Source organism: Photobacterium aquimaris, from assembly GCF_002954455.1.
Taxonomy (GTDB): Bacteria; Pseudomonadota; Gammaproteobacteria; order Enterobacterales; family Vibrionaceae; genus Photobacterium; species Photobacterium aquimaris.
In genome coordinates this window covers 2415285-2472955 of record NZ_MSCC01000001.1, presented here as the reverse complement: position 1 = coordinate 2472955, position 57671 = coordinate 2415285, and the positions used below count along the sequence as shown (strand labels likewise).

At 42.1% G+C, this 57671-nt stretch carries 57 protein-coding genes, 1 other RNA gene and 2 pseudogenes (2 of these 60 cut by a window edge); 41 read left to right on the top strand and 19 right to left on the bottom strand.

Annotation, left to right across the window (positions count from 1 at the left end):
* From BTN98_RS10945 to tldD, 17 genes are all read left to right on the top strand, one after another.
* On the top strand, positions 1-1688 hold the 3' portion of the coding sequence (locus tag BTN98_RS10945; protein WP_060998343.1) for a GspE/PulE family protein. Its footprint begins 49 nt before the window's first position; the window shows 1688 of its 1737 coding nt (coding positions 50-1737); its start codon lies beyond the left edge, outside the window; the stop codon is at positions 1686-1688.
* Positions 1675-2898 carry a type II secretion system F family protein gene (locus BTN98_RS10940; protein WP_060998342.1) on the top strand — a complete coding sequence of 408 codons (1224 nt, stop codon included), beginning with the start codon at positions 1675-1677 and terminating at the stop codon, positions 2896-2898. Before BTN98_RS10945 ends, BTN98_RS10940 begins: the two co-directional genes overlap by 14 nt.
* A 271-nt stretch (positions 2899-3169) precedes the next feature.
* A complete protein-coding gene (locus BTN98_RS10935) occupies positions 3170-3775 on the top strand; it encodes a type II secretion system protein (protein WP_231730696.1) in 606 nt (201 codons plus the stop codon).
* Between the two features lie 2 nt (positions 3776-3777).
* Positions 3778-4266 carry a prepilin-type N-terminal cleavage/methylation domain-containing protein gene (locus tag BTN98_RS10930; RefSeq protein WP_060998341.1) on the top strand — a complete coding sequence of 163 codons (489 nt, stop codon included), beginning with the start codon at positions 3778-3780 and terminating at the stop codon, positions 4264-4266.
* 87 nt (positions 4267-4353) lie between these two features.
* The gene (locus BTN98_RS10925) at positions 4354-4806 is read left to right on the top strand and encodes a type II secretion system protein (protein WP_060998340.1); all 453 of its coding nucleotides are present in this window, start codon (positions 4354-4356) and stop codon (positions 4804-4806) included.
* Positions 4803-5402: a prepilin-type N-terminal cleavage/methylation domain-containing protein gene (locus BTN98_RS10920; RefSeq protein ID WP_065189935.1), complete on the top strand. Its 600-nt coding sequence runs from the start codon at positions 4803-4805 to the stop codon at positions 5400-5402. The genes BTN98_RS10925 and BTN98_RS10920 overlap by 4 nt, the downstream gene beginning before the upstream one ends.
* Positions 5402-6163 carry a PilW family protein gene (locus BTN98_RS10915; protein ID WP_060998339.1) on the top strand — a complete coding sequence of 254 codons (762 nt, stop codon included), beginning with the start codon at positions 5402-5404 and terminating at the stop codon, positions 6161-6163. The genes BTN98_RS10920 and BTN98_RS10915 overlap by 1 nt, the downstream gene beginning before the upstream one ends.
* Entirely contained in the window at positions 6153-6587 is a 435-nt protein-coding gene (locus BTN98_RS10910; protein WP_060998338.1) for a hypothetical protein, read from the top strand. Before BTN98_RS10915 ends, BTN98_RS10910 begins: the two co-directional genes overlap by 11 nt.
* The gene (locus BTN98_RS10905; RefSeq protein WP_060998337.1) at positions 6584-9751 is read left to right on the top strand and encodes a DUF6701 domain-containing protein; all 3168 of its coding nucleotides are present in this window, start codon (positions 6584-6586) and stop codon (positions 9749-9751) included. The genes BTN98_RS10910 and BTN98_RS10905 overlap by 4 nt, the downstream gene beginning before the upstream one ends.
* 120 nt (positions 9752-9871) lie before the next feature.
* A complete protein-coding gene (gene mreB, locus BTN98_RS10900; protein ID WP_036793121.1) occupies positions 9872-10915 on the top strand; it encodes a rod shape-determining protein MreB in 1044 nt (347 codons plus the stop codon).
* Between the two features lie 40 nt (positions 10916-10955).
* Positions 10956-11912: a rod shape-determining protein MreC gene (mreC, locus tag BTN98_RS10895; RefSeq protein WP_060998336.1), complete on the top strand. Its 957-nt coding sequence runs from the start codon at positions 10956-10958 to the stop codon at positions 11910-11912.
* A complete protein-coding gene (gene mreD, locus BTN98_RS10890) occupies positions 11899-12387 on the top strand; it encodes a rod shape-determining protein MreD (protein ID WP_060998335.1) in 489 nt (162 codons plus the stop codon). Before mreC ends, mreD begins: the two co-directional genes overlap by 14 nt.
* Positions 12388-12507: 120 nt before the next feature.
* On the top strand, positions 12508-13080 hold the full coding sequence (locus tag BTN98_RS10885) for a Maf family protein (protein WP_060998334.1): 573 nt from the start codon (positions 12508-12510) through the stop codon (positions 13078-13080).
* Positions 13081-13092: 12 nt separating this feature from the next.
* Positions 13093-14562, top strand: a complete 1470-nt coding sequence (gene rng / locus BTN98_RS10880; RefSeq protein ID WP_060998333.1) for a ribonuclease G — start codon at positions 13093-13095, stop codon at positions 14560-14562.
* Positions 14563-14584: 22 nt separating this feature from the next.
* Positions 14585-18469 (top strand): YhdP family protein, encoded by a 3885-nt coding sequence (locus BTN98_RS10875; RefSeq protein ID WP_060998332.1) that lies wholly within the window; start codon positions 14585-14587, stop codon positions 18467-18469.
* A gap of 64 nt (positions 18470-18533) precedes the next feature.
* Positions 18534-19355 (top strand): carbon-nitrogen hydrolase family protein, encoded by an 822-nt coding sequence (locus tag BTN98_RS10870; RefSeq protein ID WP_060998331.1) that lies wholly within the window; start codon positions 18534-18536, stop codon positions 19353-19355.
* Positions 19356-19369: 14 nt separating this feature from the next.
* The gene (gene tldD, locus BTN98_RS10865) at positions 19370-20818 is read left to right on the top strand and encodes a metalloprotease TldD (RefSeq protein ID WP_060998330.1); all 1449 of its coding nucleotides are present in this window, start codon (positions 19370-19372) and stop codon (positions 20816-20818) included.
* Between the two features lie 103 nt (positions 20819-20921).
* On the opposite strand, the gene yjgA is transcribed toward tldD, so the two are convergent.
* Complete coding sequence (yjgA, locus tag BTN98_RS10860) at positions 20922-21446, bottom strand: ribosome biogenesis factor YjgA (protein ID WP_060998329.1); 525 nt, start codon at positions 21444-21446, stop codon at positions 20922-20924.
* A 114-nt stretch (positions 21447-21560) separates the two neighbouring features.
* Between yjgA and pmbA the strand changes: the two genes are divergently transcribed.
* Positions 21561-22904: a metalloprotease PmbA gene (pmbA, locus tag BTN98_RS10855; protein WP_060998328.1), complete on the top strand. Its 1344-nt coding sequence runs from the start codon at positions 21561-21563 to the stop codon at positions 22902-22904.
* Between the two features lie 88 nt (positions 22905-22992).
* Here pmbA and mgtE read toward each other — a convergent pair whose 3' ends face one another.
* From mgtE to BTN98_RS10800, 11 genes are all read right to left on the bottom strand, one after another.
* Positions 22993-24354: a magnesium transporter gene (mgtE, locus tag BTN98_RS10850; protein ID WP_060998327.1), complete on the bottom strand. Its 1362-nt coding sequence runs from the start codon at positions 24352-24354 to the stop codon at positions 22993-22995.
* A 285-nt stretch (positions 24355-24639) separates the two neighbouring features.
* Entirely contained in the window at positions 24640-24912 is a 273-nt protein-coding gene (locus tag BTN98_RS10845) for an HPr family phosphocarrier protein (protein ID WP_060998326.1), read from the bottom strand.
* Positions 24909-25760: an RNase adapter RapZ gene (gene rapZ, locus BTN98_RS10840; protein WP_060998325.1), complete on the bottom strand. Its 852-nt coding sequence runs from the start codon at positions 25758-25760 to the stop codon at positions 24909-24911. The genes BTN98_RS10845 and rapZ overlap by 4 nt, the downstream gene beginning before the upstream one ends.
* A 36-nt stretch (positions 25761-25796) precedes the next feature.
* Positions 25797-26246, bottom strand: a complete 450-nt coding sequence (ptsN, locus tag BTN98_RS10835) for a PTS IIA-like nitrogen regulatory protein PtsN (protein WP_060998324.1) — start codon at positions 26244-26246, stop codon at positions 25797-25799.
* A 2-nt stretch (positions 26247-26248) separates the two neighbouring features.
* Positions 26249-26536, bottom strand: a complete 288-nt coding sequence (gene hpf / locus BTN98_RS10830; protein WP_060998323.1) for a ribosome hibernation promoting factor — start codon at positions 26534-26536, stop codon at positions 26249-26251.
* Between the two features lie 32 nt (positions 26537-26568).
* The gene (locus tag BTN98_RS10825) at positions 26569-28011 is read right to left on the bottom strand and encodes an RNA polymerase factor sigma-54 (RefSeq protein ID WP_414858305.1); all 1443 of its coding nucleotides are present in this window, start codon (positions 28009-28011) and stop codon (positions 26569-26571) included.
* 105 nt (positions 28012-28116) lie between these two features.
* Positions 28117-28842, bottom strand: coding sequence for an LPS export ABC transporter ATP-binding protein (gene lptB / locus BTN98_RS10820; protein WP_060998321.1), 726 nt, complete (start codon positions 28840-28842; stop codon positions 28117-28119).
* 9 nt (positions 28843-28851) lie between these two features.
* Entirely contained in the window at positions 28852-29358 is a 507-nt protein-coding gene (lptA, locus tag BTN98_RS10815; RefSeq protein ID WP_060998320.1) for a lipopolysaccharide transport periplasmic protein LptA, read from the bottom strand.
* Entirely contained in the window at positions 29339-29902 is a 564-nt protein-coding gene (gene lptC / locus BTN98_RS10810) for an LPS export ABC transporter periplasmic protein LptC (protein ID WP_060998319.1), read from the bottom strand. The genes lptA and lptC overlap by 20 nt, the downstream gene beginning before the upstream one ends.
* A 58-nt stretch (positions 29903-29960) precedes the next feature.
* Positions 29961-30932, bottom strand: a complete 972-nt coding sequence (locus BTN98_RS10805) for a KpsF/GutQ family sugar-phosphate isomerase (protein ID WP_060998318.1) — start codon at positions 30930-30932, stop codon at positions 29961-29963.
* 15 nt (positions 30933-30947) lie between these two features.
* Positions 30948-31907: a calcium/sodium antiporter gene (locus tag BTN98_RS10800; RefSeq protein WP_060998317.1), complete on the bottom strand. Its 960-nt coding sequence runs from the start codon at positions 31905-31907 to the stop codon at positions 30948-30950.
* Between the two features lie 528 nt (positions 31908-32435).
* Here BTN98_RS10800 and mlaF point away from each other — a divergent pair.
* The 7 genes and pseudogenes from mlaF to murA all read left to right on the top strand — a co-directional run bounded on the left by mlaF (position 32436) and on the right by murA (position 37120).
* Complete coding sequence (gene mlaF, locus BTN98_RS10795) at positions 32436-33236, top strand: phospholipid ABC transporter ATP-binding protein MlaF (protein ID WP_060998316.1); 801 nt, start codon at positions 32436-32438, stop codon at positions 33234-33236.
* Positions 33237-33300: 64 nt separating this feature from the next.
* Entirely contained in the window at positions 33301-34083 is a 783-nt protein-coding gene (gene mlaE / locus BTN98_RS10790; protein ID WP_060998315.1) for a lipid asymmetry maintenance ABC transporter permease subunit MlaE, read from the top strand.
* A gap of 52 nt (positions 34084-34135) precedes the next feature.
* On the top strand, positions 34136-34612 hold the full coding sequence (gene mlaD, locus BTN98_RS10785; protein ID WP_060998314.1) for an outer membrane lipid asymmetry maintenance protein MlaD: 477 nt from the start codon (positions 34136-34138) through the stop codon (positions 34610-34612).
* A 14-nt stretch (positions 34613-34626) separates the two neighbouring features.
* Positions 34627-35261 (top strand): annotated as a pseudogene (gene mlaC, locus BTN98_RS10780) (phospholipid-binding protein MlaC).
* Positions 35262-35263: 2 nt separating this feature from the next.
* Positions 35264-35575 (top strand): STAS domain-containing protein, encoded by a 312-nt coding sequence (locus tag BTN98_RS10775; RefSeq protein WP_060998312.1) that lies wholly within the window; start codon positions 35264-35266, stop codon positions 35573-35575.
* A 19-nt stretch (positions 35576-35594) separates the two neighbouring features.
* Positions 35595-35849, top strand: a complete 255-nt coding sequence (ibaG, locus tag BTN98_RS10770; RefSeq protein WP_060998311.1) for a BolA family iron metabolism protein IbaG — start codon at positions 35595-35597, stop codon at positions 35847-35849.
* 11 nt (positions 35850-35860) lie between these two features.
* The gene (gene murA, locus BTN98_RS10765; RefSeq protein WP_060998369.1) at positions 35861-37120 is read left to right on the top strand and encodes a UDP-N-acetylglucosamine 1-carboxyvinyltransferase; all 1260 of its coding nucleotides are present in this window, start codon (positions 35861-35863) and stop codon (positions 37118-37120) included.
* Between the two features lie 88 nt (positions 37121-37208).
* Here the strand turns inward: murA and degS are convergent, their stop codons facing one another.
* The 3 genes from degS to zapG form a co-directional block, all read right to left on the bottom strand.
* Positions 37209-38285: an outer membrane-stress sensor serine endopeptidase DegS gene (degS, locus tag BTN98_RS10760; protein ID WP_060998310.1), complete on the bottom strand. Its 1077-nt coding sequence runs from the start codon at positions 38283-38285 to the stop codon at positions 37209-37211.
* 139 nt (positions 38286-38424) lie between these two features.
* Positions 38425-39738, bottom strand: a complete 1314-nt coding sequence (locus BTN98_RS10755) for a Do family serine endopeptidase (protein ID WP_105029991.1) — start codon at positions 39736-39738, stop codon at positions 38425-38427.
* A gap of 159 nt (positions 39739-39897) precedes the next feature.
* Positions 39898-40359: a Z-ring associated protein ZapG gene (gene zapG, locus BTN98_RS10750; RefSeq protein WP_060998368.1), complete on the bottom strand. Its 462-nt coding sequence runs from the start codon at positions 40357-40359 to the stop codon at positions 39898-39900.
* Positions 40360-40554: 195 nt separating this feature from the next.
* Between zapG and zapE the strand changes: the two genes are divergently transcribed.
* The 8 genes from zapE to sspB all read left to right on the top strand — a co-directional run bounded on the left by zapE (position 40555) and on the right by sspB (position 47062).
* A complete protein-coding gene (gene zapE / locus BTN98_RS10745; protein ID WP_060998367.1) occupies positions 40555-41682 on the top strand; it encodes a cell division protein ZapE in 1128 nt (375 codons plus the stop codon).
* Between the two features lie 288 nt (positions 41683-41970).
* Entirely contained in the window at positions 41971-42399 is a 429-nt protein-coding gene (gene rplM / locus BTN98_RS10740) for a 50S ribosomal protein L13 (RefSeq protein WP_060998308.1), read from the top strand.
* A 15-nt stretch (positions 42400-42414) separates the two neighbouring features.
* Positions 42415-42807 (top strand): 30S ribosomal protein S9, encoded by a 393-nt coding sequence (rpsI, locus tag BTN98_RS10735; RefSeq protein ID WP_060998307.1) that lies wholly within the window; start codon positions 42415-42417, stop codon positions 42805-42807.
* A gap of 432 nt (positions 42808-43239) precedes the next feature.
* Positions 43240-43830, top strand: coding sequence for a ubiquinol-cytochrome c reductase iron-sulfur subunit (petA, locus tag BTN98_RS10730; RefSeq protein ID WP_060998306.1), 591 nt, complete (start codon positions 43240-43242; stop codon positions 43828-43830).
* Positions 43830-45095 carry a cytochrome b gene (locus BTN98_RS10725; RefSeq protein ID WP_060998305.1) on the top strand — a complete coding sequence of 422 codons (1266 nt, stop codon included), beginning with the start codon at positions 43830-43832 and terminating at the stop codon, positions 45093-45095. Before petA ends, BTN98_RS10725 begins: the two co-directional genes overlap by 1 nt.
* Positions 45092-45829: a cytochrome c1 gene (locus BTN98_RS10720; protein WP_060998304.1), complete on the top strand. Its 738-nt coding sequence runs from the start codon at positions 45092-45094 to the stop codon at positions 45827-45829. Before BTN98_RS10725 ends, BTN98_RS10720 begins: the two co-directional genes overlap by 4 nt.
* 85 nt (positions 45830-45914) lie before the next feature.
* A complete protein-coding gene (gene sspA, locus BTN98_RS10715; protein ID WP_060998303.1) occupies positions 45915-46553 on the top strand; it encodes a stringent starvation protein SspA in 639 nt (212 codons plus the stop codon).
* A 2-nt stretch (positions 46554-46555) separates the two neighbouring features.
* Positions 46556-47062 (top strand): ClpXP protease specificity-enhancing factor, encoded by a 507-nt coding sequence (gene sspB, locus BTN98_RS10710; RefSeq protein ID WP_060998302.1) that lies wholly within the window; start codon positions 46556-46558, stop codon positions 47060-47062.
* An 86-nt stretch (positions 47063-47148) separates the two neighbouring features.
* Here sspB and BTN98_RS10705 read toward each other — a convergent pair whose 3' ends face one another.
* The 4 genes and pseudogenes from BTN98_RS10705 to BTN98_RS10690 all read right to left on the bottom strand — a co-directional run bounded on the left by BTN98_RS10705 (position 47149) and on the right by BTN98_RS10690 (position 50522).
* Entirely contained in the window at positions 47149-47691 is a 543-nt protein-coding gene (locus tag BTN98_RS10705; protein ID WP_060998301.1) for a BON domain-containing protein, read from the bottom strand.
* Between the two features lie 3 nt (positions 47692-47694).
* Positions 47695-48285 (bottom strand): phosphoheptose isomerase, encoded by a 591-nt coding sequence (locus BTN98_RS10700; RefSeq protein ID WP_060998300.1) that lies wholly within the window; start codon positions 48283-48285, stop codon positions 47695-47697.
* 2 nt (positions 48286-48287) lie between these two features.
* A pseudogene (locus BTN98_RS10695) lies at positions 48288-48667 on the bottom strand (YraN family protein).
* Positions 48645-50522, bottom strand: coding sequence for a penicillin-binding protein activator (locus BTN98_RS10690; RefSeq protein ID WP_082732154.1), 1878 nt, complete (start codon positions 50520-50522; stop codon positions 48645-48647). The pseudogene BTN98_RS10695 and the gene BTN98_RS10690 overlap by 23 nt, the downstream one beginning before the upstream one ends.
* A gap of 61 nt (positions 50523-50583) precedes the next feature.
* On the opposite strand from BTN98_RS10690, the gene rsmI reads away from it, so the two are divergent.
* The 8 genes from rsmI to murF form a co-directional block, all read left to right on the top strand.
* A complete protein-coding gene (gene rsmI / locus BTN98_RS10685) occupies positions 50584-51444 on the top strand; it encodes a 16S rRNA (cytidine(1402)-2'-O)-methyltransferase (protein ID WP_060998298.1) in 861 nt (286 codons plus the stop codon).
* 155 nt (positions 51445-51599) lie between these two features.
* An RNA gene (gene rnpB, locus BTN98_RS10680) (RNase P RNA component class A) lies at positions 51600-51988 on the top strand.
* 272 nt (positions 51989-52260) lie between these two features.
* Entirely contained in the window at positions 52261-52719 is a 459-nt protein-coding gene (gene mraZ, locus BTN98_RS10675; protein ID WP_060998297.1) for a division/cell wall cluster transcriptional repressor MraZ, read from the top strand.
* 14 nt (positions 52720-52733) lie between these two features.
* Positions 52734-53681 carry a 16S rRNA (cytosine(1402)-N(4))-methyltransferase RsmH gene (gene rsmH, locus BTN98_RS10670; protein WP_060998296.1) on the top strand — a complete coding sequence of 316 codons (948 nt, stop codon included), beginning with the start codon at positions 52734-52736 and terminating at the stop codon, positions 53679-53681.
* Positions 53678-53995, top strand: coding sequence for a cell division protein FtsL (gene ftsL, locus BTN98_RS10665; protein ID WP_060998295.1), 318 nt, complete (start codon positions 53678-53680; stop codon positions 53993-53995). The genes rsmH and ftsL overlap by 4 nt, the downstream gene beginning before the upstream one ends.
* Positions 53996-53998: 3 nt before the next feature.
* Positions 53999-55738 carry a penicillin-binding transpeptidase domain-containing protein gene (locus BTN98_RS10660; RefSeq protein ID WP_060998294.1) on the top strand — a complete coding sequence of 580 codons (1740 nt, stop codon included), beginning with the start codon at positions 53999-54001 and terminating at the stop codon, positions 55736-55738.
* An 8-nt stretch (positions 55739-55746) separates the two neighbouring features.
* Positions 55747-57270: a UDP-N-acetylmuramoyl-L-alanyl-D-glutamate--2,6-diaminopimelate ligase gene (gene murE / locus BTN98_RS10655; protein ID WP_060998293.1), complete on the top strand. Its 1524-nt coding sequence runs from the start codon at positions 55747-55749 to the stop codon at positions 57268-57270.
* Positions 57267-57671: the beginning of a UDP-N-acetylmuramoyl-tripeptide--D-alanyl-D-alanine ligase gene (gene murF, locus BTN98_RS10650; protein ID WP_060998292.1), read on the top strand. 978 nt of this gene lie beyond the right edge of the window; 405 of the gene's 1383 nt are visible here — the first part of the coding sequence; the start codon lies at positions 57267-57269; its stop codon lies off the right edge, out of view. Before murE ends, murF begins: the two co-directional genes overlap by 4 nt.

Here is a 57671-nt window from a genome sequence, read left to right as displayed (position 1 = left end):
ACATCATTGAACAGCAGCAGTTGGATCAAGCCCTGAATCAACAACAAATCACCGGGCGTAAGCTCGGTGATACCTTAATTGGAATGGGATTTCTGAGTGAACAACAATTGTTGCAATTTTTAGCGCAGCAATTAGATATTCCGTTGGTCGATTTGACTCGAATTGTGGTTGATAGTGAGGTGGTGAGTTTACTGTCAGAGGTTCACGCACGCCGTTTACGCGCTTTAGTGATCAGCCGTCGTGGTGAGGTAGTACGAGTTGCGATGAGTGATCCCGCCGATCTGGCGATGCAAGAAGCGCTGCTTAACCAATTACAGAACTATCAAGTTGAGTTTGTGATTGCACCAGAACGACAGTTGATCACCGCTTTTGATCGTTACTATCGTCGCACCAAAGAAATTGCCTCGTTTGCTGAACAACTCAACGCAGAGCATCAAAGTCAACAGCATTATGGGTTTGGGTTTGATGATCAAGATAATGATGAAATGACAGTGGTAAAGCTGATCAATTCATTGTTTGAAGATGCGTTACAAGTTGGTGCCTCAGATATTCATATTGAACCGGATGAAAATGTGCTGCGTATACGGCAGCGTATTGACGGTGTTTTGCATGAAACCTTATTGAATGAAAGCAGTGTTGCATCAGCATTGGTTCTACGACTTAAGCTCATGAGCGGGCTTGATATTTCAGAAAAACGTTTACCACAAGATGGACGTTTTAATATCAAAGTACGCGAGCATTCAGTTGATATTCGATTATCGACAATGCCAGTCCAATATGGTGAATCGGTGGTAATGCGACTATTGGATCAATCCGCAGGTATTCTCGATCTCGATCATATTGGTATGCCAGCTGATCTTTTAGTACGTATTCGACGCCAATTAAAGCGCCCTCATGGCATGATTTTAGTTACCGGACCTACAGGATCGGGTAAAACCACGACCCTATATGGTGCGCTTAACGAACTTAATGTAGCGGGTAAAAAATTAATTACCGCAGAAGATCCGGTTGAATATCGCTTACCGCGAGTGAATCAGGTTCAAGTAAATAATAAAATAGGGCTAACGTTTTCATCGATTTTACGGACTTTTTTACGTCAAGATCCCGATGTGATTTTAGTCGGTGAAATGCGTGATCAAGAAACGGTTGAAATTGGATTACGGGCGGCATTGACTGGCCATTTAGTACTCTCAACATTGCATACCAATAATGCGATAGATAGTGCCTTACGTATGATTGATATGCAGGCACCTGGCTATCTGGTTGCTAGCGCCGTAAGGGCTGTATTAGCACAGCGGTTAGTACGCCGAGTATGCCGCGATTGTTCTCAAGTTGCAGTATTAGAAGATGAACAGCAACTGTGGCTACGATCGCGTAATTTTAGTGATGATCATCGTGCACTTAAGTTCGGGCAGGGCTGCCAAAGCTGTAATTTTACTGGTTATAAAGGTCGTATCGGGGTGTTTGAGTTATTAGAAATTGATCAACCGATGATGGATGCCTTGCGTAATAATAATGCGGTACTGTTTAGCCAAATAGCTCGCGCCAGTGATGGCTATAAGCCATTGGTTGAGTCGGCAATGGCGATGGCATTGGCGGGAGTAACCAGTTTAGATGAAGTGATGTTGTTAGCCGAAGGTGATTTTAATGATTGTCGAATTGGGTTGCCTGTAAATGAAACACTTTAGTTATCGTGGTCGTAATACGCAAGGTAAGATTTTGCGCGGTAAACTCGACGCTGTTACTCAATCAGTGGCTGCCGATCAATTGCTACGCCAAGGTGTTATTCCGTTAGAGATCACACCGACAACGAACAATAAGTACTCATCATTTTCGCTGAATGATTTATGGCAGCGTCAGTTACCACTTGAAGTCTTAGTGATTTTTTGTCGTCAATTATACAGCTTAACTAAAGCTGGCGTACCATTGTTACGGGCTTTTAAAGGTTTAGAACAAAGCACCAATCACCCATTATTACGCTTAACTTTAGCTGAGGTAGCAGCGGAGTTAACTAATGGATATTCGTTATCGTCTGCAATGAAGCAACATCCACGAGTTTTTTCTGATTTGTTTGTGTCGATGATCCATATTGGTGAAAATACTGGTCGCTTGGATCAGACTTTGTTGCAGTTAGCTAATTATTATCAACAAGAAATGGATACTCGGCGTCAAATAAAATCAGCTATGCGCTATCCAATGTTTGTGATGGTGGCGATTGGATTGGCACTGGTGGTGTTAAATACGCAAGTCATTCCACAGTTTGCTGGTATGTTTGCGCGTTTTGGAGTCGATTTACCGTGGCCAACCAAAGTGTTGATTAGTACTTCTAACGTGTTTGTTAATTATTGGCCGCTAATGATTATTTTGGGGGGGGCAACATGGGGAGGTATTCGTCTGTGGCGCAATACAGTTACAGGTCAGCAGCGGTGGGATCTGTGGCGACTACGAGTACCGATTGTTGGCAGTATTGTTAATCGTGCGTTGATGGCACGTTTTTCACGTACTTTTGCATTAATGGTACGAGCGGGATTACCACTCAATCAAGCCTTAAAAATGGCCGCTGAAGCATTAGATAATCGTTTTTTAGAGCAGCGGTTATTGGACATGAAATTGGGGATTGAAAGTGGTTCAAGTATTGCCTCCACTGCGGCAAAGACGGAAATTTTCACACCGTTAGTGTTACAGATGATCGCAGTCGGTGAAGAAACGGGTCAAATTGATGATTTGTTATTAGAAGCGGCCGATTTTTACGAGCGCGAAGTTGATTATGATCTCACCACTCTCACTGCGCGTATTGAGCCACTATTATTATTAGTGGTATCGGCAATGGTGTTATTACTGGCGCTGGGTATTTTCTTACCGATGTGGGGAATGCTGGACGTCGCTAATGGTGGCTGATATTTATAAAACATAGTGTCTTCATGTTATTTTTTAATTGACTAAAATATTAATTTACTACTAATCATTATATTAACTATTTAATTGATGGTTAATGTTAAATATAACATCTCTGTTATTCCAAAATGGAATTTAAATAATATTAATAGGTATTTTACTGTAAGTTTTCTATTTTAAATTAAATAGTTACAAAAAAATGCTGGCAATATTTTGACAAGGTGAGAAAATATTCAGATAGATTTTTGACAGTTTATTTTGTTAGGAATAACTATTGTCAACCCAACATAAGAGCTGGTCATTTATTGAATTAATTATTGTGATGGCCATGATTAGTTTATTAATCGCCTTCGCGTTACCACGACTGATTAATATTATTCAGCAAGCTAAACAAGCCGCTATTGTAACTATTAGTGGTAATTTTTCGACGGCGGTTATTTCTGCGCGAATGCAATGGGAAGCCGACAGTCGTCCTCAAATAGCTAATGATAATAATATTGTTAATTATGATGGTAGTGTTTTTAAATTAACGTCAACCACAATCAAGCAGTCAGCATTGATTGGTTATCCGTTTGCATTGTTAACCAGTAAGACCGCTAACGTTAGTCAAATAACGGCTCAAGATTGTGTTGATTTAATCAGCCATTTATTACAGCCCGCACCGTTAGCAACAGTGATTAGCGCTGATGCTGCCGTGGGAAAATATAGTTTTTTCGCCACCGTTGAACGTCAATATGGCTATCAACAGTGTCGTTATTATCAGCTAGCAACTGTTAGCAATTATCGCTTCGATGCAATCAATGTTATTGCCGGGCATTCATTTACTTACATACCGACTCAAGGTCGAGTTGAAGTGAATTTACATCAAACAAAGGACTAGTTATGAAACGTCAAAACGGTTTTACATTAATTGAATTGGTAGTGGTGATTGTAATTCTAGGCATTTTAGCCGTTACTGCCGCACCAAAGTTTTTGAACTTACAAGACGATGCACGTGCGTCATCACTGCAAGGCCTAAAAGGTGCGATTGATGGTGCAGCAGGGATCACTTACGGTAAGGCAGCGATTCAGGGTGTTGAGAGTGTATCTACAGCCGCTACTACTTTTGATAATATCGAGATTATTTATGGTTACCCAACAGCAACTTCGGCCGGTATTGGTGCTGCAATGACTGGCTTTAGTGATTGGCAGGTTGTTACAGGTACAGGTACTGATGCAGGTGAAAATAAAACAATAAAATTAACGTTTAAGAATAGTAAGGCAGACACTGATGAGTGTCTAGTTACGTATACATCAGCAGTTAATGCTAATACGCCAGCAAAAGCAGAGGTTACTTCTGGTGTTGGCTGTAACCCTTCATCTAGCAACTAATATTTAGCGCTCTGCGGAGCGCTATTTAATGATGTTATTTTTATTTGAAATAGCATCATTAAATACTATTTAGCAAAGGTTAACGCTGTGGCGCGACAACAAGGGTTCACCTTAATTGAACTGGTGATGGTGATCATTGTATTAGCCATTATTTCCGTTACGGCTGCCAGTCGTTATGCGTCTAAATCAAGTTTTAGCGCTGAGCTAATCCGCGATCAAGCGATCTCAATCGCTCGTCAAATTCAAATTAGTGCTATGCAACAGCAACAGTTAGCCTGCGCCTCTTTGACCATCACTGAATCGTTATTTGGTTGTGCTACTCAGCAAACTGCTGCCAATTATCTTACGACCACTAACGATCAGGTTACGATCACCCCCCACTATTTTATTAACTTTAATTTACTTGGGCAGCCACTCAATGCTCAAGGTGAGCGTCAGTGTATGACCGGGTGCGAGATCACCTTTACAGCGAGTAATAATAACCAGGTGCAAATGTGTATTAATCAACAAGGCTATATTCATAGCGGAGCTTGTTTATGAACCGCAGAAGTCATCAAACGCAAGCAGGATTTACGCTGATTGAAATGATCATTAGCTTGGTTATTTTTGCGATGGCAATGGTGGTGTTAAGCCGGTTTTTATTTCCGCAAATTGCGCTGTCAGCTGAGCCGCATTATCAAGCCCGTGCCGCGGCGTTAGCTAATGCGATGATGAATGAAATTTTAGCACGTAAATTTGATGCTAACAGTGATGATAATGGTGAGCAGATCCGTTGTGATGACACTCAAGATTTGCAAGGGGGGGCGATTGATAACCCTTGTGCGATAACCCTTGTTGCCAACACAATACAGCAGCAACTTACCACGGTTGATGATTATATTGGCTGTTGGCAGGGCAAGAGTGCACATTGTCAAGACGGCAATGGTCGCCCTTTAAGTAATGCGCTGGGAAATTCAATTGCTGCTGACTACAGCCATTTTTCGGTGACTGTGGCTATTTTTTACGATAACAATCTCACTAATAATTCTAATCCTACTACAGCTGTAACCCCACATAATTATAAGCGGATTAATATGGTGGTTGATAGTGGCCGCTATGGTCGTTACTCGCTCAGTGCATATCGAGGCAACTACTAATGCAGTCACGGCGCGCGCAAGGATTTACCTTGATCGAGTTGATCATGGCGATGGTAGTGATGGCGATTATTACTATTGGTATTGGCCGTTTTGTTAGTCTGGGAACTGAGGGCTATTTACAAACTCGCGATCGCGAACAATTACAATCTCAAGCGCGATTTGCGGTTGAACGAGTCGCGCGTGAGCTGCGAAATGCGGTACCCAATAGCCTTGAAATTATCAATAATGGTCAATGTTTATCGTTTAAGCCGATTCAATATGGTGGCGATTATATAAATCAAAGCTTGAGCAATATTACAGCGATCATTGGCTTTGTAGCGCAGACTGCTGCGCCTATTTTTCAACCTCATATGCAGTTAGTGATTAACCCACAAAAACTTCAAGATTTTGAACTTAACAATCATCAAGTGGCAACTGTCACTGCTATTAATATAGGCACTGAAACTAATCAATGGCTATTTGAGCTTGATGGCCAGCATCGCTTTGATAGCGGTTCATCAGCACAGCGTTTTTATACCTATACCCACAGTGTTAAATTTTGCATTGAAGATAATGGCCTGACTCGTACCACAATCGATAATGCAGGCACTCAATCACAACCGGTATTACTTGGCCAATATTTAGATAGCAGTTTGTCGATGTTTACTGTTGATAATGCCGCCCTTGCTCGTAATGCATTAGTTGCATGGCAATTTACTTTTACTCGCAATGGTGAATTGAGCCGTTATAACCATACCGTACAGGTGATGAATGCGCCGTAATTATTCTCGCTCCTTACTCAACCAAACAGGCAGTGCTTTATTAGTGGTTATTTTTATTATTACCGTAATGGCGATGATGGCCGCTGCGATGATCAAAATTAATACCTCACAAACAGTAATCACCACTCAAGAGATACTTGGTACTCGTGCGTGGTTTGCCGCTCATAGTGGGATTGAAATTAGCCTCAATAAATTATTTCCGATTGGGGATCCTAATCAGATGCTTACTTGCGATGTGATTCCCAAGCAGATCCCGCTGGTGGATTTTGATGGTTGTGAGGTCAGCGTGGAATGTAATGAGTTTGCAGATGATAGTGCGAAGGCTACACGACGGATCCAACTGCGTAGTACCGGGCGTTGTGGCAGTGGTCAATATCAAGTGGCTCGACAGCAACAAGTGTGGGTTAAGGGGTTAGCAGAATGATATCTTTTTTAAAAACAACCATGAGGTTATGGTCTATTTTGCTAGTGGTGTTTGCTATTAATGCCATGGCAGAGACTGATATTAATCATCCTCACACGTTAATATCTTCATCAACTAAAAGCCAGACTCAAAATTTTTGTGAATATTTTCCGCAATTGGCACAATCACATTCAAAAGTGAAATTAGATGGTCAATTAATAAGGATGGGGTTTCAATATCCCTATTTTAAATCTAACAATAATAAAAAATACCAATTAGGTTTTAATCACTTTATTGATCGAGGTGGTGATAAAGATAAATCGTGCCAAAATAATACCGAACAAAAATGGGCCTGTGACATAAATTCAGCATTGATTGTGAAGCCTAAAAAAATGCCAGTCATGCCAACGTATGATATTCCAGAGGAGGGTTTTACCTGCCAAGGGCTGGAGCAATATAAAGATAAATGTATTGAATATTACGGCAATAATATTTTATTTTTAACTAAAGGGGATTATTTAAAGGTTGAATTAGGAGCAAACACTAATACTCAATTACAAGGTGGTATCTATAAAATAAAGAGTTTATTAGTTAGAAAAGGTGCAAATATTACTGTTGCGACAGGGAAGCAAGCGATTATTTATGTTGAAGAGGCTGAATTTAGCGGCAAAATAAATAAAGATGGGTTACCTGATAATCTTTATATCTTTGGTACTAATAACGATGCGGGTTCTGTTGTCTCTGAGTCTCATATGGAGGCATCTATTCGTCTGTCAACCACGGTTGAAATGAGTGCTTATTTATATTCAGCCGGTAATATTAAGATTTCAGCAAATTATGGTGAAGGTATTGCTATTACTGATCGACCTAAAACATTACGCGGCGCGGTAACAGCACGTAATTTACGGATTGATACCGACAGTAATATTTGGGGAGGGGGATCTTGTGTGCAAGAGAAAGAATATGATTTGGTTGTTACCCCGAAAAAAGCACAGATATTAAGTTGTGATCGTGTACCGATAACGTTTAATGTCCATCAAAAAAATAATCCCCAGCTAGACACGACATATAATGGCAATCTTGTCGTATCGACGAGTTTAAGTCAGCCCGCTCTTGCTTATTGGTTTACGTCTCAAAATAGCAATACCAACCCTAGTGATGCCTCACAACCTATTAATGTCAGAGTAACCAATGGTGTGGGTAAGCTATGGCTTAAAAGTGATAATTATATTGGTAATATTGATATTAAAGCTGTATTGCAAAGCAGCAATCATCAACCGGCAACAGCCACTGGTCAATATACAGTTGTTCCTTTTAAATTCTTGATCAGTAGTGATCCTTTAAAGGTAATAGCCAATAAACCTCATGATATTACTGTTACGGCAATGGCTTGTTCTGACGATATAAATACTCATACTATTGCTACGGGTTACAGTGGTACTAGAACATTATCATTGAAAACTCAATTTATAGCTCCCTCTACTCAAGGTAATAGTAAGGTTGAATTACGTTCGCTGCCGCAACGATCTTGGTCAATGGATGAGGTTCAGTTGGTCTTTGAAAAGGGGGTTGCAAAGGGGAAATTAAGGTATTCAGATGCAGGTAAAGTTATGCTGAATATCATCGATCGTGATTGTAATAGTGATCAAGGCTGTGACATTGGATCACCATTAAGATTTCAAGCTGATGATTGGACTCAATTAGATGGTTCGGTGGTGATTCAATCGCGTCCATGGACTTTTGCGATCTGCCCTCAAGCTAACGATAGTTTTACAGGAACTGCGAGTCGTGGTAATGGGCTTGTTGCTGCAGGAGATGCTTTTGTTATGCGGGCTAAGCCTCTGCAATGGCAACCGGGCGATAAGGTAAATAATTCTATTGATGTTAGTGATGATAAATATTGCCAGCGATCGATTACGCCGAACTTCTTTGCTCAAGCTGCGCCCGTTGCTACGGTGACGGCAAAGATTGCAGGTATTCACTCACCAGAGAATGGTGAACAAGGGAAATTAAGCGGTACGGTATCACAGCAGAACACAGAATTTCATGATGATGCGGTGCTATTTAATGATCTGCGTTGGAGTGAGGTTGGCAGTGTAAAGTTGGCAATGACTGCTGATAGTTATCTCGGTATGACGATAAATCCAAGCCAGCGCGCCATTGGGCGCTTCTATCCTAAAAAGTTTGAACTTATCAAAAGTGACATTATCAATGCTCATACTGAATCAACACCGTTCACTTATATGGATCAAACATTTACTGCTAATGCGATAATTGAAGCGCAAAATGCGGCTGGTGAAGCAACGCTGAATTACGGTAAATTTGCCCCTCAGTTAAAAGAGAGTTTACTATTAACCGCAGTCGATCTTAATCAAAATAGACAATTAAATGATGTTAGTGCACGGCTTGATCAATCCAATTTAAGCAGTGGATGGCAGCATCAATGGCAGCAAGCACAGCTTACTATCAAGGATGGCGAACTGGCATTTACACGGCTACCAAAACCAAATAATCAATTAGCTACAACGACAACTACCGCTGATGGTCCATTTAAGATTGGCTTAGGCTTGTCAGTGATCCCGCGAACAGATTGTTCAGCGTTAGGTTGTACAGATTTTGCAAATAAGACTCAGGTCTTGCAACGCTATAATCAGCTCCAATTGTTAACAGCGTCTCTAGATGGTAACGTTGATAGCCGTTATGGACGGATGGTGCTAGAGGATGCAAGTGGTGTGTTTAATCAACCGCTGACGATGCCATTAAAAGTTGAGTACTGGAAGAATGGTCAATTTATTCTTAATGAAGATGACAGTACTTCTTTATTTAATAGTGAATTATCATGCAAACAGATGATCTATGATGTCTCAAAACCACATGATAAAGCTCATTTCATGTCAACCAGCGGTAATATCAATGACGGTAAAAGTTATGCGTTACAGGTATCGCCTGGAGTGGCAGAAAATGGCCCATATTTAAAACAGCAATGGCGATTTTGGTTGAGAATAGCGGCTCAGCCAGCGGGTAATATCGATTGTTCTGTAAATCAAACGACTCATCAGCCATGGTTGACATTTAACTGGCGTGGTGTTGGTGATGAGGATCCATCAGGGTTGGTGACCTTTGGTAGTTATCGAGGTAATGATCGCATTATTTATCGTTCGGAAACGGCCTTAATCAACCCATAGCACAAATAAATTGCGTGTCTAGGCGCGGTTTCGCGATCCATATCTTGTTTCACTTGGTAGCACTTGATACATTGAGCGCAATTTACGATTTTTTAACGCTTGCAGGAATAGCTGAAGACTATGTTTAAGAAGCTTCGTGGCATGTTTTCCAATGACTTGTCTATTGACTTGGGCACAGCCAACACCCTTATTTATGTCAAAGGACAAGGAATTGTTCTTGATGAACCCTCTGTTGTGGCTATTCGTCAAGATCGCGCGGGGGCAACCAAAAGTGTTGCTGCAGTAGGCCATGATGCCAAATTGATGCTTGGCCGTACGCCAGGTAATATTGCCGCCATTCGTCCAATGAAAGACGGTGTTATTGCCGATTTTTACGTTACTGAAAAAATGCTACAGCACTTTATTAAACAAGTGCATGACAATAGCTTTTTACGCCCAAGCCCACGTGTATTAGTGGCTGTACCTTGCGGTTCGACTCAAGTTGAGCGCCGTGCTATTCGTGAGTCAGCGCAAGGTGCTGGTGCGCGTGAAGTGTATTTGATTGATGAGCCAATGGCGGCTGCAATCGGTGCTGGAATGCCAGTATCTGAAGCGACAGGTTCAATGGTGATCGATATCGGTGGTGGTACGACTGAAGTTGCGGTTATTTCATTAAACGGTGTGGTGTACTCATCATCAGTACGCATCGGTGGTGATCGCTTTGATGAAGCGATTATTAACTATGTACGCCGTAATTACGGTAGTTTGATTGGTGAAGCAACGGCTGAGCGTATTAAGCATGAAATTGGCTCGGCATATCCGGGTGATGAAGTGCGTGAAATTGAAGTTCGTGGGCGTAACCTTGCAGAAGGTGTTCCACGTAGCTTTACGCTAAACTCAAATGAGATTTTAGAAGCATTACAAGAGCCGTTAACGGGGATTGTGTCTGCAGTAATGGTTGCACTTGAGCAATGTCCACCTGAACTAGCTTCTGATATTTCAGAGCGTGGTATGGTATTAACCGGTGGTGGTGCATTATTGCGTGATCTTGATCGTTTGCTTACTGAAGAAACGGGTATTCCGGTTGTTGTGGCTGAAGATCCACTAACGTGTGTGGCACGTGGCGGTGGTAAAGCGCTTGAAATGATTGATATGCATGGTGGCGATCTCTTCAGCGAAGAATAATACCATCATAGGTGTTTAACTAAACAGGTTATAGCGTTATATGAAACCTATATTTAGCAGAGGTCCATCTCTGCAATTACGCCTGTTTCTTGCTATATTATTATCGGCTAGCTTAATGCTAGCCGATAGTCGTCTTGGTGCTTTTGCCAATATTCGTTATTTATTGAATTCGGCGGTTGCGCCACTGCAATACGCTGCTAATTTACCGCGTGAAATGTTAGATGTCCTACGAGGGCAATTCAGTTCTCACCAACGATTATTGACAGAGAACAAAGCATTAAAACGTGATTTGTTAGTCATGAAAAGTAATGTGTTATTACTTGATCAATTACAGCAAGAAAACCAGCGTTTAAGAAGTTTACTCGGTTCTCCATTTGTTCGCGACGAGCGTAAAATGGTGGCAGAAGTGATGGCGGTTGATTCTGATCCTTATAGTTATCAAGTGATGATTAATAAAGGCCGTATTGATGGCGTTTATGAAGGTCAGCCAGTCATTAACGATAAAGGTATTGTCGGTCAGGTTTCTTATGTTGGAGCGCATAACAGTCGCGTATTATTATTAATCGATCCTACTAATGCGATTCCAGTACAAGTTGTTCGTAATGATATTCGAGTTATTGCCACTGGTGGTGGTCGTGATCAGCAAATATTGTTAGAACATGTACCAAGTAGCACTGACATAAAGAAAGGCGATTTACTGGTAAGTTCAGGTTTAGGTGGCCGTTATCCAGAAGGTTATCCCGTGGCGCGAGTAACATCGTTCTCATTTGATAATAAGCGTCCATTTGCAAAAATTACTGCCAAAGCAACGGTACAATTTGATCGTTTGCGGTATCTATTATTAGTGTGGCCAACAGATCGCGTTAAAACCAACGCTCAGCCAATGGTTAACAAGGCAGGTCCAGCAACGGTTGTTGAAGCTGTCGCGCCAGCAGCAGTAACCACAGCGGCTCCTGTGGTGCCAGTACCAGAAAAGGTAAATCATGCCAACCAATAAAGCACATGGTCGAATCTGGATTTGGTTATCATTTTTATTTGCGTTAGTGCTGCAAGCAGTGCCATGGCCAGGAGAGCTTGAACCTTTTCGACCATCATGGGTTGTATTAGTGACTTGCTATTGGGTATTAGCATTGCCTCATCGAGTCAATGTTGGTACTGCGCTAGTTGTGGGCTTATTGTGGGATTTAACCTTAGGCTCAACGCTGGGTGTACGTGGCTTAATGTTGTCAGTGATCGCTTATATTATTGCGCTCAACTTTAGAGTATTACGTAATTTATCGCTCTGGCAGCAAGCTATCGTGATAGCATTATTATCAGTGGCAGCTAAATTAATTGAGTTTTGGGCTGAATATTTAGTTTCAAATATTAGTTTTTATCCGCAACAGCTGTGGGCTGCATTATTAAACTTTATATTATGGCCATGGCTATTTTTATTATTGCGCCGCATTCGACGTAAATTAGCGATTCGTTAGTGACGATGAATATTATAGGGGGAAGCCAGTCGGTGTTCCCCTTTGTTCTTTTGGCGTAATAATTCCCACATCATTTTATAAACTTTTTTTAAATTACCTATTATTTAACACAGGATAATTATGGCCGCTATTCAACTTTACCTTGCTTCTGGTTCGCCGCGTCGAATGGAGCTTTTGACGCAACTTGGTTATCACTTTGAGCGTATAGTGGTTGATGTTGAAGAGTGCCATCAAGCTCAAGAAACTGCCGCGCAATATGTGCAACGCTTGTCACGTGATAAAGCATTAGCGGGCGTAAAAGCAGCAGCTAACGACATTCCAGTCCTTGGTGCTGATACTATTGTTGTGGTAGATCAACAAATTCTAGAAAAACCAGTCGATTTTGACGATTCAGCGCGTATGCTGAGGTTATTATCAGGACGGCAGCATCAAGTGATGACTGCAGTCACTTTAGCGACATCATCACATAGTCAAACCTGTTTAGTAACCACCCAGGTGTGGTTTAACACTTTGTCCGATAACGATATTAAAAAATACTGGCAAAGTGGTGAACCGCAAGATAAGGCCGGAAGTTATGGCATTCAAGGCATTGGTGGCAAATTTATTACCCGTATTGACGGCAGTTATTATGCTGTGATGGGGTTACCATTAGTGGAAACCGACATCATGGTGCAAGATTTTTTAAAGTTATAAGTAGAGGCAACCATGGGCACTGAGCTGCTAATAAATGTGACGCCGAGTGAAACGCGTGTCGCAATGATTGAGGGGGGTGTTTTGCAAGAGATTCACATTGAACGTGAATCAAAGCGAGGCATCGTCGGCAATATTTATAAAGGACGTGTTAGCCGCGTGTTACCAGGAATGCAGGCTGCATTTGTGGATATTGGCTTAGACAAAGCTGCATTTCTACATGCGTCAGATATTGTTCCCCATACAGAATGTGTAGCTGAAAACGAAAAAAAACAATTTAAAGTTCGTGATATTTCCGAGCTTGTTCGTCAGGGACAAGATATTGTGGTGCAAGTGGTTAAAGATCCTCTTGGCACTAAAGGTGCGCGTTTAACCACTGATATCACATTGCCATCACGCTATTTAGTGTTTATGCCAGGAGCAAGTCACGTTGGTGTTTCTCAGCGAATTGGCTGTGAAAAAGAACGTGAGCGTTTGAAAAAAGCGGTAGCGCAGCATTGTGATCATCTTGGTGGTTTTATTATTCGTACTGCCGCTGAAGGCACCGATCCTGATGAAGTCGCTCAAGATGCGGCATTTTTAAAACATTTATGGCGTAAGGTCATCGAGCGTCGTGCGAAATACAAGCCACGATCAATGCTTTATGGTGAGCTAGGATTGGCGCAGCGTATTTTACGTGATTTTGTTGGCACTGAAATTAACCACATTCAGGTCGATTCACGAGTTGCGTTTGATAAGCTTAAAGAGTTTACGGATGAGTTCGTACCTGAAGTTACCGAAAATATTGAATATTATTCTGGTGATCAGCCTATTTTTGATCTTTATGATACTGAAGCTGAAATTCAACGCTCGCTTGATCGTAAAGTGGAAATGAAATCTGGCGGCTATTTAATTATTGATCAAACCGAAGCCATGACTACTATCGATATTAATACTGGCGCCTTTGTTGGCCGTCGTAATCTCGATGAAACTATTTTTAATACCAATATTGAAGCCACTAAAGCTATTGCTCGTCAATTACGATTACGTAATCTTGGCGGTATTATCATTATCGACTTTATTGATATGGCGTTGGAAGAGCATCAACGCCGAGTCTTACAGGCGTTAGAACAAGCCTTATCGTTTGATCGAGTGAAAACCAATATCAATGGCTTTACTCAGTTAGGCTTAGTTGAAATGACTCGCAAACGCACCCGCGAAAGTATTGAGCATGTGTTATGTAATACTTGCCCATCTTGCGAAGGTCGCGGTACGGTTAAAACGGTTGAAAGCGTGTGTTATGAACTTTTACGAGAAATTACTCGCGTAAACCGTGCTTATGATGCCGATCGATTTGTAGTTTATGTATCTTCAGCCGTCGGTGATGCATTAGCCGGTGATGAATATCATGCGCTAGCAGAGTTAGAAGTATTTATCGGTAAGCAAGTAAAAATCAAACCAGAACCTCTTTATACTCAAGAGCAGTTTGATGTTGTTATGATGTAATGTACTCAATGAGGAAGTAACAGTGCCCAAGATTCTCGTACGCCTTGTACGAGGTGGTTTATGGTTAATAGTGATCACATCATTACTATTAGCATCGTTAATCACCGGTTTAAGGTTACTGCTTCCTCATCTCAATGATTACCGCCAGCCGATTGCCCAATGGGTATCTCAGCAGGCGGACATTTCGTTAAAATTAACCCATATCAAAGGCCGCTGGCAAGCTGCTGGTCCGGCTTTAACGGTTAGCGGTATTACGATTGCTTCGCCAGATAATACTCAGCCATTAGCCACCATTGGCAAGGTCGGGTTTTATTTCGATATTTGGCATTCAGCCCTGCATTTACGGCCTATATTCAAACAAGTTACCATTAGTCAGGTAAATGTTGATCTAACCAAAATAAAGCCGTCTTCAGCCACGCCTAACGTAGCTAACACCAGTTTAGCGCAACGATTAGAACAGCTGTTTTTTACCCGCTTAGGTGAATTTCAACTGCTCGATTCATCAGTGTCATTTGTGGCTCCTTCCGGCGCTTCGCAACAACTTAATATTAAACAGCTTGATTGGGCTAATGTCGGAGGGCGTCATTTAGCGCAAGGCAGTGTTAGTTTTACCAATACTAATCTTGGTCAGTTAGCGATTAAAGCCAACCTCTCCGAACAGGGGGGGCTGAGTAGCTTATCTGGTAGTTTGTATATCAAAGGTGAGCATGTTTCAGTGACACCATGGCTTAATAAGCAGTTAGCTGGAGTGGCAAATATAACTCATAGTGAAATTGGGGTTGAGGCATGGCTAACATTAAAAGACGGCCAGATTAAAGGCAGTCAAGCTAAGATCAACAATAGTACTATTGATTGGCAAGCGGGTGACCAACAACATCAAATTAATATTAAACAGGGATTGGTAGCGTTAAGGCCTATTCGCTTAGCTGATGGTTCAAGAAGTTGGCGAATTGACACTGAAAAATTTGCTATCTATACCGATGATGTTGCATGGCCAACGTTTGATATTGCAGGCCAATTGCGGTTTGGTGATCAAGACCAACTCCAGCAATGGAAGTTGGCGTTAAGTAATATTGCCTTACAGCGTTTATTGCCTTTAATCAATTTCATGCCTTCGACTAATTCGATGGTTAAGACCCTGCAGCACCTGCAACCGAGTGGATTATTGACTCAAATTCGAGTGGCAGGGCAAGCCAATAAAGTACCGCGATTCTCATTTAAGGTGCAGCAATTAAGTGTGAAACCGTGGCAATGGATTCCGGGTATTAATCACTTAAATGCCACTATTGCTGGCGATGGTCAGCAAGGTAAAGTGACCATCAATACCACCGCAGATAGTTTTGCTTATGAGCGCGTGTTTGCCAAACCACTCAAAGTTAATCAAGCGCAAATTGAAGCTTATTGGCATCGAAGTGCGCAAGCGACCACTTTTTGGAGTGATCATCTTGCTATAGCGACGCCTAATTTAACCTTTGCGGGTCAAGCTCGCGTTGATATGCCGGTCAATGCGCCAACTTGGTTGTCGTTATATGGCGAAGCTAATGTGGTTGATGCGGGTCAAACGTGGCGTTATTTACCACGACCTGCACTTGGTAATGATCTTACTGATTATTTATCAAAAGCGATCAAAGGCGGACAAGTAAAGTCTGCCCGCATCTTATGGTATGGCGCTTTGAATGATTACCCTTACCAACATCATGATGGTGTATTTCAAGCGTTTGTACCATTAACGCATGCTAAATTTAGTTTTGATCCAAAGTGGCCACTGTTGCGTGACATGCAACTTAATTTGTTATTTGAAAATGACAAAATGTACATTGATTCTAATCATGTCAAAACACTCGCGGCCTATAGCCCTAAGATTGTAGGTGAGGCTGATTTAGCGTCAAACGGCGCGCTTAAATTAGCTATAGATCTGGCTGCTACAGGGCCGCAAGTCCAGCAATATATGTTGGATAGCCCGTTAGCTGACTCGGTGGGGAGTGCATTGACAACCATTAAGGTTGCAGGGCCTGTTACCGCTAAACTGAATTTGAATATTCCCTTTAATGGCACTGACGTAGATGCTAGCGGTAAGGTGTATTTTAAAAATAATCCTATCACGCTAACGACGCCTCATTTAGTGATAGATAATGTCAATGGTAGTTTGAGTTTTAATAATAGTGCGATTAAAGCCCAAGGACTTACGGGGATGCTATATCAACAACCGATTAAGTTTGGCTTTGATGGTGATGATGTTAAAAACAGTCTCGATTATAAGGTTAATGTTAGTGTCGGTGGTCAATGGCAAGTTGCTAAACTAAAAGATTATTTACCGTCAATTGTGACCGATAATGTGACTGGTAGTAGTGATTGGCAAGCGCAAGTTGGCGTTAACATTCAGCCTAATAATGTAAATTATAACGTTAATGTCACTCTTCCTTTAAAGATGATTCGTAGTCAATTTCCGTATCCGTTGCAGCAGCCTCAAGCTGCCGCCGCAGCGCTGAGAGTGGATGTTAACGGCGATAGATCCCATTTGAACGTTCAAGCTTTATTACCCGATGTGGCGTATCAAGCTCAAATGTCGTTATTAACTAAAGTGCCTCAAATTACTGTCAGCAATGTAACTGTGGGTAAAAGAAGTTTATTAACTCAGCCACTGAAGGGACAATTAGTCCAGCTCAATGGTCGTCAATTTAATGCTGATCAATGGCTTAGTTTGATAAAAAGCACCACTGCTAGTGAGGTTCAATCTTCAGCAAACAGCCACGGCGGCGGATTTTCATTACCTTTGCCAACGCGAGTGACAGCAAAAGTGGCTAAATTAACCTTAGGCGGACTGGATTGGCATCAAGTTGATGTGGTCGCAACACGTGGTCAAGGATGGTCGATAAAACTGGCGTCACGAGAAGCTGATGGCTATATCTCGTGGGTTCACAATCAGCCGTTAAATGTGATTTTGAAATCGTTACACCTTAACTTGCCACAATTAAATCAACAGCCTCCTGCGGCATTGTTAACACCATTATTAGCCACTAAACAACCATCAACCATAGTGACAACTAATGATCGTAGCATTATGGCTGCAATACCGAAAATAGACTTATCGATTGCTGATGCATGGTTACAAGGCTATCGTTTAGGTGCTGTGACAGCGACGTTAACTAAGAACCATAATCAATTACAATTACAACAGCTTAAAATTAAATCTGGTAACGTGATTCTAAAAGCTAGTGGTGATTGGAGTATTGCCAAGCAGCATAATCACACTAAACTTGATGTGGTCATCAGTGGCAGTAATAGTACTGACTTATTGGATCGATTTGGTATTTCAGGCAGTGTGCAGAATGCACCATTTAATACACATGTCATGGTTAACTGGCAAGGTACACCGTGGGGTATAGATAGACGTACATTAAATGGCAAAGTGAGCACTGATATTGGTAAGGGGGTTGTCAGTGGTGTCGGTGGTGCCGGGCGACTGCTGGGGTTGTTTAGTCTGGACTCAATTATTCGAAAAATGAAACTCGATTTTTCAGGGGTATTTGATGACGGCTTAGCGTTTAATTATATTCGCGGCAATGGCACCATCAAAGATGGTATTTTTGATAGTAATAATATCAAGATGCAAGCGTTAGCCGGTGATATGTATATCAATGGTAAAGTGAACTTAATTGATGAAAATATCAATGCTAACGTTAAATTTATTCCTGATTTTACTTCAGGATTACCGGTAATGACCGCCTTTGCTGTCGCGCCGCAAGTGGCATTATATGTATTTGCGATTTCAACTGTATTGTCACCGATGTTAGATGTTATTACTCAAGTGAATTACCAAGTTACAGGACCGATAGCTGCACCGAAAGTGGTTGAGCGCTCACGCTTAGAAGGCGAATATAAAATACCAGAGAACAGTAAGTTTTAAGCTGTTATTTTGGTTCGGTAGTAATGAATATAATTGATTTTATTTATCGTTCAGGGAGATAGCCATGACAAAGATTGGTGTAGTACAAATGAACTCAGGCACAGATCCTGAGCGTAACCTGAGCCAATTAAAGAAATTTATGCAAGGGTTACAACTACAAGGGGCTAAGTTAGTTGTTACCCCTGAAAATACCGTCGTTTTTGGCAGCAAAGCAGATTATCAACGTTGGGCTGAACCCTTAGGAGATGGCCCGCTACAACTGCAACTATCTCAATTTGCGCATCAGTTAGGGATTTGGCTACTAATCGGTTCAATGCCAATTTTACAGTCTGATGGGAGCATCACCACCACCGCTGTGTTGTTTGATGATCAAGGTAAAATTCAGGCGCATTATAATAAAATGCATATGTTTGATGTTAATGTTGCCGATAAACACCAGAGTTACCGAGAATCGGATACCTTTAAAGCTGGCGATGATATAAAAGTTATAGATACCCCGTTTGGTAAGCTTGGATTATCGATTTGTTATGACATTCGTTTTCCGCAAATTTATGGCGAGCTACGTCAGCGAGGTGCTGATATTATTGTTATTCCTGCTGCTTTTACCAAGTTGACCGGGCGTGCTCATTGGGAAGTGTTAGTACGAGCGCGTGCGATTGAAACTCAGTGTTGGGTTGTTGCCGCAGCGCAATGGGGTGAACACAATGAAACGCGAGAAACGTGGGGTCATTCAATGATTGTTGATCCGTGGGGACAAGTGGTTGCTTGCCAACAACAAGGAACGGGTGTTCTGACAGCGAATGTTGATTTACAATTAGCAAATAAGATTCGTACCAATATGCCAGTGGCTGATCATGCTCGCTTGGTGTTCAGTCATATTCAATAATTAAGAGCAAATTAATGACCCTTAACACAGTAGAAAGTACCATGCTTGACCAGTCAGGTCTTGGGCGTGATGAATTGCATAACATTCTTGGCTTAATTGCTACTCGTGATGTTGATTATGCTGATATTTATTTTCAGTCATGCTGGCATGAATCATTAGTTTTAGAAGACAGTATTATTAAAGACGGCTCATTTAACATTGATCGCGGTGTTGGTGTACGTGCTGTTGCGGGAGAGAAAACCGGTTTTGCTTACTCAGATCAAATTAACTTACTAGCATTAACTCAAAGTGCCAAAGCAGCGCGTGGTATTGTGCGTCAAGGTGGTAATGGTAAAGTTCAGGCATTTGCGCCAATGACATCGTCAGGTATTTACTCACCGGTTAATCCACTTGGTAGCTTTGATAAATACCAAAAGATTGCCTTGCTTGAAGAAATTGATCGTTATATTCGTACCAAAGAGCCATTAGTGACTGAAGTCTCTGCCAGTATTAACGGTGTTTATGAAGAAGTGCTGGTGGCAGCGTTAGATGGCACTTATGCAGCTGACATTCGTCCGTTAGTGCGGTTATCTATTAGTGTCTTGGTTGAAAAAGGCGATAAGCGTGAACGTGGTAGTGCCGGTGGTGGTGGTCGTTATGGCTACGAGACATTTTTAACAGAAGATGCGAGTGGTAAAAGCCAAGCGATCTTTTTTGCCGATGAAGCAATTCGTCAAGCATTGGTTAATCTTGAAGCTGATGCTGCGCCTGCTGGCACGATGCCGATTGTTCTTGGTGCAGGTTGGCCGGGGGTGTTATTGCATGAAGCGGTTGGACACGGTTTAGAAGGTGACTTTAATCGTAAAGGCTCATCAATGTTTGCCGGTCAAATAGGGCAACAAGTGACTTCGCCATTATGTACCATTGTCGATGATGGTACGTTAGTTGATCGCCGTGGCTCAATCAATATTGATGATGAAGGCACACCAGCACAACATAATGTACTGATTGAAGGCGGTAAACTGAAAGGCTATATGCAAGATAAGTTAAACGCACGTTTGATGGGTGTCGCACCTACAGGTAATGGTCGTCGTGAATCCTATGCTCATTTACCAATGCCACGTATGACCAATACTTACATGTTACCTGGTGAACATACGCCAGAAGAAATCATTGCCAGTGTTAAACATGGCATCTACGCACCCAACTTTGGTGGTGGTCAGGTAGATATTACTTCAGGTAAATTTGTTTTCTCAGCTTCAGAAGCATATTTAATTGAAAATGGTAAAGTCACCCGTCCAATTAAAGGTGCGACCTTAATTGGTAGTGGTATTGAAGCGATGCAGCAGGTGTCGATGGTGGGTAACGATCTAGATATTGATCGTGGTGTCGGTGTCTGTGGTAAAGCCGGCCAGAGCGTGCCTGTAGGGGTTGGTCAGCCAACTTTGAAGATTGACTCAATGACTGTCGGTGGTACTGAATAACGGCTTGCTGTTATTTGAACGTCTCAATAACAATGTCGTGTTAATAAAAATGCCAGCAGAGATGCTGGCATTTTTGTTATGTATTACCCACTAATGGTGTGCATTAGTCAGCAAGGTATAGTGCTTTTAGACATTGGAATATCTCACGATACGCTTTGCCTGGTTTTTCCTGTGCCTTTTCTTTGGCTGCTTGACGCATCAATTGGCGTAGGTGTTGGCGATCAGCATCGGGATGATCAACCATAATCGCGTTCAACATGCTGTCACCATTTTCAATCAACTTATCACGTTTGATTTCAAGCTTTTTAAGGGCAACAGTGTGTTGTGAGTGCTTATTGTTTAATTTATCAAGTGCAGCTTGAATTGGTTCGAGATCCATGTGACGCATCTGCTTACCAATAAATTGCAATTGACGACGACGCGCTTCTTTACTAAAGCGTTGCGCATCTTTAATTGCGGCCATCATTTCGTCATCTAATGGCACTTTTGCTAGTGCGTTAGGTGTTAGCTCAACCAGCGCTTCACCAATTTTTTGCAACTCTTCCATGTCGCGTTTCATCTCAGACTTACTTACCCAGATGATTTCTTCTTCTTCATCCCAAGGGGCTTTTTTATTTTTACGGCTCATAAATGGGCTCACTCATTGTATCAATAGTTCTATTTTATCAGTTTAATAACGATTTTGGGCGTAAATTACATTATTCTATAACTAATAAGCTAAACCCTAACCTTAAGTGATTGTATGGACGTAAGAGAACAGGTTGCTCATCAGCGTGTTGAACTTGAAGCTGCAGTAGCAAAAGCGCTTGAAGTTGCTGGTAAACAGGCTGATGCAGCCGAAGTAGCCATTAACAAAACAACAGGTATCAGTGTTTCAACTCGCATGTGTGAAGTTGAAAACGTTGAATTTAATAGCGATGGTGCGCTAGGCATTACCGTTTATCGCGGTAACCGTAAAGGTAGTGCCTCAACATCAGATTTAAGTGAAGCGGCTATTGCTCAAACTGTAGCTGCTGCATTAGATATTGCAAATTATACTTCTGAAGATCCATTTGCAGGTCCCGGCCCTGCCGAATTAATGGCGCGTAATATTCCTGATTTAGACTTGTTTCATCCTGACGAGCCTGAACCTGATCATGCCGCAGGTGTTGCAATTGCTGCCGAAGAAGCGGCATTGGCGTTTGATCCGCGTGTAAAACAAAGTGATGGTGCAAGCTATGACAGTCACTATGGTGTTCGTGTTTACGGTAATAGCCACGGTATGCTAGCCAGTTATGCCTCTAGTCGTCATAGCATTAGTTGCTGTGTGATCGGTGAAGGTAAAAACGGCAATATGGAGCGTGATTATAGTTATACTACCTCACGTTTAGCCTCTGATATGTGGACACCTGAACGTGTCGGTCGTCATGCAGCAGAGCGTACCGTAAGCCGAATTGATCCACAAAAACTGACCACGCGTGAAGCACCAGTAATGTTTGCTGCTGATATTGCGACAGGGTTATTTGGTCATTTAGTAATGGGTATCAGTGGCGCTAATTTATACCGCAAATCATCGTTTTTACTTGATAAACTCGGTGAGCAGATTTTCCCTGAGTGGTTAAATATCAGTGAGCGTCCGCATATTCTACGTGGTATGGCAAGTACCCCGTTTGATAGTGAAGGTGTGGCAACTTATGATCGTGAAATCATCACCGATGGTGCATTGCAGACGTATTTATTGACCAGCTATGCGGCGCGTAAAATGAAGATGCAGCCAACGGGCCATGCCGGTGGTATTCATAACTGGCTAGTATCATCAACAGGTGAAAGCTTTGAGCAAATGCTGAAGAAGATGGATCGTGGTTTGTTGGTGACAGAGCTGATGGGTCAAGGGGTTAACATTATCACTGGCGATTACTCGCGTGGTGCTGCTGGCTTCTGGGTTGAGAATGGTCAAATTCAATATCCGGTCTCTGAAATTACTATTGCTGGTAATCTTAAAGACATGATGCAAAATATTGTTGCTATTGGCAGTGATACTGAAACTCGCAGCCAGATCCTTACCGGATCAATGTTATTAGGTTCAATGAAAATTGCTGGTGAATAATCGTTGTTAATGACGTGATTTATGAGCAAGAAAAAAGTCCAAACCAATCACTTGATTTGGACTTTTTTTATCAATGAATTATCACGGGTTAAGGCGTAATAAAGATGGTTGCTAAACCTAAAAACACCATTAAGCCGACAATATCAGTACAGGTTGTTAGTGCCATGCCACCTGCAAGTGCTGGGTCAATTTTGAGTTTCTTAAGCCCAATAGGAATTAATACCCCGGCCACACCAGCAATAAATAGGTTTGCTAGCATTGCTCCTGCCATGATCGCGCCGAGTATCAGACTGCCTTTCCAGATAAACACCACCAAACCAATAATTAACGCCCATACTAAACCATTAATTAATCCCACCCGTGCTTCTTTACTTAGTAGCCAGCGGGTGTTGGTATCACCGATATGACCAACAGCAAGACCACGAATAACCAGTGCCACGGTTTGGTTACCTGCGACACCGCCCATTGATGGTACAATCGTCATTAATACCGCTACAGTTGCCATCTGTTGTAAAGTGTGTTCAAACATATTGGAAACAGAGGCTGCTGCTAAGGCTGTCAGAACGTTTACACCTAACCAAATACTACGACTTTTGGCTGATTTTAATACTGGTGCAAAGGTATCTTCGTCGTCATCCATACCAGCCATGGACATCATCGAGTGTTCTGCTTCTTCACGGATCAAGTCAACAACGTCATCGATAGTGATACGACCGACAAGGTGATTATTGGCATCAACAACAGGGGCTGATATCCAATTTCGACGTTCAAAGATATTGGCTATTTCACTGTCTGCCATATCAACGGCAATTGCTTCATCAGCATCTTCCATTACATCTTTAATTTCAATGTCAGGTTGAGTGGTGATCAAGGTTGATAGTGACAAGTGACCAATTAAAATTTGTTTCTCATCAATAACATATAGTGAATCTGTTGCTTCTGGAAGTTCACCACGCATGCGTAAATAACGTAATACCACATCGGCAGTTACATCACCACGAATCGTGATAAAGTCAGTACTCATCATGCCACCGGCGGTATCTTCCGGATAGGCGAGTGCTGCTTCGATACGATGACGATCGATAGCATCCATTTGTGCCAATACTTCTTGGTAACGCTCATCAGAGAGGCTACGAAGTACGTATGCAACATCATCGCTTTCCATCCCCTCGGTAACGGCCGCCAGCTTTTCTGGTTCCATTTGCGAGACGATGCCATCTTTTACATCTTCAGAAAGTTCATCAAGAATTTCACCTTGCTCTTCTGGATCCGTCAATTGCCATAAGACTTGACGCTCTTTCGGTGGTGAGGCTTCTAATAGATGAGCAATATCCTCCGGCTCCATATCTTGGAGTAACCGGCGAACATGGACAAACATACCATTTTCAAGCGCTTTGTTGACTTCTTGGAGTGTGTGATGGGTTTGATCTTGTTCTAATACATCCGCCATAGGTATTAGGCCCACTTATATTTGATGGCGCAATAAGTTGAATTTTAACGTAATTGGTTAGCCTTTGTCTTGTGCTGATTGATATTTAATTCGCCATAAGACGGCAAAGTATGGGCGATACGTATGATAATCATAGGGAAATTCCTACATTTCATGCTTTTTCTCTACCAATAACGTACGAAAAGACGTATTTGATGACAATGTATCACTCGTAAAAAAAAGTCATTAAGCTAAAAAGCAAATCAAAGCTCACCATCAATAATTGATTGTTAGTGAGATAAACTATTAATTATCTTCGTCAAACCCAGCTTCAATGAGATTTGCAACCGCAATCAAAGCGGACTGAGCGTCTTGACCTTCAGCACTAACCATAATTTTTTGGCCTTGCGCAGAATCAAGCATCAATAGCCCCATTACACCGTCGGCAGTGGCACTGTTAGCGCCATTAGTGATGGTAATAACCGCTTCAAAGCTTTGGGCTAGTTCAACTAATTTAATTGCGGCTCGAGCATGAAGCCCGAGACGATTACGTATAAATAATTCACGACTGATGGTCATTTATAATTTTCCAGCGTGCGGTGACGTACCTGCACTTGTTGGCCTTGTTGGGTAAAATACTCGGCAAGTTGCTGGGCGATATAAACTGAACGGTGTTGTCCTCCTGTACAGCCGATAGCAACCGTAACATAACTACGGTTATTCTTTTCTAGCATTGGTAACCACGTTTCAAGGAAGTTACGTAATTGATAGTTAAGCTTATTTACTTCAGCGTGGGCGGCTAAGAAATCTTTAACGCCTTGATCAAGACCTGTTTGTGATTTGAGTTCTGGCACCCAATGTGGGTTTGGTAAAAAACGGACATCGAAGACATAATCAGCATCTGAAGGGAGGCCATGTTTAAAGCCAAAAGATTCAAATACTAAAATTAATTCACGTGCTTCACGGCCAAGCACTCGCGCGCGTACTGTTTCACTTAAATCGTGAATCGAGCGGTTAGTGGTATCAATAACCAGATCGGCATGTTCTTTAAGATCGCTCAGTAACGCGCTTTCAGATTGGATTGCTTGTTCTAAGCTCATGTCATGACGAGATAGAGGATGTAAGCGGCGTGTTTCACTGTAGCGTTTGACCAGTTCTTTATCATCAGCATCAAGAAAAATAACGTTGATATCAACATCACAGGCTAAATTTTTAAAAATGGCCTCAAGCTCACCTTGATGAGGGGGCATATTACGAATATCGATACTAACAGCAATCTCTTGTTCGTTATTGGCAATATCATTTACAAATTGTGGCAGTAGGTGTACGGGAAGGTTATCAACACAGTAATATCCTAAATCTTCTAGCACGCGTAACGCGACCGATTTCCCCGAACCTGAACGGCCACTAATAACCATTAACCTCATGGTTTAGATACCTTTTTTTATTTGTGAAGGGCTGATTTATTGTTCATTAATCAGTATGTCATATAATTCTTGATCGGTTGTTGCATTGCGTAATTGCTTGCAAATTTTCTTATTACCAAGTTTTTCAGCCATGCTTGCAAGGGTCGATAAATGTTCTTTACATTGCTCTTCAGGAACTAAAAGGGCAAATAACAGATCAATTGGCTGACCATCAATGGCATCAAAGTCTATGGGTTGTTGGCACTGAATAAGCACTGCAATCGCGTGATCACTATTACTGATTCGGCCATGAGGGATCGCAATGCCATTACCAATACCTGTGGTACCCAATTTTTCGCGATTGAGCATACATTCAAATAATGGTTGTGGATTTTGATCAAGATGTGTTGCCGCGATCTCACTAATGAGCTCTAGCGCGCGTTTTTTACTGGAGCAAGGGACTGCACTTTTAGTACAGTCCAAGCTCAATACGTTACTCAGTTGCATGATTAGTGACTATTGAGTTTATCTTTGTGTTTGTTTAATTGACGGACCAGTTTATCAGTCAATTCGTCAATCGCGGCATACATATTTTCAGAATCAGCCTTAGCGTGGATTTCTCCTGCATTTATATGCAATGTTGCTTCGGCAATCTGTTGCATCTTTTCGATATTTAAAATCACTTGAACATTATTTATTTTGTCGAAAAAACGCTCTAATTTTTCAAACTTGGTACTGACATATTCGCGCAAAGAATCGGTTACATCAACATGGTGTCCGGTAATATTGATTTGCATAGACGTCTTCCTTTTGTTGGCGCTGATCTGAGTTAGATCAGACATTTTCGCTGATTTGATGGCGGAATTCCAAGCGATTCACGGTATTTAGCGATAGTTCGCCTTGCAACCATGATCCCTTGTTCTGCCAATAAAGTCGCAATTTTGCTGTCACTCAGGGGTTTAGCCTGATTTTCAGCAGCAACAAGTTTCTTCACCAGTGCGCGAATAGCAGTCGATGAACATTCACCGCCATTATCCGTACTGACATGACTTGAGAAGAAGTATTTCAATTCAAAAATACCCCGAGGTGTATGCATATATTTTTGGGTTGTGACTCGGGATATGGTGGATTCGTGCATTTCAACTGCAAGAGCAATGTCGTTAAGCACCATTGGCTTCATGGCTTCTTCACCAAACTCAAAAAAGTCTTGCTGTTGTTCAACAATACAGCAAGCAACCTTTAATAAAGTTTCATTGCGACTTTCAAGGCTTTTAATCAGCCATTTAGCATCTTGCAAGTGAGTGCGAATAAACTGACCATCAGCACTATTACGAGTGTTATTACTTAATGCGGCATATTGCTGATTAACTTTGATGCGCGGAATACTGTCAGGATTAATGCTAACGACCCATTTACCGTGTTCTTTAAAGACTGATACATCAGGAATAACGTATTCAGTTTCAGTGGAAACGACGTGGTTACCAGGGCGAGGATCTAAGCTATGAATCAGCTCCATTACCGCTTTAAGCTCTGGTTCTTTAAGTTTGGTTGCACGCATTAGCTGACGGTAATCACGATTACCTAATAAATTAATGTATTCGCGCAATAGTATCTTAGCTTCAGCAAGCCATTGAGTCTGCTCTGGATAAGTGGCAAGTTGCAGTAATAAACATTCTTGTAAATTACGTGATGCCACCCCGAGAGGATCAAATTGCTGTACCCGCTTTAGAACGGCTTCTACTTCATCAAGTTCAACTTCTAGATCTTCATTCTCGAAGTTTTCTAAAATTTCAGTAGTGGTACAACTGAGATAACCTTTTTCATTTACCGCATCAATAATGGCAGTCGCAATTGCTAAATCAGTTTCACTAAATGGAGTGAGGTGGACTTGCCACATTAAGTAGTCTTGCAATGACTCGGTGGTTTCCCCTTGATAAATCGGTATGTCGTCATCAAGGGCAATGCCTGTGCTGCCAGTACCTGCGCTATAGACATCATCCCAGGTGCTATCGACAGGGAGTTCTGTTGGTAGTTCACGAGTTTCAAGAACTTCTGTGGTATCAAAACTCTCAATGTCATCAAGATTTTCGTTAGTATCGTTAGTGTTGATTTCTGCAGTTGAGGTTTCATTGTTAGTACTTACTTCATCTGCATCAACTGTCTCATCGAGCTCTAGGAGAGGGTTACCATCAAGCGCTTCTTGGATCTCTTGTTGAAGTTCCAATGTAGATAGCTGCAACAAGCGAATAGCTTGTTGTAGCTGAGGCGTCATTGCTAACTGTTGACCGAGCTTAAGTTGGAGCGAAGTTTTCATTAACGTTGATACACCTTATTGTTATTGTTGTTATTCTCTGTAATCAATAGCCAATGGTGAATGCTAGAGACGGAACTGATCACCAAGATAAACCCGTTTAACATGCTCATGGTTAAGAACATGGTCTGGCGTACCATTAGCAATAAGGTGTCCTTGGCTTACAATATAAGCATGTTCACAGACATCCAGTGTTTCACGGACGTTATGGTCCGTAATTAATACTCCTAATCCACGATCGCGCAAATGTTTAATGATTTTTTTGATGTCAATCACTGAAATAGGGTCGACACCAGCAAACGGTTCATCCAGTAAAATAAACTTAGGATTAGCCGCGAGTGCGCGCGCAATTTCAACTCGACGGCGTTCACCACCTGATAATGCTTGCCCTAAACTATCGCGAATGTGTTGAATATTAAACTCATCTAATAATTCTTCCGCTTTGTCTTGGCGGTCTTCTTTGGTGAGTTCTTTGCGTGTTTCTAATACCGCCATTAAATTATCATAAACGGTTAAACGACGAAAAATTGAAGCCTCTTGAGGTAGATAACCAATACCCATGCGTGAACGGTTATGCATCGGCTGGAGACTAATATCTTCATCATCAATGGTGATCGTGCCTTCATCACGGCTCACAAGACCAACGATCATATAAAATGAGGTAGTTTTACCAGCACCATTTGGACCAAGTAAACCAACAATTTTCCCTGATTCTACCTCAAGGCTGACATCGGAAACGACTTTGCGTCCGTTGTAACTTTTTGCAAGGTGTTCAGCTTTTAGAATAGCCATAAATACTGTTTATTTCTTATTATTGTTTAATTGACTTGGTAAGATCACGGTAGTGACTCGCTCTTGGTTACCGCTTTCTGCTACCAAACGTTGATCGCGAATATTGTAAGTAATAATATTACCTTTAATATTGCTACCATCTTGATTAAGTTCAGCTTTACCTGTCATTTTTAGACGTTCAGTCGAGGTTTCATAACGCATTTTAAGCGCTTCACCATCGATTGGTTTTCCGTCTTCCATTATTTGATGGAATGTGGCTGGTTTTCCATATGCCATAATGGTTTGTTGTTGTGATTTCGCGTTTGGTCGCGTGACAACGACTTTATTGGCGCGAATATCAATCGTACCTTGGCGTAACTTAACATTACCGATAAAAGTGACAATATTATTCGGCATATCAACTTGTTGACTGTCAGAATCAATATAAATGGGTTGTTTAGTATCACTTTTCATCGCCCATGTTGGTGCACTGATACACAACAAGCATAGTAGAGTACTAATTTTTAGTCGGTTCATATCTACCTTTTACATTTTTTAGAAGAGTAGCCACATTACGATTCATATTACCTTTCATACCATCGCCTTCATTTTGAAAAACAGGGCCATTGATAGTGACATGATCGTTGGTATCAAAATCTTTATTGACTAAATTTAAGCGTAAATTATCGGTTTTAATAACCTGAATATTAGAATCAGGTAATAAGTTAAAAATACGTACATTACCTTGTAAATGTAATATTTTATCTTGTTCTAGTTTGGCGGTGTTAGCGCTTACTCGCCATTCTGCATCTTGGCCTTGTTTAAACACCCACAATACGGGTTTGGTAAACGTCGTGATACCACTAACGTTGAAGTGTTCAAGGTGGTCGGCATCAATTTGATATTGACGAGTGCCTTTTAAATCAAAGCTAGTGTTACTGACTTTAGTACCAATAAACATTGGTTTTTCGTCATTAGGAGCTACTTGGACATCTTGTTGCCAGTGTTGTTCAAGTAGGTAGTAGCCGAGCCATGCACATATAATCATTAACAGTACATAGAATAGCTTTTTAAAAGTCATAGACTTAAGCCTTTATTGTCTTTAGGTGTTACCGATAATTGTTAGGTATATAATAGCGTTACATGACACCGGCTTTAAGCAAATCGTGCATATTGAGCGCTCCGACTAATTGGTTGTTTTCTGTCACCAATAAGCCATTAATTTTGTTATCTTCCATTAATTTTAGCCCTTCTGCGGCTAATAGTTGTGGTGAAATTGTTTGTGGGTTGCTTGACATGACTTCGCCAATACTGGTGTTGTGAATATCAACATGATTATCCAATAGGCGTCGTAAATCACCATCAGTAAAAATACCACGTAATTGTTGGTTATGATCAACAATTGCCGTCATTCCTAGGCCTTTGTGCGAAATTTCTAACAGCGCATCTTTAATACTGGCATGTTCTTCAATCATAGGCAGCAACTCCCCGCTATGCATCACATCAGCAATGCGAAGTAATAATTTGCGACCTAACGCACCACCAGGATGAGACAGTGCAAAGTCATCGGCAGTAAATCCGCGCGCTTCCATCACAGCAATAGCAACTGCATCGCCCATTACAAGGGTGGCTGTGGTGCTTGAGGTTGGCGCGAGATTGAGTGGACAAGCTTCTTTGTCTACTGTTACTTGAAGATTCACTTGTGCCATTTTAGCCATGCTTGATTCAGGCTGGCCTGTCATACTGATCATTGCAATGCCAAGGCGTTTAATCACCGGCAGTAACGCCAGAATTTCCGTTGCTTCACCGGAGTTTGAAATTGCAATCACGACATCGTTTTTTTTGATCATACCAAGGTCGCCATGGCTAGCTTCACCGGGATGAACAAAGAAAGCTGGGGTTCCAGTGCTGGCCAATGTTGCTGCTATTTTTCGTCCAATATGACCTGATTTTCCCATTCCCATAACGATCACTTTACCCTGACAATGAAGGATTAACTCACAAGCAAGAGTAAAGCTGTTATCAATGTAATAACGAATTTTTTCAAGGGCTTGTAATTCAGTATCGAGTACTTTTTTACCGTGGCTGCAAAAGTCAAATTGACCAGACATCAGTGGACGCTCCTGTTATGCGGCAACATTTAGAAATAAGAAAGCTTGATAAGCGATAAAGCAAATGACCAATATACCGCCTTCAACACGATTAATTTGACGGCGTTTTCCGAGTGCCATTACCAGTAATAGGATTGAAATAGCCAACATAACATAAAAGTCACGATCCATCGCTAATGGGCTTAATGCTGATGGGTTGAGTAACCCTGGAATCCCCATAACTGCTAAAATATTAAAAATATTAGAGCCGATGATGTTACCTACTGCCATATCATCTTCGCCTTTAAAGACGCTTGCTATTGATGCTGCCAGTTCCGGTAGACTGGTGCCGACGGCAATAATGGTTAAACCAATCACTAAGTCACTCATTCCGAAGTATTTAGCGATAGTAACCGCAGAGCCTACCACCATATCTGATGAGTATAATAAAATCCCTAAGCCAATCAAAACCCAAATAATTGCTTTGGTGTTACTCACGTCTGTTGGAATATCGGCTTGTTGCTCTTCAAGTAAAGGATCGCTTTTGCTATCACGGCTTATTTTCATCATTACGATTAAGAAAATGCCAAACAATACCGCGAGAATAATCCCTTCATTACGGCTTAAATAGTTATCCCATAAAATAGCCCCTGCGATAACCGTCACTCCAAGCATGATAGGTAATTCACGGCGAATAATAGTCGAACTAATGCTTAATGGCTTTATGATGGCTGTAATACCAAGAATTAATGCAATATTGGCAATGTTTGATCCTAATACATTACCAACTGCGGTATCGGTTTTATCAGCAAGTGCTGCGGTCGCCGATACCATCATTTCTGGTGCTGAGGAGCCCATAGCAAGAATCGTCATACCGATAACCAGTGGTGCAACCCCAAAATTTTTCGCTAATGCGGCCGCGCCATATACTAATCTATCTGCACTCCACACCAGTAAAGCTAACCCGACACAGAGCAACACAATGGCTTCTAGCATGTTAATTCCTTTTCAGTACGACTCGCTAAAATAGCGAATTTCAATCAATTGATGAGAGATTTCCAATTTGAGTTGCTAATTTTGACGTTAACTCATGCAAAAGGGAAGCATAAGCAAATACTAATTATCATCTTGAAACGGTTTTATGATGGCTGACTTGATTAACAGCAACTGAATTAAAGCGGATTAAGGCTGCAAATTAGGCCGTGGTTGTTTATACTTTTAAAACGATGTTTTATTGTATAAAGTTAAGATGTGTTTGATTGGTTTTCGGTTGAATTTGTCCAGTTAATGTCGCTTTTGTCGCAAATGTATTATTTTTAATAAAAATTCACTACTTTAGTGCGATAAAACCTTGCTTAGGTTGAGTTGGTCGCTAATTCCTCATATTATCAGCGCTCTTTTTTATGATATACACTGATTATTTTTAAGTTATTTATTATCAAGTGGCTTACAGCGCTATTGTGCCAAATAACATCAATATTCATCGCTTATGCAAGCTAGTTAGCGAGAGGTAACCTAAATATAATGCTCAATGATGATGTACTTGTTTCGATTAAAAATATGACTTTCTCTCGTGGTGAACGGCTGATTTTTGATGATATTAGCCTTGATATTCCACGTGGAAAAGTTACCGCGATCATGGGGCCGTCAGGAATCGGTAAAACAACCTTATTACGCTTAATTGGTGGCCAGATTGCACCCGATAATGGTGAAGTATGGTTTGAACAATGGAATATTCCAACATTGCGTCGCAGCGAACTTTATCAAGCCCGTAAGCGAATGAGTATGCTATTTCAATCAGGTGCATTATTTACTGATATGACGGTGTTCGATAATGTCGCATTCCCATTGCGAGAGCACACTCAGTTACCGGAAGATTTGTTACGAACTTTAGTGCTACTAAAATTAGAAGCGGTTGGTTTGCGTGGTGCGGCACAATTGATGCCAAATGAGTTATCTGGCGGTATGGCACGTCGAGCAGCATTAGCACGTGCAATTGCCCTTGATCCCGATTTAATGATGTACGATGAACCTTTTGTTGGCCAAGATCCTATCACTATGGGAGTGTTGGTAAAATTAATTCGTGATCTTAATCAGGCGTTAAATATTACCTCTGTAATTGTATCGCATGATGTGCCTGAAGTGATGAGTATTGCTGATCATGTCTATATTCTCTCTGGTGCTAAGATCATTGGTTGTGGTACGCCCGATCAATTGCGTGCAGATACCAATCCTCAAGTGCGTCAATTTTTAGATGGTGATGCAGATGGCCCGGTGCCATTTCAATTTCCAGCACAGCCGTTAGGTGATGATTTATTTGGTTAATTAATGTAGCGCACTGATTGGCATTAGGGTCGCGGTGCATGACAACAGAGAATATGAGCAAAAAATGATAATTGATGCGATTTCCCGATTGGGACGAGCGACTATCGAAAAGTGTCAAGCCTGCGGTCGTGCAAGTTTGATGTTATACGGCGCACTAGTATGTAAGCCGCAACCGATAAAAATGTTGCCATTATTGATCAAGCAACTGTATTCAGTTGGGGTGCTATCAATGGCGATTGTTTTAGTGTCGGGATTATTTATCGGTATGGTACTAAGCCTGCAAGGTTATCTGGTATTAGCCGGTTACGGTGCCGAAACCAGTCTTGGACAAATGGTGGCATTATCGTTATTGCGTGAATTGGGTCCGGTGGTGACAGCACTGTTGTTTGCTGGTCGTGCTGGCTCTGCATTAACCGCTGAAATTGGTCTAATGAAAACCACCGAGCAACTATCAAGCATGGAAATGATGGCGGTTGATCCATTGCGTCGCGTGATTGCGCCACGTTTTTGGGCTGGAGTGATTTCAATGCCATTGTTAGCGCTGATGTTCTCTTTAATTGGACTCTGGGGCGCGCAATTAGTCGGTGTTGATTGGAAAGGTATTGATTACGGCAGTTTTTGGTCGGTGATGCAGTCATCGGTTGATTTCAGTACTGATATTGGTAATAGCATTATCAAATCGGTGGTATTTGCTATCGTGATAACATGGATTGCGGTCTTTAATGGCTATGATGCCGTACCCACCTCTGAAGGGATCAGTCGTGCGACAACCCGTACCGTGGTTAATTCATCATTGGCGGTATTGGGACTTGATTTTGTGTTAACTGCACTAATGTTTGGTAGCTAAACATTCACTTAGCCGGATCTATACGACGGCATAAATTAGATGGATAAAGATAATGCAACAAAATAGACGATTAGAATTGTGGGTTGGTGTATTTATGCTAGCCGGCATCAGTGCTTTATTAGTATTGGCGTTTAAAGTCGCTAATGTTCAAAGTTTTGGTAGTACAGAAACCTATACCCTAAAAGCGCATTTTGACAATATCGGTGGTTTAAAAGTACGTTCTCCAGTTAAGGTTGGCGGAGTTAATGTCGGTGAAGTGACATCGATTACGTTAGATAAACAGACTTATGTACCGATTGTGACCTTAGCAATAAATAAAAAGTTTGGTTACTTCCCTGAAACCAGCTCTGCATCGATTTTAACTTCAGGCTTGTTGGGCGAGCAGTATTTAGGTATTCGTCCTGGATTTATTGATAGCGATACTGAAATGTTACATAACGGCGATTTAATTGAAGACACTAAATCTGCGTTAGTATTAGAAGATATGATTGGTCAAGTGCTGTATAGCCTTGGCGGTGATAAGAAATAATGAGGAGAACCACCATGAAATTTATACGAGGCTTAATGCTGTGTTTAGTTGCTGTTCCAATGTTGGCGCAAGCAGCAACAGTTGATCAGAGCAACCCTTATAAAATGATGGATACAGTATCTGCACATTTATTTGGTACGCTAAAAGCAGAACAGAAAAAAATTCAAGCTAATCCCGAAGAACTTCGAGTGATCGTAAAGCAAGAATTATTACCTTATATTAATGCTCGTTATGCAGCATACAAAGTATTAGGGGCTAACTTACGTAATACAACCGCTGAGCAACGTGATGCCTTTACTGCTGCTTTCACTGATTACTTAGTAGCATCGTATGCGCAAGTACTTACTCAATATACTGATCAAAAAATTGAGCTAGAATCACCAAAACCGATACCTGCTGATCGCAGTATTATTTCGGTTCGAGTAGATATTATTGATCCGCAACGTCCGCCTATTCGTCTTGATTTCAAATTACGTTTGAATAAAAAACCAAAGAATGGCAGGGATTTGACATGGTAGCTGAAGGTGTCAGTATGCTTTCGACTAAGCAAAGTGAATGGAGTGGTCAATTACGCACCAAAGGTATTGATGCGGTGACACAAAGTTTACGTGATTTAGCTGCGAAACCGATCCACATTGAGAAAAACTAATCATGGCTGTTAATCAGATTAGTTGGCAAGTTATTGCTGATGGGCAATACCGCTTGTCAGGGTCGTTAGATCGTGACACAGTGCCTGTTTTTTGGCGTCAAAGAAACCAATGGATGCCACATAATAAGCAGTTAACACTCGATCTTGCTGACTTGTCTCGAGTAGACTCGGCTGGCATGGTAATGTTGCTGCATTTGTGCCAGCAACTTAAGCAAACGGGAAGTAGCGTGATGTTACATAATATCCCTCAAGAGCTTAAGACGCTGTTTCGCTTAAGCCATATCGAACCAATGTTAACAGCTTGCATGGAGTAAGTTGTAGAGAGGATAGCTCGTGGAAATCTCTGAGATTAAACAAATTCTAGAAAACGCTTTAGATGTCGATGAAGTCATCGTTACAGGCGAAGGTAGTCACTACCAAGTAATTGCTGTGGGTACATTATTTGACGGCATGAGCCGCGTTAAAAAACAACAAACAATTTATGGTCCATTAATGGATCGTATTGCTGCAAACGACATTCACGCGTTAAGTATTAAAACATACACGCCTGAAGAGTGGGCGCGTGATAAAAAATTAATGTCGTTATAGAGAGCTAAATGATGCAAAAGTTTCGTATTCAGGGCAGCGGCCCATTAAGCGGTGAAGTGGCTATTTCTGGCGCTAAAAATGCAGCATTGCCAATTCTGTTTTCTGCTTTACTTGCTGAAGGTCCAGTAGAAATTGCTAATGTGCCTCAGTTACGTGATATTGATACCACTATGGAATTACTGTCACGTTTAGGCGTGAAAGTATCGCGTAATGGTTCATCTGTTGATATTGATGCTAGCGATGTTAACGAGTTTTGTGCACCGTATGATCTTGTGAAAACCATGCGTGCATCGATTTGGGCATTAGGTCCTTTAGTGGCGCGCTTTGGTCAAGGTCAAGTGTCATTACCGGGTGGTTGTGCAATTGGTGCTCGTCCAGTTGACTTGCACATTGTTGGTCTTGAGCAGCTTGGTGCAACTATCACCCTTGATGAAGGCTATGTGAAAGCATCTGTCGATGGTCGTCTTAAAGGCGCGCATATCGTGATGGATAAAGTCAGTGTAGGTGCAACGGTAACTATTATGTCTGCGGCGACACTTGCTGAAGGCACAACAGTTATTGAAAACGCCGCCCGAGAACCAGAGATTGAAGATACTGCGGCATTTTTAAATGCAATTGGCGCTAAAATTACTGGTGCAGGTACGGCAACTATCACTATCGAAGGTGTTGAACGTCTTGCTGGTGGCTATCATGAAGTGGTTGCTGATCGTATTGAAACAGGTACATTCTTAGTCGCTGCTGCGGTTTCTGGTGGCAAGATTGTGTGTCGCAATACTAAGCCTGAACTGCTTGAAGCGGTATTGGCTAAGCTAGAAGAAGCTGGTGCACTGGTTGAAACTGGCGCTGATTGGATCAGTCTTGATATGACTGATCGTGAGCTTAAAGCGGTGAATATTCGTACCGCGCCGCATCCAGGTTTCCCAACTGATATGCAAGCACAATTTTCGCTATTAAATCTTATGGCAAAAGGCACTGGTATCATCACTGAAACGATTTTTGAAAACCGTTTTATGCATATTCCAGAGCTAATCCGTATGGGGGCTCACGCTGAAATCGAAGGTAACACTGTCATTTGTGGTGATACTGATGGCTTAAGTGGCGCGCAAGTAATGGCAACGGATTTACGTGCATCAGCAAGCCTTGTGATTGCGGGTAGTATTGCTAAAGGCGAGACCATCGTTGATCGTATTTACCATATCGACCGTGGTTATGAGTTCATTGAACAAAAGTTTAGTGCGCTTGGCATGAATATCGAACGCATTTCTGCATAAACCTTTAGGTTAGCTTTAAAGTGTTAATAAAAACCTCGCATATTGTGCGAGGTTTTTTTATTGTTGCTTATCAATCATTAATAATTGGCTATTTGGGCGGGTTCGTCATTGGTGGTCGATTAGCAACGGTGACCGGAATCATCATCGGTTTACCATCACGTAATATCTTCACTTGAATATGCGTGCCTGGGCGAATATCTGTCACGATATCACGCACACTTTGAACGTTAGTGACTTCTTTACCTGCAATTTCAATCACAATATCATTTTTCTTAAATCCAGCTTTTGATGCCGGACCGGTTGGATCCATACCATCAACGATAATGCCATTAACCTTGGCTACATCATAAAGCCGCGCCATTAATGGATTGATCTCTCGCCCTTGAATACCGATCCAGCCACGAATCACGCGACCATCAGCAATTAACTTTTGCATGATCTTAATCGTCAGCTGATATGGGATCGCAAACGAAATACCATAGGTTTCAATATTAGTTGCCTGTTGGAAAGAGGCGGTGTTAATACCGACTAATTCACCGCGAGTATTGACTAATGCACCACCGGAATTACCTTTATTAATCGCGGCATCCGTTTGTAGAAAATCTTGCGGGCCATAGAAACTCATGCCAGAGCGACCCGTTGCAGAGATAATACCAAAGGTCGTGGTTTGACCGAGATTGTAAGGGTTACCGATTGCCAGTACCACATCACCAACCGCCGCTTTATATTGGGGGTTAACGGGAATAACGGGCAAATTATCAGCATTAATTTTTAATACTGCCAGATCAGTTAATTGATCTAAACCGATCAATTGCGCATTGAGAACGCGACCATCTTGCAGAGCGACAATGATTTGATCTGCATGGGCAACAACATGGTAATTAGTGACGATATAACCTTTATCACTCATGATAACGCCAGATCCTAACCCTTGAGTGCGTAACTCACGTTCTTCGCTATTACTATTGTCATAACGGCGGTTATAAATATTAACCACTGCAGGTGAGGCACGACGAACGGCATAATTAAAAGAGAGTGGGGTTGAACCGCTATCGGGTAATGATAAGGACACTGGCGTCGTTGGACGTAAATCAGGGACGGCAATCAGCACTATAATTGCAGTAATAAGGCCGAGAGCAATAGAGCGACCAAGAAATGCCAGCATTAACTGTCCTTATAAAATGAGAAATAAAAAAGGTGCCAACAGAATAGCACCCCTCTAGAGTGAGACCAACTTTTGGCTCGATTGTGGTGGTTAAATTACCGCAATATTATTCAGGTCGTGATCGTGAATAAAATGATGGCTAACGAATAATAATATATAACACATTATTGCCTCGTTGAATTTCAAGTGCGATCACTTGTGGCGGGTGCTGCAACAGTTTACGCAATTGGTTAAGGTTACTAATTGGAGTGCGATTAAGCCCTATAATTATGTCGCCTTTGCGCAGCCCTGATCGTGCCGCCAGTGAACCTTGAGTAATTTTATTCACTTCAACGCCGTGAGGTTTGCCGTTAACTGTAACATCACTGAGTTGTGCACCGGTTAAGTTAGTGTGAAGCTCATCAGCTTTAACAATATTATTCTCACTAGCACTCAGAGTTACAGTAAATTGTTGTAACTTACCATTGCGCATAACTTGTAAGGTCAGCGTTTTTCCAGCTCCCAGCGTGGCAACTTTGGCACGTAACTCACTGAATGAGCGAATAGGGCTACCATTGACTTGGGTAATGATATCACCTGCTTTTAAGCCTGCTTTTTGCGCTGCTGAATTGGGCATAACTTGGTTTACAAACGCACCTTTATTGGTGTTATAACCAAAGGTTTTGGCAAGTTCAGGCGTTAATTCACGTCCTTGAATACCAAGAGTTCCCCGTTGAACACGACCAAATTTAATTAATTGTGAGGTAAGGTTATTGACCATATTTGATGGAATGGCAAATCCAATCCCGATGTTACCTTTATTGGGCGCTAGTATTGCGGTATTAATACCGATCAGCTCACCGTTAAGGTTTATCAATGCGCCACCAGAGTTACCACTATTGATCGCTGCATCAGTTTGAATAAAGTCTTCTATATTTTCAAGATTTAACCCACTGCGGCCTAATGCAGATACGATGCCTGAGGTCACGGTTTGTCCGAGCCCAAAAGGATTACCAATAGCGATTGCAAAATCACCGACTCGTAATTTATCTGAATTGGCTAATTTAATCGCTGTTAGTTTTTGAGGCGTCTGTATTTGTAGTAAGGCGATATCCGCTGCTTTATCACTACCAATCAGCTTGGCAGTAACTTCATGACCGTCATAAAGTTGCACCAGTATTTTATCTGCGTGATTGATCACATGCTGGTTGGTAACAATATAGCCTTTATCTGCATCAATGATGACCCCAGAGCCTAAACCACGAAAAGGGCGTTCTTGAACTTGTTCGGCAGGAAAATTGGGACCAAAGAAAAACCGATAGGCTTCAGGAAGTTGTTGCTTTGAAACTTGCTTACCTTCAATTGCAATACTCACTACTGCAGGTGTTACTTGCTCAAGCATTGGTGCTAGGCTAGGCATCTGTTGATTACTGACAGCCATAGGTAATGCGGCATTGGCTGTGATAGGTGGCATTAAAGCGCTAATGGTTAACGCTAATGCGCTAATAACAAAACGGTTTTTTTACGCATAATATAACTCCAACTTAATAAGTTAAAGTATGACTTATTAGCTGGAACTAAGTTCCCCCACAATGATGGTTTGTGGGGGAAGTCTTAGTATTGAGATGAAGCGTTAACTAACTTTTGCAGCTGCTTCTGTTGTAGGAATCTCATTACTTCGAACCGTTGCCGGCTTATCATTAAATAATCCTGTCGCACCGTTAGCATAATCACGAGGTTGATGATCCATGACTTCATCTTCAATAGGTTGAGCGTTTTTAACCGACTCGAGACTGGTGATGCGTTGTGAAAATGGATTATCTTGGGTCGGTAAATTTGGCATAAGTTCGGCAGATGTTTTTGCCATATGCTCATATAACTTACTGTAATCCTTAGATACGTTATCTAATAATTCCGCACTACGGGCAAAATGGTCGACCAACTCTTGGCGATATTGCTCAAGTTCATATTTTGATTTATCAAGATCTTTTTTTAATGATATTTGTTGCTTTTGGTTCTTGTTAGTAACGCGACTTATTAGTGAGCCAACAAAAATCCCTGCAATAAAAATAGCAACTGCAATAATCCAACTCATAGCCATGATAATTCCTTGTAATTTGGGTGTTAATACGTGTTTTCTCAGTCAGAGTACTGTTTATTAATAAGTAATAACGCTATTACTATACCTTGAGCAGGTTGCGCATGATACTGATTCAATCATATATTATGACTATTTATGCTGCAGTTTTATGGCAATTAAGATGTAAAGGGATAACATCAAATGAACCAGCTGACACCGCTCGACAAATACCATACAGATCTACAACGTGTCGATTTTTTTGCCGATCCTGCTCAGGCTCAGGCGGTGGCTCATTTAGATGATTTATACCATCGATTAATTGCCCCTGTCGCTCCATCACCAGCTACGACTGAATGGCAACGGTTATGGTCAATGACTAAATCATTGTTTAAAACCACAACAACTCAAGCAGAAATCGTGCCAGTCACGGGATTGTATTTTTGGGGCGGTGTTGGACGGGGTAAAACCTACTTGGTTGATACCTTTTATGACTGTTTACCTACTGAACGCAAGCTGCGGATTCACTTTCATCGTTTTATGTATCGTGTCCATCAGCAGTTGCAACTGCTTGATGGTATTGAAAATCCATTAGAGCATGTCGCGGATCATTTTAAACAGCACACTGATATTATTTGTTTTGATGAGTTTTTTGTCAGTGATATTACTGACGCGATGATTTTAGCAACATTACTTGATGCTTTGTTTAAACGGGGCGTTACGCTGGTAGCAACATCCAATATCGAGCCTGATGGTTTATATCGAAATGGTTTGCAACGTGCACGATTTTTACCCGCGATTGAATTGATCAAACAATATTGCCAAGTAGTCAATGTTGATGCCGGGGTTGATTATCGACTTCGTACATTAGTTCAGGCTGAAATTTATTATTCGCCATTAGGGCAACAAGCGAATGCTAATTTAGCGCATTATTTTGAGCAGTTGACAACTGAGCCACGTCAGCATAATAAAAACATCATCATTAATCAGCGCTCGGTGGTCGCACAGCGTGAAGCAACGGGGGTCGTCCAGTTTAGTTTTCAGCAGTTATGCCAAACAGCGCGTAGTCAAAATGATTATATTGAAATTGCGCAGTTGTACCATACGGTATTGCTTGCCGATGTACCGCGAATAACCGAGCAAGATGCCGCACGGCGTTTTATCGCCATGGTTGATGAGTTTTATGAGCGAAATGTGACATTAATTATCTCTGCAGCAGCGCCATTAACTGAACTTTATACTGAAGGACGGTTATTATTTGAATTTAAACGTTGTTGTTCACGTCTAATTGAAATGCAAAGTGAACAATATTTAGCGAAACCACATCTAATTGATGAATGACGAATTCAACTGAGTAACGTAATTTGAGCCGATTAACACAGTTTTGATTGTGATTTGTTGGTCTAATTATCAATTTCAGACTGTTAATATGAAAAAAAACCATTTTTTTTGGGAAAAAAGGTGATTTTTTCCGCACCCTTCTCTATAATCTTGCGACCCACCGTACCTGTATGGCGAAAGCCAGGAGTGCCACCCACTCGAAGGGGTGATGACTGGGCTCTTAACAGAGGGATCATCATTTGATGGTTCTAGTAAGTGAAACTATTTAAATAATGGGTATTAATTAGCATGAAAACTTTCGTTGCTAAACCAGAAACTGTAAAACGTGACTGGTATGTTGTTGACGCTGAAGGTAAAACTCTAGGTCGTCTTTCAACTGAAATCGCTTCTCGTCTACGTGGCAAGCACAAACCGGAGTACACTCCACACGTTGACACTGGTGACTACATTGTAGTTATCAATGCTGAGAAAGTAGCAGTAACTGGTGCAAAGCGTACAGATAAAATGTACCACCACCACACTGGCTTCATCGGCGGCCTTAAGTCAATCAGCTTTGATAAGCTAATTGCTAAGAAACCAGAAATGGTTATTGAAACTGCTGTTAAAGGCATGCTTCCAAAAGGTCCTCTAGGCCGTGCTATGTTCCGTAAGCTTAAAGTTTACGCGGGTACTGAGCACAACCATGCTGCACAACAGCCTAAAGTACTAGACATCTAATTGGGAATTATGACAATGGCAGAGAATCAATACTACGGCACTGGTCGCCGTAAAAGCTCAGCAGCTCGCGTTTTCATCAAACCGGGTACTGGTAACATCGTAATCAACAAGCGTAGCATCGAAGAGTACTTCAGCCGCCCAACAGCGCGCATGGTAGTTCTTCAGCCTCTTGAGCTTGTTGGCATGACTGAGAATTTTGACCTATACATCACTGTTAAAGGTGGTGGTATCACTGGTCAATCTGGTGCTATCCGTCACGGTATCACTCGTGCTCTTATGGAATACGATGAAACTCTACGTCCTGCTCTACGTTCAGCTGGCTACGTTACTCGCGACGCTCGTTGCGTTGAACGTAAGAAAGTTGGTCTACGTAAAGCACGTCGTCGTCCACAGTTCTCTAAGCGTTAATATTACGCTTCCAGATTTTTATCTGGTTTACTGTGTACAGAAAAAGCTCAGCCCTCGGGTTGGGCTTTTTTTTTGATTGTTTTTTAGAAAGTATTGTTCATTATTGTTAATGATATATTTTCTCGCACCTCGCACCTCGCACCTCGCACCTCGCACCTCGCACCTCGCACCTCGCACCTCGAATCTATATCTTCCATCACTTTTTTGGTTAATACTTGATGCATAATAACGATAAATCGTCTGTGTTCGATATTTACCGCTAAACAATGGTGTGAACTTGTGAATATATTGAGCTTTACATATTCTTAAAATGTTGGCGATAAATTAAAACTGCAGCAATATTGTTACTGCGGTATGTTTGGATAGGCTTGTATCTAAGCGTTAGGGATATATAAAAATAACAATCCAAGCAGGAGCTATTGGAGAAAATGGATGAGTACTGTGCGAATAAGTAATGGAAGACGTCGCTTTCTAACGGCAACAACCTCGATCGTCGGCGGCATAGGGGCAATAGCAATTGCTGTGCCTTTTATTAAATCATGGAATCCAAGTGAGAAAGCCAAAGCGGCTGGTGCGCCAGTTGAAGTAAACATCAGTAAATTAGCTGATGGACAAATGATTCGTGTGGAATGGCGCGGCAAGCCTGTATGGATAGTACGTCGTAGCCAAGCAGTATTACAGCAATTAGCCACTCATGATGCTCAGCTTCGTGATCCTACCTCTGAAGAGCCACAACAACCTCAATATGCGCAGAATTCACATCGTTCATTAAAACCTGAAATATTTTTAGCTGTTGGTATTTGTACCCACTTAGGCTGTTCGCCGACTTATTTGCCGACAAGTTTTAGTGATCAAGTGAGTGGTGTTGCTGCTGGCTTTTTTTGTCCCTGCCATGGTTCAACCTTTGATATGGCTGGGCGAGTATTTGCAGGAGTGCCAGCACCGCTTAATCTGGTGGTGCCGCCGTATCAATTCTTAGACGATAACACCATTTTGGTTGGACTTGATAAGGAGACGGTGTAATGGCTGGCTTAGTTAATTGGATTGATCAACGTCTACCTATCGTAAATGCATATCGTAAACATTTGTCTCAATATCCAATGCCAAAGAACTTTAATTTTTGGTATGTGTTTGGATCTCTAGCGATGTTAGTTCTAGTTAATCAAATCATTACCGGTATTTGGTTAACCATGAATTATGTTCCCTCAGCCGAAGGTGCCTTTGCCTCGATTGAATACATAATGCGAGATGTTGAGTATGGGTGGCTACTGCGTTATATGCACTCGACCGGAGCCTCGGCCTTTTTTGTGGTGATATATCTCCACATGTTTCGCGGCTTAATTTATGGTTCTTATCAAAAACCGCGAGAGCTATTGTGGTTATTTGGCATGCTGATATTTTTAGTGCTGATGGCTGAAGCTTTTATGGGGTATTTATTGCCATGGGGACAAATGTCTTACTGGGGCGCGCAGGTGATTATTTCACTGTTTGGTGCAATCCCTGTGATTGGTGATGATCTTACTTTATGGATCCGTGGTGATTATGTTATTTCTGGTGCCACCTTAAACCGTTTTTTTGCTTTACACGTGATAGCGTTACCGTTAGTGCTGTTACTGCTGGTGGTGTTACATGTATTAGCACTGCATGAAGTGGGCTCAAATAACCCCGATGGTATCGACACTAAATTGCCTAAAGGTAGCCAAGGTGATGAGCATCAAACCCAGTTTACTTTTCATCAAGACTACACCAAAAAATACGACATTATAGATTCGATTCCGTTTCATCCTTACGGCACCGTTAAAGATCTGATTGGAGTCGCAGTATTTGCGTTGTTCTTTAGTTATGTGATCTTTTTTGCACCTGAAATGGGCGGCTACTTTTTAGAAGCACCAAACTTTGAAGCTGCTAATCCAATGAAAACCCCTGAGCATATTGCTCCAGTTTGGTATTTCACTCCCTTTTATGCCATTTTGCGCGCCGTACCCGATAAATTGTTAGGGGTTGCTGCTATGGGAGCTGCAATTGTATTTTTGTTCTTATTACCGTGGTTTGATCGCTGTAATGTGCGCTCTTTTCGTTACCGTAGCACATTGCATTTGGCTAATTTAGTTCAATTTACCATCAGTTTTATTGGCTTGGGTATTCTTGGATCTTTACCAGTAACACCGATATTCACCTTGTTGGCACAAATATTTAGTTTTACCTATTTCATGTTTTTTATTGTGTTGTTTTTCTACAGTAAAAATGAAGCGACTAAACCGCTACCAAAGAGGGTGACATTCAAATGAAACAATGGATTGTAGCATTACTGGTTTGGCTGCCGACATTTGCCATCGCGGGTGGTGGCAATGTGAGTTTGCAAGCCGCGAATAATGATCTGACAGATAAGGCCTCTTTGCAGCGAGGGGCACAATTGTTTGCCAATTATTGTGCAGGTTGTCATTCAACTCAATATCAACGTTATGAGCGAGTAGCCACTGATTTAGGCATTCCTGTTGAACTTATGCAGCAACATTTAATGTTTAATCCTAATGCTAAAATTGGTGATTTAATGACAAATTCGATGTCAGAACAATATGCTGCTGCATCATTTGGTGCGCCAACGCCAGATCTTACGATGGTGGCGCGAGTGCGTGGAACCGATTGGTTATACACTTACTTACATTCTTTTTATGCTGATCCTAGCCGTCCATTTGGGGTTAATAATAGTCTTTTTCCAAGTGTTGGTATGCCACATGTGCTTGAAGAACTTCAAGGGGTACCGCGTAAGATCTATGAGACCCAGATGATCGACGGTAGTCCAACTCAAGTATTAATAGGCATCGAAACTGATGGCAGTGGTGATTTAACCTCGCAGCAATATGATGTTGCTGTACGTGATCTGGTTAACTATTTAGATTATTCCGCTGAGCCAATGAAGCTTGAACGGCAGCGATTAGGGTTGTGGGTAATGGGGTTTATTAGCTTATTTTTAGTATTAACAGTGCTGTTGAAGAAAGAATATTGGCGTGATGTCCACTGATAAGGTAATCTAGTGGGTTAAGAATCTCGCAATGGGGGCTTGAGCCTCCATTGCTTTTTGTGTATTAAATATACTGGAGGGGTTGATGGCTGTTGCTGCCAATAAACGCTCTGTGATGACTCTGTATTCTGATGCTTCAGACATCTACAGCCATCAGGTGCGTATCGTACTAGCCGAAAAAGGCGTTAGTGTTGAAATTGAGCTGGTTGATCCAATGAGCCTGCCGGAAGATCTGTTAGAATTGAACCCATACAGTTCAGTTCCAACATTGGTTGATCGCGAATTAGCGTTATACCAAGCTAACATTATCATGGAGTACTTGGATGAGCGTTTCCCTCACCCACCTCTAATGCCTGTTTATCCTGTTGCTCGTGGTAATAGTCGTTTGATGATGTACCGTGTTGAGCGTAACTGGTACTCACTGGCTGACAAGATTAACGCAGGCACTGCTGATGAAGCTGATAAAGCACGTAAGCAATTACGTGAAGAGTTATTAGCACTAGCACCTGTCTTTGCTGAATACCCATTCTTTATGAGTGACGAATTTAGCCTAGTTGATTGCTACCTTGCACCACTATTATGGCGTTTACCTGAAATGGGTATTGAGCTAAGTGGTACAGGCGCTAAAGAAGTGAAGGCATATATGACGCGTGTATTTGAACGCGATTCATTCCTTGCTTCTTTAACTGAAGCTGAACGTGAAATGCGTTTAGCTGGTCAGTAATTATGGATATGGAAAATATGACGCCGCGTCGCCCTTATTTGTTACGCGCGTTTTATGATTGGTTGGTTGATAATGATCTTACTCCACATCTCGTTGTTGATGCGATGTTACCAGGAGTAAAAGTGCCAATGGAGTTTGTGAGTGATGGTCAAATCATCCTCAATATTGCTCCTATGGCGGTGGGAAATCTAGAATTGAGCAATGAAGCTGTTAGCTTCAGTGCACGCTTTAGTGGTCGTCCACATTCAGTTATCGTACCAATGTATGCAGTTTTGGCTATCTATGCGCGTGAGAACGGCGCTGGAACGATGTTCGAGCCTGAAGCTGCATACGATACTGAATCTGCTATCTATGATGATGAGCACGTGTCAGCAGAAGAAAACACCGATGATGATGTGTCTCCTGCAGTTTCTCCATTTGCTGTTGTTACAGAAACGGTTGATGGTGATGAGCCTGATGATGAGCCACCACGTCCTCGTGGTCGTCCAAGCTTACGTGTGGTTAAATAACGTAGTCGTTAACGAAAATAAAAACGCAGCCAGTGGCTGCGTTTTTTTATGGCTGTAATAACGCTACTGTTTAATAACACGATTGCTTAATAGCGTTGTGGTTTTTCAAACAGCGTAATCACGTGCTCAACCCCTGAAACATTACGTGCAATATTGGTGGCTATTGCTGCTTGTTCTGGGGCGACATAACCGAGTAAAAAGACTCGCTTATTTTCAGAGATCACTTTGATGACCACATTGGTCAGTTGCTTACTGGCAATTAGCTGTGATTTCACTTTGGTGGTTAACCACGCATCACGACTAATATTTGTCATGGTTAATAATGGTCGCACTTGGATTTGATTGTAAATACGATCAATCCCTGTAATACCACGGATTTGTTCAACAAATGCTTGTTTAAGTGGTTGTGATGTTGCTTGGCCAACTAACAATACCGTGCCATCAAGGGCGACACTATCAACACTCAGTTGTTTGGTAAACTGACGAGTATGAGCAACGCCTGCAATATCCATTTCTATTTTTTGATCTTGCCAGTGTTGACCACTATTGCGTGGATCTTGGGTTGAAAGAACAGAACATCCAGTCAGAGATAAGCTCGAAATAACGACAAATGTCACTAACCACTTCATTAATTAACCTTCGTGATGAGGAAATAAAACTTGGTCAATTAAATCACATAAGCAATGAATTGTTAATAAATGGCCTTCTTGAATACGTGCTGTGCGTTGTGATGGAATACGAATTTCAACATCTTGCACACCAAGTAAGCCTGCCATTTCACCGCCGTCTTTACCGGTTAAAGCAATGATGGTCATATCACGAGTCAGCGCAGCTTCCATTGCCTTAATGATGTTTTTACTGTTACCACTGGTCGAGAGTACCAATAAAATATCCCCGGCTTGGCCAAGGGCACGCACTTGCTTTGAAAATACTTCATCATGGTGGTAATCGTTAGCAATAGCACTTAATACGGTAGTATCGGCTGTTAGTGCTAATGCTGGCAGGCTAGGGCGCTCAATTTCAAAACGATTGATTAAGCATGAAGCTAGCTGTTGTGCGTTAGCTGCGGAGCCACCATTACCACAACTTAAAATTTTATTACCATTTAATAGGCTTTGCACCATTGCTTGAGCAGCTTTAGCAATCGCATCAGGCAGAGCTTCAGCAGCAGCGATTTGGGTTTGAATACTTTCGGTGAAACTTTCTCGAATGCTATCTAGCATGACTAACCTTCAACTAATATGTTAGTAAACCACTCAATGTGGTGATGATGGCCCTGAATAGCAATGATATCAAACCGAAATTGGCAATGCTCAATCGAGTAACCATTTTTGTGTAACCAAAAAAAGCGGCTCGTTTGAGTTTTTGTTGTTTGCGCCAATTTACGGCTTCAGCTGCTGATCCATAGTGGGCTTGGGCTTGGGCTCGGTATTTTACTTCAATAAACACCAAACATTTACCTTGTCGCATGATTAAATCAATTTCACCACTACGGCAGCTAAAATTTCGTGCAATAGGCGTCAGATGATGGCGGCACAAATACTGTTCCGCCATCTGTTCATAGGCTTGGCCAATCTGACGATTATTGGGCAGAAGACTCACCATTGATAAGGTTTATGTTATCGGCTGCACTAGATGTATTAGAGACTGCACTAGATGTATTAGAGATAGGTGCTGTTGGCATATGGGTTGCGGTCAGTGGTGTTATACCGTGACTGCTAAACTTACCCCAATCGATTTCACGCTGTACAACACATTGATTGTTAACTGATAAGTCACCAGTTTCCCCTTGTACGCTGTAATGACTATTAGCGCGCATTTCAGGTAATTTCTTGGCAATTAAGTAAGCATCCATACCAAAGGCATGCAGACGAATACTAGTATTACCTTGGTTTGGCCACAGTTGATTAAAGCGCTCCATATAACCCGGTTGTGGGTTGATCAGTAGTGGAATATCACTGACTTCAATACCGCGTAATTCACGGTTACCATTATGGTTATCAGGATTACTGCGTGAGCTAGCGTAAATCTGAGCTGGATCACCACTTGGCGGCATTGATGCTTCAATGAAAGGCTTTAGCATCATAACTTCGTTACGACTAGCAACCATATAAATCGCATCAACATGACTGCCAGCACCGGTGGTAAATGCTTGTTTAATTTGCTGAGGTATTTGAGCTCGGCTACCAAAATTTACGATCAATGCTGGCTGATTATCAAGCTGTAACCATTGTTGATTAAATGCTTGTGCAACACGTTGTCCAAAGCCATTAGATGGTACTAGGATGGCTGGATTACGATGACCTTGAGCGTAAATACGTTCTGCAGCTTGCTGCGCTTCTTGCTCTGGTGACAAAGCAAAATAGCAAGCATTAGGTTTATTATTACTGATTTGCGGCGGCATGTTTAACGCCAGCATATTGATATGGGTGGTGTTATCTTGCTGAAATTCAGTAATAATATTTTTACGCAGTGGGCCAACAACAAACTGGGTACCGTTATGTTGTAGCTGCGCCATGATATCAGGCATTGATTGAGCTTCAGTATCATAAATATTGAGCTCATTATTGGTATCGCGGCCTTTATCATCCATCATTGAGTTAATAAAACCATCGCGAACCGCCTTACCTTGTGCAGCAAAACGACCTGAAAGTGGTAATAATAACGCGATATTATCGAGCTTAACCGCCTTCATATCGATCAATGCTTTTAGCTCTGCGGGTAGATATTGATTCGCAGGGTGATAAGGGTGGCGATGAAGCCATTGCTCAAGTGCTTGCTTAAGCTGCATCGGTTGCATGGTCGCGCTGTTTTTCAACATCGCAAGTTCAACCCAGCCTTTAAGCACACTGTCGTTATCAGTCAGCTTAACACTGCCTAATTGAGCATTGGTATAACCGCTTAGATCATGCCAAACTTGTTGCCAATTCGCGGCTTTTTGACTTTGATCTAAATAGTAATCAAGCTTAGTACGTTCACGTGCAGCTTGGAACGGGTGGTTTAACTGTTCCAATAAGTTAGCACGTAGGGTGTAATAGCGCTGATATTGACTTTTAGTTAGCTGCCATGAAGGTTGAAAATTTAAACTATTCAGTGCCGCTTGTGGTTGACCTTGATGCTCACGTACCATGGCACGCGCAAGTTGCCATTCAGCAATTTGAGTTGGGTTCATGGACTGTTGAGATAATTTAGCAATCCATTGATCGGCTTGTTGCCATTTATTTTCGAGGATCATCGCTTTAACAGCCATGATCTCCCAGTTAATGCGCTCTGCGCCATCACTGGTGTTGACTTTACTTAAATAGGCGGCTGAGCTTTGAGCGGCTACCGCAGTGATATCCGTTAATGGTACCTGCTGGTTGTACAGGTTTGGCGTGCTACACCCTGCTAAAGCAACAGCAAGGGCTACAGGCGCCATCAGTCGTGATACACTTTTACGCTTATGGGTAAAATTGGGCATTGAATTTATTCAACTGTGACAAATTACTCTTGATATTAATTGCAGATGAGATCTTAGACAAATGAGTGAGAGCAATTCAGGCATGGTAGATGTCGCAACTTTGTACATCGTACCAACACCTATCGGTAATCTTGCTGATATAACGCAGCGCGCATTAGACGTATTAGCAAACGTAGATTTAATTGCTGCTGAAGATACACGTCATACATCGCGATTGTTGTCCCATTTCTCTATCTCGACCCGCACCTTTGCGCTTCACGATCATAATGAACAGCAAAAAGCTGACTTTTTGATTGAGAAACTTCAGGCAGGTACTAGCATTGCGCTGGTGTCGGATGCTGGTACGCCGCTGATCAGTGATCCAGGGTATCATCTTGTTAATCGCTGTCGTCATGCGGGTGTTAAAGTTGTGCCATTACCAGGCCCATGTGCTGTAATTACAGCCTTGAGCGGTTCAGGTTTACCTTCTGACCGTTTTAGTTTTGAGGGGTTTCTTCCTCCCAAAAGTAAAGGTCGCCGCGATTGTTTTCAAGCATTAGCAGACGATGCACGAACATTGATTTTTTATGAATCGCCACATCGTATTAATGATTCCCTAAGTGATATGTTAGCCGTGCTTGGCCCTGAACGCCAAGTAGTATTAGCGCGTGAGTTAACAAAAACTTATGAAACTATCCATGGCGCACCACTTGGCGAGCTAATTGACTGGTTAGCAGAAGACAGTAATCGTGTTCGTGGTGAGATGGTTATTTTGGTAGCTGGACACCGTGCGCTAAAAGATGAGTTATCGGTAGAGATTCTACGTACACTAACATTACTAGCAAAAGAATTACCGCTTAAAAAAGCGGCGGCGTTAACGGCGGAAATTCACGGTGGTAAGAAAAACGCACTCTACAAATGGGGCCTTGAAAACCTCGAGTAACGGCTGCAGTCCAATAACGGTTACTTTGCAGATTTAAACTTGAGAGCGTGGTTTTTATCACCGAATTAAAATCAGACGCTGTTTTTTTGTTCAAGCTGTAACTTTGGTGATTTTTTCACTGGTAACTGTGAGCGTTGTCTTATACAATTCGCGCCGGAGTTGGTCAGGTAATCGCTGCTTCGTTGGTAACCTTCGGGAAGTCAATGGAGGGGAGGAAAGTCCGGGCTCCACAGGGCAGGGTGCCAGATAACGTCTGGGGGGCGCAAGCCTACGACAAGTGCAGCAGAGAGCAAACCGCCGATGGCCCATTGCTTGCAATGGTGCACAGGTAAGGGTGAAAGGGTGCGGTAAGAGCGCACCGCGCGGCTAGTAATAGTTTGTGGCAAGGTAAACTCCACCCGGAGCAAGACCAAATAGGTCCCTAATGGCGCGGCCCGCGTTGGGGACGGGTAGGTTGCTTGAGTCTGTGAGCGATTGCAGACCTAGACGAATGATTGCCGCCGCGAAAGCGGAACAAAACCCGGCTTATCGACCGACTCCCTACATTTAGAGAAGGTGGTGTTTGATTACAAGCACCACCTTTTTTGCGTTTTATTTTCCGCCAAAATTACATTTCGCAATCAGGTTTACTCGGCCACTGTTAGAAGTGTGTCTGAATTACTGCCAATTGCTTGACATCGTTTTTGTCTCATACGTACACTTTGTGGTGGGAATTTGTGGGGAAAAGTGGTGTTGTCTCATTATCTTTGTTGTTATTCTGCTAAAGTGAGTAATTCATCTACTCTCTTTATCGTGTAATCTGACCGAGATCCCCCAATGTTAAGAGGTGCCACTAGCGTTGTTATTGATGATAAAGGCCGCTGGGCAATGCCTAAGCGTTACCGTGCATCGTTAATTGAACAATGTCAGGGACACTTTGTTTGTACTATCGATCACCAGTTTTGTTGCTTGTTGCTATATCCCATCGATGAATGGGAACGAATTGAAGCTAAATTAGTACGTCTATCCAGCCTTCATCCCGCAGAGCGCCGCTTGCAACGATTATTGCTTGGGCATGCTTGCGAATGTGAATTGGATGCGCAGGGAAGGATATTAATTCCACCGACGTTAAGACAATATGCTCAGTTAGCGAATAAAATTATGGTCGTTGGCCAGTTAAATAAATTTGAAATCTGGTCTGCGCCTTTGTGGCAACAGCAAATTGAACATGATATCGACCTTCAGGCTGAGGATGCGCCGGAACCTTCCCCGCGCCTTAGTGAGCTTTCACTTTAGCTGAAATTATATTTATGTCTGAGCAATTTGAGCACGTTTCCGTTTTACTTAATGAATCAGTAGACGGGTTAGCGATTAAACCCGATGGTATCTATATCGATGGTACTTTCGGTCGCGGCGGTCATAGCCGTTTAATTCTGTCAAAATTAGGTGACAACGGTCGCCTTTACAGCATCGATCGCGATCCTCAAGCTATTGCGGAAGCGCAAAAAATTGATGACTCACGTTTTGAAATTATCCATGGCCCATTTTCAGGCATGGAAAAATACATGCAAGAACGTGATCTGATTGGTCGTGTTGATGGTGTTTTACTTGATTTAGGTGTGTCGTCTCCGCAGCTTGATGATGCTGAGCGTGGCTTCAGCTTTATGCGTGACGGCCCACTAGATATGCGTATGGATCCAACATCAGGAATGTCTGCTGCTGAATGGTTAGCAGAAGCTGATGCTGATGATATCGCATGGGTATTAAAAGAGTTTGGTGAAGAACGTTTTGCTAAGCGTATTGCGCGTGGCATTGTTGACCACCGTGAAAACCCTGAAAAAGAACCGTTAACACGTACGCGTGAATTAGCGAGTTTAATTGCTGAGGTGTCACCGTTTAGAGATAAACATAAACACCCTGCTACGCGTAGTTTCCAAGCGATTCGTATTTACATTAACAGTGAATTAGAAGAGATCGATACAGCGTTGCATGGCGCAATGAACACCCTTGCTAGCGGTGGCCGTTTGTCAGTGATCAGTTTCCACTCATTGGAAGATCGAATGGTAAAACGCTTTATTCGTAAGCAAAGTAAAGGTCCTGATGTACCTGCAGGTTTACCGCTAACAGAAGATCAAATTAAAGCGCTAGGTTGTGCTGATATGAAGCCTGTTGGTAAAGCGATTAAACCGTCACAAAATGAACTTGGTTATAACACCCGTGCTCGTAGTTCTGTGCTACGTTTGGCCGAGCGTCTATGAAACCAACAGAATCTTCAATGAATCTGGCTAGCCTGATCGGACGAGACCTCGTCACGGTCGGGTTAGTGCCGCTGATTCTAGCCTTCGCTATCCTCATTTCTGCCTTATCTGTTGTTTATGTTACTCATGAATCTCGCCAATTAATTGCTCAGCAAGAAAAATTGCTGATGCAACGTGAGAACTATGATGTTGAGTGGCGAAATCAAATTCTTGAAGAAAACTCGCTTGCCGAGCACAGTCGTATTGAACGATTAGCTGAAACTGAACTCAAAATGCAACGTCCATCTGTCGATAATGAAATAGTCATACATTAAAAGATGAAATTATTTAATCGTCCAAATAAAAAGACTCAATCTTCTAAGAGCACGCCATTTTTAAAATGGCGTTTTGCCATCATCTGCGGTTTTATTTTATTAGGTTTCTTTGGCCTAATTGCTCGTGCTGCTTATATTCAGGTACTTGAACCTGGTCGTCTTATTCAAGAAGGTGATGCCCGTTCGCTACGGGTACAGTTAATGCCTTCTGCACGTGGCATTATCTCTGATCGTAACGGTGAGCAACTGGCTGTAAGTGTGCCAGTACAAGCGGTGTTTGCTAACCCTGTTGAGATTTTCAAACACGGTGGCCTTAGTGATACTAACCGTTGGAATGCACTGGCTGATGTGTTGGATTTAAACCGTGCCAAGCTACTGCAACGCATTGAAAAAAATAAAAACCGTAAATTCATTTATCTTGCGCGTCAAGTTAGTCCACCAATGGCTAATTATGTCGAAAAATTAAAATTAAAGGGTATTGGTTTACGGGCTGAGTCGCGTCGTTTTTATCCTTCAGGTGAAGTTAGCGCCCAATTAATTGGTTTTACTGGTATTGATGGCCATGGACTTGATGGTATCGAAAAAACCTATGATGGTTGGTTAACGGGTGAGCCTGGCCGCCGAACGGTACGTAAAGATCGTTATGGTCGTGTGGTGGAAAATATTTCTCAACAAAGCCGTCAACCGGGTAAACCGTTAGAGCTAAGTATTGATCAGCGCATTCAAGCGATAGCTTACCGAGCCGCGAAAGAAGGGGTGATGGATATTCCAGCAACCTCCGTCAGTATTGCTATTTCAGATGTGCGCACTGGTGAAATTCTGGCGATGGTCAATGCGCCGTCATTTAACCCTAATGATCGCAATGATCGTCAACCGTATAAAATGCGTAACCGCGTGATCACTGACACCTTTGAGCCTGGCTCAACGGTGAAGCCATTTGTGGTTTATACCGCACTTAAAAATGGCATTGTTAATGAACATACGTTGATCAATATTCCGCAAAGTAAGCATTTCCGTGTTGGCTCTAAGGTGATCACTGACGTATCACGTATCGAACCGCTAGCAACGGTACAACGTATTTTACAAAAATCGAGTAACATCGGTGTGAGTAAATTATCGTTGGCAATGCCAGTCGAAGACATTCTTGATACTTACCGTAAGGTTGGTTTTGATGAGCCATCAGGTATTAACCTAATTGGTGAAACAACGGGTCATTTTCCTAATCGTTATCGTTGGTCTGACATTGGCCGCGCAACCTTAGCTTATGGTTACGGTATTTCGTTAACCCCAATTCAGTTATTGCATGCTTACACCACCTTAGGTGCTTATGGTATTAAACGTCCACTTTCGATCTTGAAAACAGAAAAAGTGGTACCGGGTGAGCAAGTACTTGATCCTAAAATTGCCAAGAAAATTCTGTTAATGATTGAGTCAGTAACGGATAAAAAAGGCGGTGGCGGTGGTTGGCGCGCAGCTGTTCCTGGCTACCGTGTTGGTGTTAAAACCGGTACTGCCAAAAAAGCTGTTGCTGGTGGCTATGGTAATGATTACTTCTCATATACCGTTGGTGTGGCACCAATTAGTCACCCACGCTTAGCGATAGTGGTAATGGTGAACGAGCCGAAAGGCGATAAATTCTATGGTGGTGCAGTGGCTGCGCCAATTTTATCCAAGGTACTTGGTGGCGCATTACAGATTTTAAACGTGCCGCCAGATGCTGATACGCTAAAAATAGATAAATGAGTGTGATCATGGCATTGGTTAAACAGGAAGTACAATTGGGCGCGCTGCTTGCGCCTTGGTTAACAGCGAATAATGTACCGACTGAATACGGACAATTGCTGTTAACGTCGATGACATTGGATAGCCGCCAAGTAACTGCAGGCTGTTTATTTGCGGCGGTGAAAGGTCACATTGTTGATGGACGTCGTTTTATAACAAATGCCATTGCTGCAGGTGCGAGTGCAATTGTTGCAGAAGCTGAAAGTATCGCCACTGATGGTGATATTCAGTTTCAGAATGGCATTATCATTATCTATCTGCACGATTTAGGGCATAAGTTATCTGCTATTGCAGGGCGCTTTTATGCTGAGCCTGATAGTCAGCTTAAATTGTATGCAGTAACGGGCACCAATGGTAAAACGACTATTAGCCAGTTATTAGCACAGTGGGCAGATCTGATTGGTTATCGTGCTGGAGTGATGGGTACTACCGGTAACGGCTTATTAGCTGATCTGCAGCCAGCGCTAAATACCACTGGTAGTGCGATTGAAATTCAACAAACCTTGGCAGAATTAGTGGCTCAAGGGGCCAATTTTGCTGCGATGGAAGTTTCCTCTCATGGCTTAGTACAAGGTCGTGTGAGTGCGTTGCATTTTGTGGCGAGCATTTTTACTAACCTTAGTCGTGATCATCTTGATTATCATGGCGATATGGCGCATTACGCGGCTGCGAAAAAAAGCTTATTCACCGTCCACGACAGTGGCATTGCAGTAATAAATGCCGATGATAGTGTGGGTCAACAGTGGTTAGCTGATTTACCCCAAGCGGTTGCAGTTGCGCTCAATCCTGCGGCTGTGGCTACGCACTCAGGACCAAAATTGGCAGCGACAGCGGTTGATTTTAGTACTCAAGGGGTGACGATCTGCTTTGAATCAAGCTGGGGTAACGGTAAATTCACCGCGCCGTTAGTCGGTTCATTTAATGCGACTAATTTATTATTAGCATTAGCAACATTACTTGCCACAGGCCATGACATGGCTGCATTGTTGGCGGTAGCACCACAGCTGCAAGCCGTGATAGGGCGAATGGAAGTGTTTCAAGATCCAACCGCCTCAAAAGCGATGATGGTCGTTGATTATGCGCATACTCCTGATGCATTAGAAAAAGCATTGCAAGCTCTACGAGTGCATTGTGATGGTCAGTTATGGTGTTTATTTGGCTGTGGCGGTGATCGTGATAGCGGTAAACGACCAATGATGGCTGCAATTTCCGAGCAATTTGCCGATCATATTGTACTCGTTGATGATAATCCACGTAGTGAAGATCCACTGCAAATCATGCGAGATATGCAAGCGGGGTTAACCACAGCTACAGCTGCAACTGTGATTCATGATCGTGCTCAAGCCTGTGCTTATGCGCTATCGCAAGCTAACGCGAACGATATTATTTTGGTTGCTGGTAAAGGTCATGAAGACTACCAGATCCTTGCCGATCGTACGATCCACTATTCAGACCGCGAAACTGTAGCGGCATTATTTGGAGAACAGCGATGATCAAGGTTCAATTGAGTCAGTTACAAACAGTATTAGCAGCTGAATTAATCGGAGATGATACTGAGATTGCAGCGGTATCAACCGATACTCGTGCGATTGATGATGACACCCTCTTTATTGCGCTTATTGGTGAACGTTTTGATGCGCATGACTTTTGTCATAATGCGCTTGAAAACGGTGCTAAAGCATTATTGGTCAGTAAGCGTTTAGCGTTAGATATTCCACAATTAGTGGTGGCTGATACCCATCAAGCTTTGGGGCAGCTAGGCGCATGGCTAAAAGCTAAAATGGCTGCTGAACATGGCTTAAAAACCCTTGCTTTAACGGGTAGCTGTGGCAAAACCACCGTAAAAGAAATGGCGGCGGCAATTTTAGCGACCAAAGGTAAAGTACTCGCAACC

Bases quoted from the DNA above. Each gene is read 5' to 3' on its own strand.
- BTN98_RS10940 (WP_060998342.1), top strand. From the start codon at position 1,675: ATGAAACACTTTAGTTATCGTGGTCGTAATACGCAAGGTAAGATTTTG.
- BTN98_RS10930 (WP_060998341.1), top strand. From the start codon at position 3,778: ATGAAACGTCAAAACGGTTTTACATTAATTGAATTGGTAGTGGTGATT.
- BTN98_RS10920 (WP_065189935.1), top strand. From the start codon at position 4,803: ATGAACCGCAGAAGTCATCAAACGCAAGCAGGATTTACGCTGATTGAA.
- BTN98_RS10915 (WP_060998339.1), top strand. From the start codon at position 5,402: ATGCAGTCACGGCGCGCGCAAGGATTTACCTTGATCGAGTTGATCATG.
- BTN98_RS10910 (WP_060998338.1), top strand. From the start codon at position 6,153: ATGCGCCGTAATTATTCTCGCTCCTTACTCAACCAAACAGGCAGTGCT.
- BTN98_RS10905 (WP_060998337.1), top strand. From the start codon at position 6,584: ATGATATCTTTTTTAAAAACAACCATGAGGTTATGGTCTATTTTGCTA.
- mreB (WP_036793121.1), top strand. From the start codon at position 9,872: ATGTTTAAGAAGCTTCGTGGCATGTTTTCCAATGACTTGTCTATTGAC.
- mreC (WP_060998336.1), top strand. From the start codon at position 10,956: ATGAAACCTATATTTAGCAGAGGTCCATCTCTGCAATTACGCCTGTTT.
- mreD (WP_060998335.1), top strand. From the start codon at position 11,899: ATGCCAACCAATAAAGCACATGGTCGAATCTGGATTTGGTTATCATTT.
- BTN98_RS10885 (WP_060998334.1), top strand. From the start codon at position 12,508: ATGGCCGCTATTCAACTTTACCTTGCTTCTGGTTCGCCGCGTCGAATG.
- rng (WP_060998333.1), top strand. From the start codon at position 13,093: ATGGGCACTGAGCTGCTAATAAATGTGACGCCGAGTGAAACGCGTGTC.
- BTN98_RS10870 (WP_060998331.1), top strand. From the start codon at position 18,534: ATGACAAAGATTGGTGTAGTACAAATGAACTCAGGCACAGATCCTGAG.
- tldD (WP_060998330.1), top strand. From the start codon at position 19,370: ATGACCCTTAACACAGTAGAAAGTACCATGCTTGACCAGTCAGGTCTT.
- yjgA (WP_060998329.1), bottom strand. From the start codon at position 21,446: ATGAGCCGTAAAAATAAAAAAGCCCCTTGGGATGAAGAAGAAGAAATC.
- pmbA (WP_060998328.1), top strand. From the start codon at position 21,561: ATGGACGTAAGAGAACAGGTTGCTCATCAGCGTGTTGAACTTGAAGCT.
- mgtE (WP_060998327.1), bottom strand. From the start codon at position 24,354: ATGGCGGATGTATTAGAACAAGATCAAACCCATCACACACTCCAAGAA.
- BTN98_RS10845 (WP_060998326.1), bottom strand. From the start codon at position 24,912: ATGACCATCAGTCGTGAATTATTTATACGTAATCGTCTCGGGCTTCAT.
- rapZ (WP_060998325.1), bottom strand. From the start codon at position 25,760: ATGAGGTTAATGGTTATTAGTGGCCGTTCAGGTTCGGGGAAATCGGTC.
- ptsN (WP_060998324.1), bottom strand. From the start codon at position 26,246: ATGCAACTGAGTAACGTATTGAGCTTGGACTGTACTAAAAGTGCAGTC.
- hpf (WP_060998323.1), bottom strand. From the start codon at position 26,536: ATGCAAATCAATATTACCGGACACCATGTTGATGTAACCGATTCTTTG.
- BTN98_RS10825 (WP_414858305.1), bottom strand. From the start codon at position 28,011: ATGACGCCTCAGCTACAACAAGCTATTCGCTTGTTGCAGCTATCTACA.
- lptB (WP_060998321.1), bottom strand. From the start codon at position 28,842: ATGGCTATTCTAAAAGCTGAACACCTTGCAAAAAGTTACAACGGACGC.
- lptA (WP_060998320.1), bottom strand. From the start codon at position 29,358: ATGAACCGACTAAAAATTAGTACTCTACTATGCTTGTTGTGTATCAGT.
- lptC (WP_060998319.1), bottom strand. From the start codon at position 29,902: ATGACTTTTAAAAAGCTATTCTATGTACTGTTAATGATTATATGTGCA.
- BTN98_RS10805 (WP_060998318.1), bottom strand. From the start codon at position 30,932: ATGTCTGGTCAATTTGACTTTTGCAGCCACGGTAAAAAAGTACTCGAT.
- BTN98_RS10800 (WP_060998317.1), bottom strand. From the start codon at position 31,907: ATGCTAGAAGCCATTGTGTTGCTCTGTGTCGGGTTAGCTTTACTGGTG.
- mlaF (WP_060998316.1), top strand. From the start codon at position 32,436: ATGCTCAATGATGATGTACTTGTTTCGATTAAAAATATGACTTTCTCT.
- mlaE (WP_060998315.1), top strand. From the start codon at position 33,301: ATGATAATTGATGCGATTTCCCGATTGGGACGAGCGACTATCGAAAAG.
- mlaD (WP_060998314.1), top strand. From the start codon at position 34,136: ATGCAACAAAATAGACGATTAGAATTGTGGGTTGGTGTATTTATGCTA.
- BTN98_RS10775 (WP_060998312.1), top strand. From the start codon at position 35,264: ATGGCTGTTAATCAGATTAGTTGGCAAGTTATTGCTGATGGGCAATAC.
- murA (WP_060998369.1), top strand. From the start codon at position 35,861: ATGCAAAAGTTTCGTATTCAGGGCAGCGGCCCATTAAGCGGTGAAGTG.
- degS (WP_060998310.1), bottom strand. From the start codon at position 38,285: ATGCTGGCATTTCTTGGTCGCTCTATTGCTCTCGGCCTTATTACTGCA.
- BTN98_RS10755 (WP_105029991.1), bottom strand. From the start codon at position 39,738: ATGCCACCTATCACAGCCAATGCCGCATTACCTATGGCTGTCAGTAAT.
- zapG (WP_060998368.1), bottom strand. From the start codon at position 40,359: ATGAGTTGGATTATTGCAGTTGCTATTTTTATTGCAGGGATTTTTGTT.
- rplM (WP_060998308.1), top strand. From the start codon at position 41,971: ATGAAAACTTTCGTTGCTAAACCAGAAACTGTAAAACGTGACTGGTAT.
- rpsI (WP_060998307.1), top strand. From the start codon at position 42,415: ATGGCAGAGAATCAATACTACGGCACTGGTCGCCGTAAAAGCTCAGCA.
- petA (WP_060998306.1), top strand. From the start codon at position 43,240: ATGAGTACTGTGCGAATAAGTAATGGAAGACGTCGCTTTCTAACGGCA.
- BTN98_RS10725 (WP_060998305.1), top strand. From the start codon at position 43,830: ATGGCTGGCTTAGTTAATTGGATTGATCAACGTCTACCTATCGTAAAT.
- BTN98_RS10720 (WP_060998304.1), top strand. From the start codon at position 45,092: ATGAAACAATGGATTGTAGCATTACTGGTTTGGCTGCCGACATTTGCC.
- sspA (WP_060998303.1), top strand. From the start codon at position 45,915: ATGGCTGTTGCTGCCAATAAACGCTCTGTGATGACTCTGTATTCTGAT.
- sspB (WP_060998302.1), top strand. From the start codon at position 46,556: ATGGATATGGAAAATATGACGCCGCGTCGCCCTTATTTGTTACGCGCG.
- BTN98_RS10705 (WP_060998301.1), bottom strand. From the start codon at position 47,691: ATGAAGTGGTTAGTGACATTTGTCGTTATTTCGAGCTTATCTCTGACT.
- BTN98_RS10700 (WP_060998300.1), bottom strand. From the start codon at position 48,285: ATGCTAGATAGCATTCGAGAAAGTTTCACCGAAAGTATTCAAACCCAA.
- BTN98_RS10690 (WP_082732154.1), bottom strand. From the start codon at position 50,522: ATGCCCAATTTTACCCATAAGCGTAAAAGTGTATCACGACTGATGGCG.
- rsmI (WP_060998298.1), top strand. From the start codon at position 50,584: ATGAGTGAGAGCAATTCAGGCATGGTAGATGTCGCAACTTTGTACATC.
- mraZ (WP_060998297.1), top strand. From the start codon at position 52,261: ATGTTAAGAGGTGCCACTAGCGTTGTTATTGATGATAAAGGCCGCTGG.
- rsmH (WP_060998296.1), top strand. From the start codon at position 52,734: ATGTCTGAGCAATTTGAGCACGTTTCCGTTTTACTTAATGAATCAGTA.
- ftsL (WP_060998295.1), top strand. From the start codon at position 53,678: ATGAAACCAACAGAATCTTCAATGAATCTGGCTAGCCTGATCGGACGA.
- BTN98_RS10660 (WP_060998294.1), top strand. From the start codon at position 53,999: ATGAAATTATTTAATCGTCCAAATAAAAAGACTCAATCTTCTAAGAGC.
- murE (WP_060998293.1), top strand. From the start codon at position 55,747: ATGGCATTGGTTAAACAGGAAGTACAATTGGGCGCGCTGCTTGCGCCT.